This window comes from Alcanivorax sp. 24 (assembly GCF_004360225.1).
In the GTDB taxonomy this organism is placed as follows: Bacteria; Pseudomonadota; Gammaproteobacteria; order Pseudomonadales; family Alcanivoracaceae; genus Alloalcanivorax; species Alloalcanivorax xiamenensis.
This window is the reverse complement of sequence record NZ_SNUA01000001.1, coordinates 460,123-516,851: the sequence shown is the minus strand read 5'-3', so window position 1 is coordinate 516,851 and position 56,729 is coordinate 460,123. Positions and strand designations below refer to the sequence as shown.

The 56,729-nt window shown below is 61.8% G+C and carries 56 protein-coding genes and 1 other RNA gene (2 of these 57 only partly in view); 36 read left to right on the top strand and 21 right to left on the bottom strand.

The features are described 5' to 3' along the window. The 5 genes from dapB to hrcA form a co-directional block, all read right to left on the bottom strand. On the bottom strand, positions 1 to 244 hold the start of the coding sequence (dapB, locus tag E0L37_RS02320; protein ID WP_133490184.1) for a 4-hydroxy-tetrahydrodipicolinate reductase. It extends 584 nt beyond the left edge of the window; 244 of the gene's 828 nt are visible here — the first part of the coding sequence; the start codon lies at positions 242 to 244; its stop codon lies beyond the left edge, outside the window. A gap of 47 nt (positions 245 to 291) precedes the next feature. Further along, positions 292 to 1,428: a molecular chaperone DnaJ gene (gene dnaJ, locus E0L37_RS02315; protein WP_133490183.1), complete on the bottom strand. Its 1,137-nt coding sequence runs from the start codon at positions 1,426 to 1,428 to the stop codon at positions 292 to 294. 144 nt (positions 1,429 to 1,572) lie between these two features. Beyond that, positions 1,573 to 3,495, bottom strand: coding sequence for a molecular chaperone DnaK (gene dnaK / locus E0L37_RS02310; RefSeq protein WP_133490182.1), 1,923 nt, complete (start codon positions 3,493 to 3,495; stop codon positions 1,573 to 1,575). A gap of 113 nt (positions 3,496 to 3,608) precedes the next feature. Then, on the bottom strand, positions 3,609 to 4,202 hold the full coding sequence (gene grpE / locus E0L37_RS02305; protein WP_133490181.1) for a nucleotide exchange factor GrpE: 594 nt from the start codon (positions 4,200 to 4,202) through the stop codon (positions 3,609 to 3,611). Between the two features lie 297 nt (positions 4,203 to 4,499). Then, complete coding sequence (gene hrcA / locus E0L37_RS02300) at positions 4,500 to 5,543, bottom strand: heat-inducible transcriptional repressor HrcA (RefSeq protein WP_133490180.1); 1,044 nt, start codon at positions 5,541 to 5,543, stop codon at positions 4,500 to 4,502. 245 nt (positions 5,544 to 5,788) lie between these two features. Here hrcA and recN point away from each other — a divergent pair, with 245 nt between their 5' ends. Beyond that, complete coding sequence (recN, locus tag E0L37_RS02295; protein WP_133490179.1) at positions 5,789 to 7,459, top strand: DNA repair protein RecN; 1,671 nt, start codon at positions 5,789 to 5,791, stop codon at positions 7,457 to 7,459. Positions 7,460 to 7,580: 121 nt separating this feature from the next. Here the strand turns inward: recN and fur are convergent, their stop codons facing one another. Continuing rightward, positions 7,581 to 7,985 (bottom strand): ferric iron uptake transcriptional regulator, encoded by a 405-nt coding sequence (gene fur, locus E0L37_RS02290; RefSeq protein ID WP_133490178.1) that lies wholly within the window; start codon positions 7,983 to 7,985, stop codon positions 7,581 to 7,583. Positions 7,986 to 8,094: 109 nt separating this feature from the next. Between fur and E0L37_RS02285 the strand changes: the two genes are divergently transcribed. Continuing rightward, a complete protein-coding gene (locus tag E0L37_RS02285) occupies positions 8,095 to 8,502 on the top strand; it encodes an outer membrane protein assembly factor BamE (protein ID WP_133490177.1) in 408 nt (135 codons plus the stop codon). A gap of 7 nt (positions 8,503 to 8,509) precedes the next feature. On the opposite strand, the gene E0L37_RS02280 is transcribed toward E0L37_RS02285, so the two are convergent. Together E0L37_RS02280 and E0L37_RS02275 are read right to left on the bottom strand one after the other, a co-directional pair. Further along, positions 8,510 to 8,806 carry an RnfH family protein gene (locus E0L37_RS02280; protein ID WP_133490176.1) on the bottom strand — a complete coding sequence of 99 codons (297 nt, stop codon included), beginning with the start codon at positions 8,804 to 8,806 and terminating at the stop codon, positions 8,510 to 8,512. Between the two features lie 3 nt (positions 8,807 to 8,809). Then, positions 8,810 to 10,213: a sodium-dependent transporter gene (locus tag E0L37_RS02275; RefSeq protein WP_133490175.1), complete on the bottom strand. Its 1,404-nt coding sequence runs from the start codon at positions 10,211 to 10,213 to the stop codon at positions 8,810 to 8,812. 140 nt (positions 10,214 to 10,353) lie between these two features. On the opposite strand from E0L37_RS02275, the gene smpB reads away from it, so the two are divergent. After that, positions 10,354 to 10,830 (top strand): SsrA-binding protein SmpB, encoded by a 477-nt coding sequence (gene smpB / locus E0L37_RS02270; protein ID WP_022993562.1) that lies wholly within the window; start codon positions 10,354 to 10,356, stop codon positions 10,828 to 10,830. Between the two features lie 38 nt (positions 10,831 to 10,868). On the opposite strand, the gene E0L37_RS02265 is transcribed toward smpB, so the two are convergent. Beyond that, positions 10,869 to 11,153, bottom strand: coding sequence for a hypothetical protein (locus tag E0L37_RS02265; RefSeq protein WP_133490174.1), 285 nt, complete (start codon positions 11,151 to 11,153; stop codon positions 10,869 to 10,871). Positions 11,154 to 11,475: 322 nt separating this feature from the next. Here E0L37_RS02265 and ssrA point away from each other — a divergent pair. After that, positions 11,476 to 11,833: a transfer-messenger RNA gene (gene ssrA / locus E0L37_RS02260) on the top strand. Between the two features lie 224 nt (positions 11,834 to 12,057). Continuing rightward, complete coding sequence (locus E0L37_RS02255) at positions 12,058 to 13,164, top strand: hypothetical protein (RefSeq protein ID WP_133490173.1); 1,107 nt, start codon at positions 12,058 to 12,060, stop codon at positions 13,162 to 13,164. Here the strand turns inward: E0L37_RS02255 and E0L37_RS02250 are convergent. The 3 genes from E0L37_RS02250 to E0L37_RS02240 are packed head-to-tail and all read right to left on the bottom strand — an operon-like array spanning position 13,161 to position 16,230. Beyond that, positions 13,161 to 14,468, bottom strand: a complete 1,308-nt coding sequence (locus E0L37_RS02250; protein ID WP_133490172.1) for an NTP/NDP exchange transporter — start codon at positions 14,466 to 14,468, stop codon at positions 13,161 to 13,163. The genes E0L37_RS02255 and E0L37_RS02250 overlap by 4 nt on opposite strands. Before the next feature lie 2 nt (positions 14,469 to 14,470). Further along, positions 14,471 to 15,385, bottom strand: coding sequence for an aldo/keto reductase (locus tag E0L37_RS02245; RefSeq protein WP_133490171.1), 915 nt, complete (start codon positions 15,383 to 15,385; stop codon positions 14,471 to 14,473). A 50-nt stretch (positions 15,386 to 15,435) separates the two neighbouring features. Then, entirely contained in the window at positions 15,436 to 16,230 is a 795-nt protein-coding gene (locus tag E0L37_RS02240) for an SDR family NAD(P)-dependent oxidoreductase (RefSeq protein WP_133490170.1), read from the bottom strand. A gap of 125 nt (positions 16,231 to 16,355) precedes the next feature. Here E0L37_RS02240 and E0L37_RS02235 point away from each other — a divergent pair, with 125 nt between their 5' ends. Further along, the gene (locus E0L37_RS02235; RefSeq protein WP_133490169.1) at positions 16,356 to 17,261 is read left to right on the top strand and encodes a LysR family transcriptional regulator; all 906 of its coding nucleotides are present in this window, start codon (positions 16,356 to 16,358) and stop codon (positions 17,259 to 17,261) included. Positions 17,262 to 17,386: 125 nt separating this feature from the next. Continuing rightward, a complete protein-coding gene (locus tag E0L37_RS02230; RefSeq protein WP_133490168.1) occupies positions 17,387 to 18,349 on the top strand; it encodes an isopenicillin N synthase family oxygenase in 963 nt (320 codons plus the stop codon). 149 nt (positions 18,350 to 18,498) lie between these two features. Here E0L37_RS02230 and E0L37_RS02225 read toward each other — a convergent pair whose 3' ends face one another. Continuing rightward, on the bottom strand, positions 18,499 to 18,879 hold the full coding sequence (locus E0L37_RS02225; protein WP_133490167.1) for a VOC family protein: 381 nt from the start codon (positions 18,877 to 18,879) through the stop codon (positions 18,499 to 18,501). 390 nt (positions 18,880 to 19,269) lie between these two features. Between E0L37_RS02225 and E0L37_RS02220 the strand changes: the two genes are divergently transcribed. From E0L37_RS02220 to E0L37_RS02210, 3 genes are all read left to right on the top strand, one after another. Next, positions 19,270 to 20,109, top strand: coding sequence for a sulfite exporter TauE/SafE family protein (locus tag E0L37_RS02220; RefSeq protein ID WP_370450507.1), 840 nt, complete (start codon positions 19,270 to 19,272; stop codon positions 20,107 to 20,109). Between the two features lie 24 nt (positions 20,110 to 20,133). Next, positions 20,134 to 21,726: a gamma-glutamyltransferase family protein gene (locus tag E0L37_RS02215; protein WP_133490165.1), complete on the top strand. Its 1,593-nt coding sequence runs from the start codon at positions 20,134 to 20,136 to the stop codon at positions 21,724 to 21,726. Between the two features lie 355 nt (positions 21,727 to 22,081). Next, positions 22,082 to 23,314 carry a methylenetetrahydrofolate reductase C-terminal domain-containing protein gene (locus E0L37_RS02210; RefSeq protein WP_205655567.1) on the top strand — a complete coding sequence of 411 codons (1,233 nt, stop codon included), beginning with the start codon at positions 22,082 to 22,084 and terminating at the stop codon, positions 23,312 to 23,314. 117 nt (positions 23,315 to 23,431) lie between these two features. Here E0L37_RS02210 and E0L37_RS02205 read toward each other — a convergent pair whose 3' ends face one another. The 3 genes from E0L37_RS02205 to E0L37_RS02195 form a co-directional block, all read right to left on the bottom strand. Further along, a complete protein-coding gene (locus E0L37_RS02205; protein WP_205655566.1) occupies positions 23,432 to 23,962 on the bottom strand; it encodes a flavin reductase family protein in 531 nt (176 codons plus the stop codon). A gap of 92 nt (positions 23,963 to 24,054) precedes the next feature. Beyond that, the gene (locus E0L37_RS02200) at positions 24,055 to 25,083 is read right to left on the bottom strand and encodes a methionine synthase (protein WP_133490164.1); all 1,029 of its coding nucleotides are present in this window, start codon (positions 25,081 to 25,083) and stop codon (positions 24,055 to 24,057) included. A 27-nt stretch (positions 25,084 to 25,110) separates the two neighbouring features. Beyond that, on the bottom strand, positions 25,111 to 26,094 hold the full coding sequence (locus E0L37_RS02195; protein ID WP_133490163.1) for a DUF1852 domain-containing protein: 984 nt from the start codon (positions 26,092 to 26,094) through the stop codon (positions 25,111 to 25,113). 627 nt (positions 26,095 to 26,721) lie between these two features. Between E0L37_RS02195 and E0L37_RS02190 the strand changes: the two genes are divergently transcribed. The 3 genes from E0L37_RS02190 to E0L37_RS02180 are packed head-to-tail and all read left to right on the top strand — an operon-like array spanning position 26,722 to position 29,051. Then, positions 26,722 to 27,891, top strand: coding sequence for an amidase (locus tag E0L37_RS02190; protein ID WP_166642979.1), 1,170 nt, complete (start codon positions 26,722 to 26,724; stop codon positions 27,889 to 27,891). Between the two features lie 39 nt (positions 27,892 to 27,930). After that, positions 27,931 to 28,314, top strand: a complete 384-nt coding sequence (gene hpxZ, locus E0L37_RS02185; RefSeq protein WP_205655565.1) for an oxalurate catabolism protein HpxZ — start codon at positions 27,931 to 27,933, stop codon at positions 28,312 to 28,314. Between the two features lie 5 nt (positions 28,315 to 28,319). Beyond that, positions 28,320 to 29,051 (top strand): GntR family transcriptional regulator, encoded by a 732-nt coding sequence (locus E0L37_RS02180; RefSeq protein WP_133490160.1) that lies wholly within the window; start codon positions 28,320 to 28,322, stop codon positions 29,049 to 29,051. Here E0L37_RS02180 and E0L37_RS02175 read toward each other — a convergent pair. Further along, positions 29,036 to 29,173, bottom strand: a complete 138-nt coding sequence (locus E0L37_RS02175; protein WP_205655564.1) for a hypothetical protein — start codon at positions 29,171 to 29,173, stop codon at positions 29,036 to 29,038. The two genes, E0L37_RS02180 and E0L37_RS02175, sit on opposite strands and share 16 nt — an antisense overlap. Positions 29,174 to 29,288: 115 nt before the next feature. On the opposite strand from E0L37_RS02175, the gene E0L37_RS21845 reads away from it, so the two are divergent. The 10 genes from E0L37_RS21845 (at position 29,289) to E0L37_RS02130 (ending at position 38,548) form a co-directional block, all read left to right on the top strand. Continuing rightward, positions 29,289 to 29,423 (top strand): hypothetical protein, encoded by a 135-nt coding sequence (locus tag E0L37_RS21845; protein ID WP_255433111.1) that lies wholly within the window; start codon positions 29,289 to 29,291, stop codon positions 29,421 to 29,423. After that, the gene (locus tag E0L37_RS02170) at positions 29,423 to 29,815 is read left to right on the top strand and encodes an ABC transporter substrate-binding protein (RefSeq protein ID WP_133490159.1); all 393 of its coding nucleotides are present in this window, start codon (positions 29,423 to 29,425) and stop codon (positions 29,813 to 29,815) included. The genes E0L37_RS21845 and E0L37_RS02170 overlap by 1 nt, the downstream gene beginning before the upstream one ends. Next, the gene (locus E0L37_RS02165; protein ID WP_240687410.1) at positions 29,793 to 30,215 is read left to right on the top strand and encodes an ABC transporter permease; all 423 of its coding nucleotides are present in this window, start codon (positions 29,793 to 29,795) and stop codon (positions 30,213 to 30,215) included. Before E0L37_RS02170 ends, E0L37_RS02165 begins: the two co-directional genes overlap by 23 nt. Before the next feature lie 104 nt (positions 30,216 to 30,319). Continuing rightward, a complete protein-coding gene (locus tag E0L37_RS02160) occupies positions 30,320 to 31,948 on the top strand; it encodes an S-layer protein (RefSeq protein ID WP_133490158.1) in 1,629 nt (542 codons plus the stop codon). 208 nt (positions 31,949 to 32,156) lie between these two features. Then, a complete protein-coding gene (locus E0L37_RS02155; protein ID WP_133490157.1) occupies positions 32,157 to 33,851 on the top strand; it encodes a SulP family inorganic anion transporter in 1,695 nt (564 codons plus the stop codon). Positions 33,852 to 33,969: 118 nt separating this feature from the next. Further along, on the top strand, positions 33,970 to 34,302 hold the full coding sequence (locus tag E0L37_RS02150; protein WP_133490156.1) for a hypothetical protein: 333 nt from the start codon (positions 33,970 to 33,972) through the stop codon (positions 34,300 to 34,302). Positions 34,303 to 34,426: 124 nt separating this feature from the next. Then, entirely contained in the window at positions 34,427 to 35,101 is a 675-nt protein-coding gene (mtgA, locus tag E0L37_RS02145; protein ID WP_133490155.1) for a monofunctional biosynthetic peptidoglycan transglycosylase, read from the top strand. A gap of 100 nt (positions 35,102 to 35,201) precedes the next feature. After that, positions 35,202 to 36,572, top strand: a complete 1,371-nt coding sequence (locus tag E0L37_RS02140; RefSeq protein WP_133490154.1) for an META domain-containing protein — start codon at positions 35,202 to 35,204, stop codon at positions 36,570 to 36,572. A 21-nt stretch (positions 36,573 to 36,593) separates the two neighbouring features. After that, positions 36,594 to 37,295, top strand: a complete 702-nt coding sequence (locus tag E0L37_RS02135) for a type 1 glutamine amidotransferase (RefSeq protein ID WP_133490153.1) — start codon at positions 36,594 to 36,596, stop codon at positions 37,293 to 37,295. A gap of 77 nt (positions 37,296 to 37,372) precedes the next feature. Next, on the top strand, positions 37,373 to 38,548 hold the full coding sequence (locus tag E0L37_RS02130; protein ID WP_133490152.1) for a hypothetical protein: 1,176 nt from the start codon (positions 37,373 to 37,375) through the stop codon (positions 38,546 to 38,548). On the opposite strand, the gene E0L37_RS02125 is transcribed toward E0L37_RS02130, so the two are convergent. Continuing rightward, positions 38,545 to 40,218 (bottom strand): 2-isopropylmalate synthase, encoded by a 1,674-nt coding sequence (locus E0L37_RS02125; RefSeq protein WP_133490151.1) that lies wholly within the window; start codon positions 40,216 to 40,218, stop codon positions 38,545 to 38,547. The genes E0L37_RS02130 and E0L37_RS02125 overlap by 4 nt on opposite strands. A 296-nt stretch (positions 40,219 to 40,514) precedes the next feature. Between E0L37_RS02125 and E0L37_RS02120 the strand changes: the two genes are divergently transcribed. Continuing rightward, entirely contained in the window at positions 40,515 to 40,997 is a 483-nt protein-coding gene (locus E0L37_RS02120) for an Lrp/AsnC family transcriptional regulator (protein WP_133490150.1), read from the top strand. A 61-nt stretch (positions 40,998 to 41,058) separates the two neighbouring features. On the opposite strand, the gene E0L37_RS02115 is transcribed toward E0L37_RS02120, so the two are convergent. After that, a complete protein-coding gene (locus tag E0L37_RS02115; RefSeq protein WP_133490149.1) occupies positions 41,059 to 42,615 on the bottom strand; it encodes a long-chain-fatty-acid--CoA ligase in 1,557 nt (518 codons plus the stop codon). Between the two features lie 112 nt (positions 42,616 to 42,727). Next, positions 42,728 to 43,390 carry a TetR/AcrR family transcriptional regulator gene (locus E0L37_RS02110; protein WP_133490148.1) on the bottom strand — a complete coding sequence of 221 codons (663 nt, stop codon included), beginning with the start codon at positions 43,388 to 43,390 and terminating at the stop codon, positions 42,728 to 42,730. A 192-nt stretch (positions 43,391 to 43,582) separates the two neighbouring features. On the opposite strand from E0L37_RS02110, the gene E0L37_RS02105 reads away from it, so the two are divergent. The 6 genes from E0L37_RS02105 (at position 43,583) to E0L37_RS02080 (ending at position 48,465) form a co-directional block, all read left to right on the top strand. Then, positions 43,583 to 44,764 (top strand): lipid-transfer protein, encoded by a 1,182-nt coding sequence (locus E0L37_RS02105; RefSeq protein ID WP_133490147.1) that lies wholly within the window; start codon positions 43,583 to 43,585, stop codon positions 44,762 to 44,764. 2 nt (positions 44,765 to 44,766) lie between these two features. Beyond that, positions 44,767 to 45,258: a MaoC family dehydratase N-terminal domain-containing protein gene (locus tag E0L37_RS02100; protein WP_133490146.1), complete on the top strand. Its 492-nt coding sequence runs from the start codon at positions 44,767 to 44,769 to the stop codon at positions 45,256 to 45,258. Then, entirely contained in the window at positions 45,255 to 45,698 is a 444-nt protein-coding gene (locus E0L37_RS02095) for a MaoC/PaaZ C-terminal domain-containing protein (RefSeq protein WP_133490145.1), read from the top strand. Before E0L37_RS02100 ends, E0L37_RS02095 begins: the two co-directional genes overlap by 4 nt. Further along, a complete protein-coding gene (locus E0L37_RS02090) occupies positions 45,695 to 46,558 on the top strand; it encodes an SDR family NAD(P)-dependent oxidoreductase (protein WP_133490144.1) in 864 nt (287 codons plus the stop codon). The genes E0L37_RS02095 and E0L37_RS02090 overlap by 4 nt, the downstream gene beginning before the upstream one ends. A 38-nt stretch (positions 46,559 to 46,596) precedes the next feature. Continuing rightward, entirely contained in the window at positions 46,597 to 47,373 is a 777-nt protein-coding gene (locus E0L37_RS02085; RefSeq protein ID WP_133490143.1) for an enoyl-CoA hydratase-related protein, read from the top strand. A gap of 81 nt (positions 47,374 to 47,454) precedes the next feature. After that, positions 47,455 to 48,465: an ornithine cyclodeaminase gene (locus tag E0L37_RS02080; RefSeq protein ID WP_133490142.1), complete on the top strand. Its 1,011-nt coding sequence runs from the start codon at positions 47,455 to 47,457 to the stop codon at positions 48,463 to 48,465. Between the two features lie 7 nt (positions 48,466 to 48,472). Here the strand turns inward: E0L37_RS02080 and E0L37_RS02075 are convergent, their stop codons facing one another. Continuing rightward, positions 48,473 to 49,369 carry an arginase family protein gene (locus E0L37_RS02075; protein WP_133490141.1) on the bottom strand — a complete coding sequence of 299 codons (897 nt, stop codon included), beginning with the start codon at positions 49,367 to 49,369 and terminating at the stop codon, positions 48,473 to 48,475. A 127-nt stretch (positions 49,370 to 49,496) separates the two neighbouring features. Here E0L37_RS02075 and putA point away from each other — a divergent pair, with 127 nt between their 5' ends. From putA to E0L37_RS02045, 6 genes are all read left to right on the top strand, one after another. Next, the gene (gene putA / locus E0L37_RS02070) at positions 49,497 to 52,589 is read left to right on the top strand and encodes a bifunctional proline dehydrogenase/L-glutamate gamma-semialdehyde dehydrogenase PutA (protein WP_166642978.1); all 3,093 of its coding nucleotides are present in this window, start codon (positions 49,497 to 49,499) and stop codon (positions 52,587 to 52,589) included. A 10-nt stretch (positions 52,590 to 52,599) separates the two neighbouring features. Beyond that, positions 52,600 to 53,070 carry a flavodoxin family protein gene (locus tag E0L37_RS02065; protein ID WP_133490139.1) on the top strand — a complete coding sequence of 157 codons (471 nt, stop codon included), beginning with the start codon at positions 52,600 to 52,602 and terminating at the stop codon, positions 53,068 to 53,070. Between the two features lie 274 nt (positions 53,071 to 53,344). Then, positions 53,345 to 54,031, top strand: coding sequence for a nitroreductase (locus E0L37_RS02060; protein ID WP_063139820.1), 687 nt, complete (start codon positions 53,345 to 53,347; stop codon positions 54,029 to 54,031). Positions 54,032 to 54,129: 98 nt separating this feature from the next. Beyond that, entirely contained in the window at positions 54,130 to 55,368 is a 1,239-nt protein-coding gene (locus E0L37_RS02055) for an acyl-CoA dehydrogenase family protein (protein WP_063139821.1), read from the top strand. After that, positions 55,365 to 56,141 carry an SDR family NAD(P)-dependent oxidoreductase gene (locus E0L37_RS02050; RefSeq protein WP_063139822.1) on the top strand — a complete coding sequence of 259 codons (777 nt, stop codon included), beginning with the start codon at positions 55,365 to 55,367 and terminating at the stop codon, positions 56,139 to 56,141. The genes E0L37_RS02055 and E0L37_RS02050 overlap by 4 nt, the downstream gene beginning before the upstream one ends. 13 nt (positions 56,142 to 56,154) lie before the next feature. Beyond that, positions 56,155 to 56,729, top strand: the 5' portion of a protein-coding gene (locus tag E0L37_RS02045) for a phosphotransferase family protein (RefSeq protein ID WP_080531622.1). The gene runs 520 nt beyond the window's last position; only the first 575 of its 1,095 coding nucleotides appear in the window; its start codon is at positions 56,155 to 56,157; its stop codon lies off the right edge, out of view.

The following is a 56,729-nucleotide window of genomic DNA, read 5'->3' as shown; positions in this document are numbered from 1 at the left end:
GCGCGGTCGCTTCCGGCACGGTGAAATCGATGAACACATCCGCCTGGTCCGCCACCAGGGCGAGGTCATCGCCCACGGTGACACCCAGCTTGCCGACGCCCACCAGTTCACCGGCGTCCACCCCGATCAGGGAAGAACCCGGCACGTCGACCGCCACCGCCAGCTCGGCTTCCGGATTGGCCAGCGTCGCCTCGATGAGCATGCGCCCCATACGCCCGGCGGCGCCGATGATGCCTACTTTCATGGTTTTTCGCCCTATTGCTTCAGAGGGTTTAGAGCCTGCTCACAGCGTCAAAGCCCGTCGAAAAAGCGCTTCACGCCCTCGAACCAGCTGGTTCGGCGGGGATTATGCCGGTCGCCACCCTTGTCCAGGGAGGACTGGAACTTGCGCAACAGGTCTTTCTGTTCGCTATTCAGCTTGACCGGGGTTTCCACCACCACTCTGCAGATCAGGTCGCCTGGCGGGCCACCCCGCACCGGGGTCACCCCCTTGCCGCGCAACCGGAACAGCTTACCGGTCTGCGTCTCCGGTGGCACCTTGAGTTTGACCTTGCCATTCAAGGTAGGCACATCCTGTTCACCGCCCAGAGCGGCGTCGACGAAGCTCACCGGCACTTCGCAGTGCAGATCACTGCCGTCACGCTTGAAGATCTCGTGCTCACGCACCGCCACCTGCACGTACAAGTCACCGGCCGGCGCCCCGTGCATGCCGGCCTCGCCCTCGCCGGCCAGACGGATACGGTCCCCGGTATCCACTCCGGGCGGAATCTTCACGGACAAGGTCTTGGTGTTCTGCACCCGACCCTGGCCGCCACAGTTGCGACATGGGTTCTTAACGATCCGGCCTTCGCCATGACACGCCGGACAGGTCTGCTGCACGGTGAAGAAGCCCTGCTGCATGCGCACCTGCCCGACACCGTTACAGGTGGGGCAGGTCACCGGCTCCTCGCCGGCTTCCGCGCCGGTGCCGTGGCACACTTCACAGCTGTCCCAGGAGGGAATGCGGATCTTCTCCTCGCAGCCCCGTACCGCCTGCTCCAGGCTGAGTTCCAGGGTATAGCGCAGGTCCGCGCCACGGGCCGGCCCGCGACCACCACGGCCGCCACCACCGAAGATGTCGCCAAAAATATCGCCGAAGATATCGCCGAAGCCACCGCCGCCGCCAAAACCACCGGCACCGGCGCCGCCGAAGCCGCCTTGGCCTTCCACCCCGGCATGGCCGAAGCGATCGTAGGCGGCACGCTTATCCTCATCGGACAGGACTTCGTAGGCCTCTTTGGCCTCCTTGAACTTGGCCACCGCCTCGGCGTCATCCGGATTACGGTCCGGATGGTATTTCATCGCCAGGCGCCGATAGGCCTTTTTCAGTTCCTGCTGATCAGCGTCCTTGGACACCCCCAGCACTTCGTAATAATCGCGTTTGGACATAAAGGTTCCTGCTTATAAACGCAAACACGCTTCACGCTTGCACGCCCACACGCAAAACATAGGCCATGCCCGCGAGAAGCGCGGTTGACGTTCCGGCACGCACCACGTCAGCGTGCAAGCGTGGTGCGTGCCAGCGTGCCGGTTTTATTTCTTCTTGTCGTCATCCACTTCTTCGAACTCGGCATCGACAACATCGTCTCCGGCCTGCTTGCCTTGCTCATCACCAGCGGGGCCGCCCTGGGCCTGTTGCGCCTCCGCATACAGTTTCTGCGCCAGGGAACCGGACGCTTCGGTAAGCGCCTTGGTCTTGGCTTCGATATCGTCCTTGTCGTTGCCCTTGAGCGCGGCTTCCAGATCGGAGATGGCTTTGTTGATCGCCTCTTTCTCTTCCTCGGTGGCCTTGTCGCCCGCTTCCTCCAGGGTCTTGCGAGTCGCGTGAACCAGGTGATCCGCCTGATTACGGGTCTGCACCAGTTCCTCGAACTTGCGATCCTCGTCGGCATGGGCCTCGGCGTCGCGCACCATCTTGTCGACCTCATCATCGGACAGGCCGGAAGACGCCTTGATCTGGATCGTCTGCTCCTTGCCGGTGGCCTTGTCCTTGGCGCCCACGTGCAGAATACCGTTGGCGTCGATATCGAAGGTCACCTCGATCTGCGGCACGCCGCGCGGCGCCGGCGGGATGTCTTCCAGGTTGAACTGCCCCAGAGACTTGTTCTGCGCCGCCTGCTTGCGCTCGCCTTGCAGCACATGCACGGTCACCGCGGTCTGGTTGTCGTCCGCCGTGGAGAACACCTGCGACGCATTGGTCGGGATGGTGGTGTTCTTCTCGATGATCGGCGTCATCACACCGCCCATGGTCTCGATACCCAGGGTCAGCGGGGTCACGTCCAGCAACAACACATCCTTCACGTCACCGCTGAGCACGGCGCCCTGAATCGCGGCGCCAATGGCCACGGCTTCATCCGGATTGACGTCCTTGCGCGCTTCCTTACCAAAGAACTCGGCCACTTTCTTCTGCACCAGCGGCATCCGGGTCTGACCACCCACCAGGATCACGTCGGTGATGTCGGACGCTTTCACGCCGGCATCGTTGAGCGCGATCTTGCAGGGTTCCAGGGAGCGGCTCACCAGCCCTTCCACCAGGGACTCCAGTTTGGCCCGGGTCACTTTCACCACCAGGTGCTTGGGACCGGTGGAATCCGCGGTGATGTAGGGCAGATTCACTTCCGTCTGCTCGGCGGAGGACAGTTCGATCTTGGCTTTCTCAGCGGCTTCCTTGAGGCGCTGCATGGCCAGCGGATCGCCGCCCAGATCGATGCCGGAATCGGCCTTGAACTGATCCGCCAGGAAGTTGATCAGCGCCAGGTCGAAATCCTCACCACCCAGGAAGGTGTCACCATTGGTGGCCAGCACCTCGAACTGGTGCTCACCGTCCACTTCGGCGATTTCGATGATGGACAGGTCGAAAGTACCCCCGCCCAGGTCGTACACCGCGATGGTGCGATCACCGCCTTTCTTGTCCAGGCCATAGGCCAGGGCCGCGGCGGTGGGCTCGTTGATGATCCGCTTCACGTCCAGACCGGCGATACGGCCGGCATCCTTGGTGGCCTGACGCTGAGAATCATTGAAGTACGCGGGCACGGTGATGACGGCTTCGGTCACCGGCTCACCCAGATAGTCCTCCGCGGTCTTCTTCATTTTCTTCAGCACCTGGGCGGAAATCTGCGGGGGCGCCATTTTCTCGCCCTTCACATCGACCCAGGCATCGCCATTGTCGGCCTTGGTGATTTTGTAGGGCACCATCTTGATGTCCTTTTGCACCACCTCGTCTTCAAACCGACGGCCAATCAGGCGCTTCACCGCGTACACGGTGTTCTGCGGGTTGGTCACCGCCTGACGTTTGGCGGCCTGCCCGACCAGCACCTCGTTGTCCTCGGTGTAGGCAATGATGGACGGCGTGGTGCGCGCGCCTTCCGCGTTTTCGATCACCTTGGTCTTGTCACCTTCCATAACAGCCACACAGCTGTTGGTGGTGCCAAGGTCGATACCAATAATCTTACCCATAACGTCTGTTTCTCCTTCACACGATCCGAATGCCAAAGGCCACCCGGACAGTTGAACCTCAATGAACTTGCCAGCTATATGGCGGCGCCCCGATTCTTTTCAAGGGAGCCGGATCAACCTTCCGCCTTGCTGACCACCACCCGTGCCGGGCGGATCAGGCGGCCGTTGAGCAGGTAGCCTTTCTCCAGTACATCGATCACGGTGTTGGGCTCCGCCCCGGGGGCCGGGATCATCGTCATCGCCTCGTGGCGCTCGGGATTGAAGGGCTCGCCGTGGGGGTCCACCTGCTCCAGGTTGTGCCGGCCGAAGGCATCCATCAGCACCTTCAGCGTCAGCTCCAGCCCCTCGCGGGCGGGTTTGAGCGCCTCATCCCCGGCATCCAGGGTCGACAGCCCTCGCTCCAGACTGTCCGCCACGGACAGCAGATCACCGGCGAATTTCTCCAAAGCGAACTTGTGGGCGTTCTCCACCTCACGTTCGGCACGGCGGCGTACATTCTGGATTTCCGCCTGGGCGCGCAGGTCCGCTTCGGCCAGCGCTTTCTCCAGACGCTGCATCTGCTCCTGCGCCTCGGCCAGTTGCCGGGCCGCATCCGGCTCCGCGGCGGCGTCTTCGTCAGTCACCTCGGCGGCAGGTTGGGGGGTCTCCAGTTCGGAATCCTGGGACACCGCCTCATCTTGGGGGTTCTGTTTGTCCTGATCGTTCATATCCACTCCAAAATACCCGAATGCGGGCTCCATCTCGGGAAAGCGGGCAAAGATATGGGAACAGGTTGAGCGGATTCAAGGGCAAAAAAGAGTCAGTTGACAGTTGATAGTGGACAGTTGACAGCGGCGCGAGACACGTTGGCCTATCTTTATAGCCAGGAGGCCGCGCCCGTAGGTTATGTCAGCCCCTTATGCAAATGCAAAAGAACGGTCTGCGGATGCGCAAATGCTCTTTGCAACCCTGCAATATCTTTGTTTTTCGCTGTCAACTGTCCACTATCAACTATCAACTGCCTTCTACAGTTGATTGAGGGCGGCGGAAAGGATGCGGGCGGTGATGTCCACGGTGGGGATGACTTTCTCATAATCCATGCGGGTAGGGCCGACCACGGCGAGCACGCCCACCGGGCCGTTTTCCAGCCGATACGGCGCTGATACCAGCGAATACTCCTCGAACGGCTGATAGCCGGACTCCCGGCCGATGAAGATCTGCACGCCATCGGCTTTCATGCTGCGTTCCAGCAAATGCAGGATATCCCGCTTGTGGTTGAAGGCATTGAACAGGTCGCGCAACTTGTCGATGCTGTCGGCCTGGGCGGTATCCAGCAGATTGGACTCCCCGGACACCACGTAATCGGACTCTTCATCCCCGGACTGCCTCAAGGCCTGACCGGCCACGTCGAGGGTGGTCCGCATCAGAGCGTCCATCTGCGCCCGGTCCGCCGCCATGGTGCTCAACAGACCGTCACAGATGGCGTCCAGATCACAACCGCCGTAGGTGTGATTGATGTAGTTGGCGGCCTGGCGCAATTCCGCTTCGTCGTACTGGCGGGCGGTATGGATGATACGGTTCTGCACTTCGGAGCGGTTCACCACCAGAATCACCAGCACGCGCTGACCGGACAGTGGCAGGAACTCCACCTGCCGCAGCGTGCTGACCTGACGCCTCGGCGCCGCCACCAGACCGGCCATGCGAGTCAGTTCCGCCAGCGTCCTGGACGCTTGGGACACCAACTCCTGCGGCGATTGATCCGGTGCCAGCAACTGGCGCAATTCATCACGCAACTGCTGGTGATCCGGGCTGCGCATGGCGCTGGACGCCAGCAGCGTATCCACATACAGGCGATAGCCCCTCTCGGTGGGCACCCGGCCCGCCGAAGTGTGAGGGCTGATCAGCAACCCCAGATCCTCCAGTTCCGCCATGATATTGCGAATAGTCGCCGGGCTGACCGCCAGGCCGCCTCCCTGGGCCAGAGTTTTCGAGCCCACCGGCTGACCGTCACGGATGTGACGTTCCACCAGGGCCATGAGTAACCGTTGCTTGCGTTCGTTGAGTTCCACAGCTGCCTTTCGTCACCCATTACTGCCAATCGGGATGGGCGGAGCGCCCACCCACTGCCGATTGTTGCCAGCGAAACGGTCGCCGTCCAGTGTTACTCCTATTCACCTCGCTCTTACGCTCGCGGCCGGAATCGCCTAACATCGACAAGGCACTGGCCAGAATAACAGTTGTCCAGGCTGTGTGGCGGGCTCCGCCACACGCCCCAATGCAAATGCCCAAACCAGGAAACACGGGGGTTCCGTACATGCTCACTCACTTGAGCGTTCGCCATTTCGCCACCGTCGATCAACTCGAACTGGAACCGGAATCCGGCCTCACCGTCATCAGCGGCGAGACCGGCGCCGGCAAATCCGTACTGATCGATGCCCTTTCCCTGACCCTGGGCGAACGGGCGGATTCCGCCGTGGTTCGGCCGGGCTGCGAACGGGCGGAAGTGCTGGCCAGTTTCACCGTGGCCAACCACGCCCAGGCCAAGGCCTGGCTGGAAGAGCGGGAGTTGGACAATGGCGATGACTGCCTGCTGCGCCGCACGGTCCGCGCCGACGGCCGCTCCCGGGCCTATATCAACGGCACGCCGGCCCCGCTCGCCGACGTCCGCCAGCTCGGCGAGTTGCTGATCAGCATTCACAGCCAGCATGAACACCAGGCCTTGCTGCATCGGGACACTCACCGCCAACTGCTCGACAACTTCGCCAACGCCGGCGACCTGGCGGCTTCCGTGCGCAACGCCTGGCGGCGGTGGCAGCAGGCCCGCCAGGGGCACGACCAGGCCCTCACCGGCGCCCGCGAACAAAGCGAACGCCAGGAGTTATTGCGCTTTCAACTGGATGAACTGGACGCCCTGGCTCTGGGCGAGGGCGAGCTGATGGAACTGGATCAGGAACAACAACGCCTGGGCCATGCCGATGCGCTGATCCGGCTGTGCCAGCAGTCCGTGGCGGCCCTGTACGATGGCGAGGAAGGCACCTGTAACGATCAACTGGGCCAGATCCGCCATTGGCTGGAAGAAGCCCGCGACCACGACAACGCCTTGTCGGAAGCCCTGGACACGGTGGAATCCGCGCGCCTGCAGGTGGAAGCAGCCGCTGAAGCCCTGCGCCACTACCTGGATCGCCTGGACCTGGACCCGGAGCGGCTGGCACAGGTGGAAGAGCGCCTGGGGCAGGCCTACAGCCTGGCCCGCAAACACCGGGTGCGCCCGGAAGAACTGGCGGAGCACCACCAGCAACTGGCCCGGGAAGTGGACACCCTGGAGCACTTCGACGAGCATCTTGAGGCCCTGGCGAAGGCGGAGGAAGAGGCCCGGGAGCACTACATGGGTCAGGCCCGCAAACTCAGCAAGGCCCGCAAGACCGCCGCCACCACCCTCACTCGCCAGATCGCCACCCAGCTCAAGGCCCTGGGCATGAAAGCCGCCAGACTGGAAACCGTGGTGGAAGACGACAGCCCCGGCGCCGAGGGCCTGGACCTGGTGGAATTCCGCTTTTCCGCCAATCCCGGCCAGCCATTGCGGCCACTGGCCAAAGTCGCCTCCGGCGGCGAATTGTCCCGGGTCAGCCTGGCGATCCAGGTGATCTGTGCCCGCAACCTGACCGTACCCAGCCTGGTGTTCGATGAAGTGGATGTGGGCGTTGGCGGTGGCGTGGCCGAAATCGTCGGCCGCTTGCTGCGGGAACTGGGAGAACACGCCCAGGTGCTGTGCATCACCCACCAGGCGCAGGTGGCCAGCCAGGGGCACCAACATTGGCAAGTGCACAAGATTCAGAGCAAGAACACCACCCGCACCCGCATCCAGCCCCTGGCCCCGGACGCCCGGGTAGAGGAACTGGCGCGCATGCTGGGCGGCGTGGAGATCACCGACTCCACCCTGGCCCACGCCCGGGAAATGCTCGAGAAGGGCCAGGAAGTGGCCTGACAAAACCCCACCGCCCGTGCCCTGAAGCACGGGGATTGGGTCGGGGAGCAGGGCTTGCGGGCGTGGCGCCGCTAGGCGGCGTTGGGCTGGCTGGCGGTGGAACCGGGCCTGGGCTGATCGGTTATTTGCGCTTCGGTTTGACGTACAGCACCAGGGCATGATCGACGATGTCGTAGCCGTGCTTGTCGGCGATCATCTTCTGGCGCTTCTCGATTTCCTCATCGACGAACTCGATCACCTCACCGGTCTCGGTGCAGACCATATGGTCATGGTGGCCTTCATCAGCCAGTTCGAACACCGCGGAGCCGCCCTCGAAATTGTGGCGCAATACGATGCCCGCCTGCTCGAATTGAGTGAGCACCCGGTAGACGGTGGCCAGCCCCACGTCCTCGCCGGCCTCCATCAAGGCCTTGTAGATATCTTCCGCGCTGAGATGCCGGGATTCCGAGGATTCCAGCTGCTGAAGGATTTTCACCCTCGGCAAGGTCACCTTGAGTCCTGCCTTTCTAAGATCCTGATTATCCAATGTACTCGCTCCGTAGCCGCCTTATGGGAATCGCCTGACTTTCAGGGAACCTTGTTCCCCCCGTTCAAGTCTGTATTATCGCCCGAACATTATGCCAAGTCGAAAACCCATGCCAAGGATCATCGCCCTTTTTGCCATATTGACCACCCTGCTGGCCGGTTGCAGCTCCCTGCGCTTTCCCGGGGTGTACCGTATCGACATTCCCCAGGGGAATGTGGTCACCGAGGATATGCTGTCCGGCCTGCAACCAGGCATGACTCCCGAACAGGTTCGCTTCGTGCTCGGCCCGCCCACACTGACCGATCCGTTCACCCCCAACACCTGGTACTACTTGCTGCAGTATCAGCCCGGTAACGGTGAAATGGTGGAACAGCAGATCGTGGTGCACTTCGACCAGGGGCAGTACAGCCACTACGACGGTCAGGCCACCAGCGACCTGCGTGAGCGCACCTCCGGTCACCAGGATCAGGAATTGCTGCGGCGCGCCGAGGACCGGCGTCAGGAAGCCGCCAAGTAATCCAATCTCAGCCTTGGCTGGCACGCCGGGCTCTGGCCCGGCGCGCTGATTTCGGATCCGCTTTGAGCGGCCGGTAGAGTTCCACCCGCTCCCCCTCCGCCAGCGTCCGTCCCGCCGGATTTGGCTCAACCTTGCCGAACACCCCCATACTGAGCCCGGCCGGATCCAGCCCGTTAAAATGCTCGGCGATCCCCGAAGCGGTCACCGCTTCCATCATGGAAGCGCCTTCCGGCACTTCCACGGAAATCAGTTCCTGCTTCTCCGGCAGGGCGTAAACCACCTCGACACGAATCGTCCCGGCCATGCCTCAGCTTCCCCCCAGCACGCCGATCAAGGCATTGAGCAACACCGCCGCCACCGCCAGTGGCGCCACGATGCGCACCACCGCGCGCCATACCATGTACAGCCCGAAGCTCTTCATCGCCAGTTCCTTGCGTGCCTGGGTTTCCTTCATCACCCAACCGGCGAAAATAGCGATCAGCATGCCGCCCAGGGGCAACATCAGACTGGAAGCAAGGAAGTCCACATTCTGGAAGAAGGTGCCCACCAGGAAAGTCACGTCCTTCCAGTAATTGAAGGACAGCACCGTGCCGATACCAATCACCCAGGCCGTGAGGCCCACAGCGACCGCCGCCAGCGGCCGCCCCAGCCCTCGCTCCACCAGCCAGGCCACCATCGGTTCCCCCAGGGAAATCGAGGAACTCAACGCCGAGCACATCACCAGCACGAAGAACACCGTCCCGACGATGACGCCGGCGGGCATCTGTCCGAAAGCCAGCGGCAGGGTCACGAACAGCAGCCCCGGGCCCTGGGAGGGCTCCAGGCCGTTGGAAAACACCACCGGAAAAATCACCAGGCCGGCACCCAGCGCCACCAGCGTATCCAGCAACGCGATGATCCCCACGGTGGAGACGATGGACACCCGCCGGGCCTGGCCGCTACGGCGATCCTTGACCTCACGGGGCATATAGGCGCCGTACACCATGATCGCGCCCATCCCCAGGCTCAGGGTGAAAAACGCCTGCCCCAGAGCGGCCATTACCGCCTTGCCGGAGAGCTTGGAGAAATCAAAGTGGAACATGAAATTCACGCCCTGGGCGAACCCCGGCGTGGTACTGGCGTAGACCACCAGGCCGATCAGCAGCACGAACAGCAGCGGCATCAGCACCTGCACCGCTTTTTCCAGTCCCCTGCTGACGCCACGGGCCACCACCCACATGGTCAGGATCATAAAGGCGGTATGGCAGCCCAGCATCAACCAGGCGTTCGCCTGCATCCCCTCGAAATGGGCCAGAGAGCCGGCGGCGGAGATGCCCTGGAAGCCACCCTGAGCCATGTCCCAGATGTAATAGAGCGTCCAGCCAGCGATTACCGAATAGAATGACAGAATCAGAAACCCGGCCAGAGCGCCCATGTAACCGATCCCGGCCCAGCGGCGGCTCACCTTGCTCTCCGCCGCCAGTTTTTTCATCGTATGCACCGGGCTCATGCCGCCTTTGCGACCGAGCATCACCTCCGCCACCATGATCGGCACACCGACCAGCGCAATACAAAGCAGGTAGACCAGCACGAAGGCGCCACCGCCATATTCCCCGGCAAAATACGGGAATTTCCAGATGTTACCGAGCCCGACGGCGGATCCGGTGGCGGCGAGAATAAACGCCCACCGGCTGGTCCACATGCCATGGACCGGCTTGTCACCTTGCTTCATGCAAACCTTACCCCTTGGTGAAATGCGATCATTGTGTTGATTTTGCGACAGGCGCTCAAGCCGCAAAACCGCCGGACGTCCATGCCGGCATGCCAATGACGCTCGCTAAAGCACCGGGCTGTCTCTATAATCGCGCCCCCATGGGCAAAGCGAAAAAAGCGAAAACACCATCCAGCACCGTGGCGCAGAACCGCAAGGCGCGCTTCGACTACCACCTGGAAGAGCACTTCGAGGCCGGACTGGCGCTGGAAGGATGGGAAGTGAAATCCCTGCGTGAAGGGAAAGCCAACCTGTCGGAGGCCTACATCCTGCTCCGCGACGGGGAGGCCTACCTGTTCGGCGCCCGCATCGAGCCGCTCCCCACCGCCAGCACCCACATCACCCCGGACCCGCTGCGCAACCGCAAGTTGCTGTTGCACCGGCGCGAGCTGGCCCGCATTTTCAGTGGCGTGCAAAAGGACGGCTACACCTGCGTGCCGGTGAGCCTGTACTGGAAGCGGGGGCTGGCCAAGCTGGACATCGCCCTGGCCAAAGGGAAGCAGAAGTTCGACAAGCGCGCCACCGAGCGGGAACGCGACTGGAACCGCCAGAAACAACGCCTCCTGCGCCGCAACTAGCGCGGCGCCGAGGCGCGTTGACAGGCAGTGCGGGACGGTCAGGAGGCCGTGTGGCGATGGTTAGCCATCAGCGCCTTTACCTCGTCACGGACACACCAGTAGAACAGCAACCAGGAGCGCAGCACCGCCGGCAGGAAGTACACCGCGAACAGAATCACCGGCACCCGGGCGTCTCCGGAAACCCGCTCCACCAGCAGTACACCCGCGCCATAGGCACAGAGCACCAGCAGTAACTGCAGGCCGCGGGCCAGCAACGGCCGCGCGGTTATTGGAGCCAGCAAATAGGTGGCACCCTCTTTGGCTGACCGAAAGATCGTCTTCATCGTTTTCTCCTCAATGAACGACGATGCCTTGATCAACGGCCACTTTCTCAGTCTGATTGGGGGCTCGCTGTAAGTCATCGTGTGGATCACATGGGTATCCCCCGCTGCCCTTCGCTTTTGGCGCCAGGCCCGTCGGCACACCCAGCCGCACCCCGTGCGACGAGCCCATAATGCGCCTGGAATCAAGCATTCCCCTGGCAACATGTATGATTGTCGGACAATTTATGTAAACTCCTGTTAACGCAACATCTTTACCACCATCTCCTCTCCCCCCACTTGTTTTCGACTTCTTCGCCCCCATCTCGTAAACTACGCCACCCCAGGGGCCGACAAGGTTTCGACGCCGGTATTGAACTCTGTGGTGCATGCCGAGAAGGTCACGAGTCTCGTAAAACATTTGTGGCATCTTTAAAGTAATCGCAAACGACGATACTTACGCACTGGCGGCCTAAGGCCCGCCTACGGTCAAGCGACCCAGCCTGTGGGGAAGCGCGACCGGCATCGCTACACAGGCTCGCAGCAAAGTCCGCCCCGGGCCGCGCTGTTAAAACTTAAAGGGGCTCGGCTCTTTCGTCCTGCCCGTCGGGCTGAAAGGGCTTAAATCAATAGACACGGCTAAGCATGTAGATCTGCAGGCGGATTGCTGACGGACGCGGGTTCGATTCCCGCCGGCTCCACCAATCAAGACTCACCAGTCAAAAAGGGGCGCTCCATTCGGGGCGCCCCTTTTTCGTTCCCGTCCGCTGATTCAGTGAGCCCCCCCGACAGACCCAACCACCGTAGGGTAGGAGCGGTCCGCGGGCCGCGATATGCTCTTGAGCCATCAGACGCCTACCGCCGGATCCGTGGCCTCCAGCGGACCAGCATCCTCGGAGACACTCGCGAAAGGGACAGGAATAACATCATGGTCAGAATCGGTTTGTCATTGATGCTGCTGACGAGCATGGCATTGAGCTCTGGCTGCGGCGTCTACAACGCCTATAAATCCCACAACACCCCAGAGCTGCTCCCCATTCCTCCCGAACTGGCCGGGGTCGATCCGGAAAAAGAAAAGACACGGATGGACGATCTGGCGCGGCAGTTGGAAACCGCGCTTGCCGACGGCAAGTCCGTGATCATCTCCCCCATTTTCACCAAGGACGCCTACCATCAGGGCTTCCGTGGCGAGGACGGCCTGGACGTGCTTTGGGAAAACCCCAATCAGGCCGGCGGCAGCTACTCCCTTACCTGGCTGCAAGCCCCCCAGATTCGGGTCGACGGCCGGGATTATCTGATCTCCGTGGAAGAGCCGGGCCGCTACAGCCTCAAGGTGGTCAATTATCAGGCCCGGGACGCCAACCTCGACAACATGAAGTTGGCCGACAAACCGGTCGCTTCACGAGGCCTGGGAGTCACCTACCTGAGCAGCGGCGCCTACAAAGACCACGAATGGACCCAGGAATGGCAAGATGAGATTTCCTGGAATGATCGTCCCCGCCTCAAGACCTATTGCACCCCGACGATGGGCGGCCATTGCATCCCCCATAATGTAATGGAATCCCGCAAGCGGGTGATGCGGGAAGCCGGCTATCACACCACCGTGAAGGAGGTGGCCAGGCAGGCCGTCGACGTGGCCACGGTAATGGATCGCGACTTCGCCACCTTTGACTTGAGCGCGGGCGAGATAGTAATGATCGACGGCGTCTTCGCCAAACCGCCCAACAACTGGTTCGTGAACGATGCCTGTGTCGAAAGCTCGGTCGCCGGCGTACTCCAATGCGAACTGCGGGGCTTCACCATGCAACGACTCCGGCCTTCCATGGACGCCTTCCGCCAGGGTCTGTCCGAACCGGCATTGAGCCCCAACCGGCGCGCACGCCAATTGAACCTGACTTCCCGGAACTACAACGTTCCCAGCGAGACACTGGCCAAGTTATTGTCTTCCGCCACGTATCGGCAGGTGCGTTTTTCCGCTAAGCCGGGTGAGGTCGATGAGGCCTGGGGACAAACCTATTATTTGAATCTGGATTAACGCCCACGGTCCGCCCCGGTTTCCTTTCGCTTCTGCGCCCAGCCCAGGCCGACACCCACGCCGGCCCAGGCCAGAGCAATTCCCGCGCCAATCACCATCGGCAGCGCGGGGACGGAGGCAAGCAGATCCAGCCCGCTTTTCACCCAACCGCTGAGCGCGTCACCACCTCGATAAACCACGGTGTCGATGGCGTTCTTGGCTTTGTATTTCTGTTCGGCGGGGACCACCGTGTAAAGCATTTCGCGGCCAGGGCGGACCAGCGCGTACTCACCCGCGCGCCGGGCGATCATAACGACAACGAAGACCGCGAACGTGGGCGCCAGAGCAAGCCAGAGAAACCCCGCGGTGATCACCAAGGGCACCGCCGTGAGCAGAACCCCCACACCAAGACGCTGGGCGATACGGCCGGTCAAAAACACCTGCGTCAGAATCGCCAGCGCCTGCACCACGGTATCAATTAATCCAAACACCTGGGTTTGCCGGGTGCGATCGGGGAACGTCTCGGCCACCAGCCTGGCCTGCTCGAAATAGAGAAAGGTGCTGACGCTGGCCAACAACAACACAAAAATCGCGATGCTCATCAGATAGGGAGAGCCGAGCACCTCGCTGATACCGGCCAGGGGATTGCCCCCCAAAGCGCGTTCACGATGCCCGTCACCGGCCCGCTCTCCGCCCGACTCGCGATGGCGGTCCCGCCAGCGATGCAACCACGCCGCCGCGATCGCGCTGGCGGCAAGCAGCCCGGCCGCCAGGACCAGTAATCCGGCATGGCCGATGGGTGCCACTAATAGGGCGCCCAACGCCGGCCCGGCGAGGCCACCCAGACTGGCACCACCGGCAATCAAGGCGAACAGCCGCCTGGCCTCAACGCTGACGAACACATCCGCCAACACACTCCAGGCCAGGGAAATCGCCAGCAGATTGAACACCGATAACCAGACATAGAACACCCGCCCGGCCCAGACATCTCCGGGCAACCCGATCATGACGGCGGCGAAACCGAGCAGATTGATAACGAAGAAGCCGTAAACCCAGGGCAGAATATGGCGCCGGGACACCCTTGAGGCGATCCAGCCGAACGCCGGCAGCGCCACCAGGGTGGCCACGAAGGTAGCGGTGAACAGCCATTGCAGATTATCGACGCCACCGGCCACGCCCATGGTTTCACGCACCGGACGCAACATGAAATAACCGGTGAACAGGCAGAAAAACATCAGCAGCCCGGCCACCACAGCCGGCGCCTCGACGGCCCGGACATTGAACAACCGGACCGCCAGCCGTGACACCGGGTGAGTGGACGCCATGGTCAGGAGAATATGGCGCGCAGATCGCGACGCTGTTGTTCGGTCAACATCGGCCCGTAGCCGGCTTTCAGATTATCACTCTGCCGGTGGGGCTTTCCGGTGGCGGGAATGACCGCCGTGACCGCCGGGTGACTGATGGAGAACTTCAGGAACGCCTGGGCCCAGGAATCGATACCGGCTTCCGGTGCCCACTCCGGCAATGGCCGATCCGCCACCTGACGGAACAGGCGGCCATCATCAAAGGCCCGGTTGATCAACACCGCCACGCCCAGATCCCGGGCCAGCGGAAACAACCGTTCTTCCGCCTTGGCGGAAATCACCGAATAATTGATCTGTAGGAAATCCGGTTTACTGGCCTCCACCACCTCGGCCAGTTGATCCTGACCGCCATCCAGCCAGTGCGTCACGCCGCTGTAACGGACCTTGCCTTCTTTCTTGAGGTCGTTGATCAGCGCCATCTGGGTTTGCCAGTCCTGCATGTTGTGCACCTGCAGCAGTTCCACCTTGTCGGTTTTCAGGCGGCGCAGAGAGTTTTCAAACTGGGCCTTTCCTGCCTCCCTGCCAGTACTGGAAATTTTCGTGGCCAGAAACGTCTTTTGCCGCAGCCCCAGTTCACTCAACAAGTCACCGATCACCGTTTCCGCCGAACCATAGCTGGGCGCGGTATCGATCAGGCGGCCACCACCGGCGAAAAAACGCCGAAGTACTTCGCGCAGGGGATCCCGTTCCTGATCGGAGGTGCCCACCTCGAAACTGCCGGACGAGCCCATGCCGATAACCGGAATCGCTTCGCCACTGGACGGAATGGTCCGCGCCGCCATGGCGGCGTCCTTTTCACCGGCCGCCCAAAGCGGCGATAACATCAGTCCGGCGGCGGAAGCCGCGCCGGCTTGCAACAGCGTGCGTCGGGACAGCATGAGAACACCTCCTTATCCTGGTATCGGCCTGCTCGTATCGGCAAGCCGGGTCAGCAAATGTCGTCCACCACACCGCCATCCACGCGCAGCGCCGCACCGCTGGTGGCGGAAGCCTGGGTGGAGCAGACATAGACCACCATGTTCGCCACTTCCTCTACGGTGGCGGGACGCTGGATCACCGAGCTCGGACGCTCCGCCATGACAAATTCCTGGCCCAGCGTTTCAACGGATTTGCCAGTGCGTTCCACTTCGCCCTGCATCATGGCGCGGAAGCCGTCCGAAAGCGTGGGCCCGGGCAAAACTGAATTAACGGTAACGCCGCTGCCGGCCACATGTTTGGCAAGGCCGCGCGACAAAGCCAGCTGCGCGGTTTTGGAGACGCCATAATGGATCATGTCGGCGGGAATATTGCGGGCCGACTCCGAGGAGATGAACACCACCCGGCCCCAGCCTTTTTCCACCATGCCCGGCAGATAAGCCCGGGAAAGCCGCACGCCGGACATGACGTTGGTTTCCCAATAATCGTCCCAGGTGTCATCGTCGGTTTCGTAGAAATCCTTCGGGCCATAAATGCCCACATTATTGACCAGAATATCCACCGCCGGGATTTTCGCCAGCAACGCCTTACACCCGGAAAGGTCGGCGAGATCCGCCACGACTCCGCGCGAATTCACGCCCGGCACATCGGCGGCCAGTCCGTCCCTGGCAGCAGCCACCGAGTCATCACTACGGCCATTGAGAATCACCTCCGCGCCGGAAGCCGCCAACCCCACGGCAATGGCATAACCAATACCGCCCGTGGAAGCGGTGACCAGCGCGGTCTTCCCGGATAAATCAATATTCATACTCAACCTTCCGATTTCGGGTTCAAACCTGCAAACCGTCGTGAACAGATAATGTGCGCATTCAAAAGACGTTGCACAATCACCGTAATAGGATAAGGATTGTTTCCAAATCGTTGAGAATAATCATGCTCAAGGACATCAACGACCTGCGCATTTTCGAACGCATCGTGGCACGAGGCAGCCTCTCCGCCGCCGCACGCGAACTGGGCCTGTCCCTGGCGGTGGTGAGCAAGCGTCTGGGCGAACTGGAAAGGCAATTGGATACCCGCCTGCTACACCGGACCACCCGCCGTCTGTCACTCACCGAGGAAGGCGACATCCTTCATCAGCATTGCCTGCGCCTTTTATCCCAGGTGGACGAGGCCGAGGCGGCTCTGCTGCGTCACCACGACCGGGTCACTGGCACCCTGCACCTGACCGCCCCCACCGGTTTCGGACGCCGTCATCTGGTGCCGGCACTATCACGTTTCGCCCGCCAATACCCGGAGCTGCGTGTTCAACTGGCCCTGACCGACACGGTGGAGGACCTGGCCAAAGGCGGATTCGATCTCGCCATCCGCTACGGCGAACCCCTGGATTCCCGTATGGTGGCGCGCCGGCTGGCCCCCAACCGCCGGGTGCTGTGCGCCAGCCCGGATTACCTGCAACGCAAGGGCGCCCCGCGCAAACTGGCGGACCTGGCCGGCCACGATTGCATTCTGATTGGACAGCAACCGCAAGCAGACTGGCATTTCGGACGCGGGCAACGTGAAAGCACCGTGCGCATCACCGGCGCCTTTTGCTGCAACGACGGCGAGGCCGCCCATGCCCTGGCCCTGCAAGGCGCCGGCATCGTACTGAAGTCCATCTGGGATGTGGGCGAGGATCTACAATGCGGCCGTCTGGTCCAGCTACTGCCCCGCCACGCTCCCGCCGCCGCGCCCTTGAACGCTCTCTACCTGCATGGCCGTCATCTGGCTCCACGGGTTACCCTGTTTCTGGATTTCCTCAAACAGTATTTGCAGGCCCGTCTTCCCGAACGCCCGCGCTGAATTGGCGCTCACCCCGAACGAAAATCGGCATCGCCAATTGCCGGTTAAACTGTTGACCCCATGCAAGCCAGGTCACCATGATCGAAATTCGGATTTCGGACCAACGGGTAATCAAGGGCACAACGATGGAATCCTTACCGATCATTTCCATGGCGGGGTTGTTGAGCGAGCAACCGGCGGAGCGTCAGGCCACGGCCAGCGAATTGGGGCGCGCCTGCCGGGATATCGGCTTTTTCTACCTGGTGGATCATGGGATTCCGGACTCCGTGTTCGAGGCGTTGTTCGAGGACGCCTCGGCTTTCTTCTCATTGCCCTCCGACCGCAAGGAAGCGCTCTCCATCAAACGCTCCCCGCATAATCGCGGTTACGTGGCGATCCAGGACGAAAAACTCAACCCGGTTTCCGGCGCCGACAGCAAGGAGGCGTTCAACATCGGCCACGACCTGCCGGCGGACCACCCCGACGTGCTCAATAACAAGCCCTTCCGCGGAGTGAATTACTGGCCGGATCTACCCGGCTGGCGTGAGCGGACCCTGGACTATTACCACCGCTGCCTGAACGTGGCCCGCACCCTGCACCGGGGCTTCGCCCTGGATATGGGCGCCGCGGAGGATTTCTTCGAGTCCCGCCTGATCGAGCCCATCGCCACCCTGCGCATGCTGCGCTACCCGGCCGCCCAGGGCGATCCGTACCGGGAGGACGGCGCCGCCGGCACCCATACCGATTACGGCAATGTCACGCTATTGAAAACCGATGATGTTCCCGGCCTGGAAGTCCGCACCAAGAATGGCCAGTGGATCGACGCCCCCAGTTTTCCCGGCGCCTTTGTCTGCAACATCGGCGACTGCCTGATGCGCTGGAGCAACGACCTTTACCAGTCCACGCCTCATCGGGTACGCACTCCGGAAGCGGAACGCTACTCCGTGGCGTTTTTCATGGAAGCGGACCCGGACGCCATGGTCGACCCTCGCGATCTGTTCCCCGGCCAGGAGCCCCGCTACCCGCCGGTCAGCTGCAGCGACTATCTGGCGCAACGCCTCAACGCCACCTACGACTTCCGCGCCCAACCGCGCCTGGCTGATCGTTAACTAAGCCACAACAAATTGTTGATACACACAAAGGCGAGTGTCCGGGCGCCGAAAGCGTGATTTGCTGCGATGGGTCAGGGCCAGGTTTACCTCCAACCACGGCGTTCCGCTGGACGGCCGCAAGGCAGGGAACGTACTTGAGCAACAGGTTATGAGTTCCCTGATGGTTCAATCTCTTCACCGAACATGATTCGATGCCCCTCGGGCGTCGCCACGCCGAACTCACGTAGTCCCCAGGGCTTGTCGGATATTACCTGGAAAATTTCGGCACCACGTTGCTGGTAGTCTCGGTAAATCTCGTCTATGTCCTCACAGTTTACATAGGCAAAGTACGAGTGCTCATGCGTATCACTGGCTGGAAGCTCGTCCGGGCAGTGCCCCAACATCACGTGAAAACCACCAAGACTCAAGAACGACCAACCGTCCACACGGAAGCGGGCGGAAAACCCCAGTTTGTCGAGAAAGTAGCTTTCAGTCTTCTCAAGATCCTTGACCGCCAAAACATGCTGGGTGGCTTTTACTGCAAACACGGATGCCCCCGTTCAGAAGAGTGGATACTCAATAACCACTATTGGAATGCCGGACCGAGCATCCAATCAACCCACCGGCTTCGGAAGACAAAACAAAACCATAAAAGTCAACAAGTCACAAACCTCGATCTGAAATCTACCCCCGCTTCTCTTGCCACAACAAAACACATCGCAACCACCACGCCGTGCCAAACCCTGAACAGCAATGCACAATATTGGTGCAATAACATGAGGTCGCCCCCAAATAGCCCATGTAATTCCTAAAAACACCTATAAATCAGCACTTTATTCTTGTATACAAAAATGGCATCCTAGCCAAAATTTCCTTTAGGGGAACCTGGAGTCGCGCCCGGGAAATAGCCCGGCCGGCGAAGATCAAATCGTCTGGGGATGATCGTGGAGCTTCTGAGTGGTCACAGTGTCGGATGGCTGGCCGGGCTGGTAGTGGCGCTGCTGGCCACCGGCATCATCGCCGGCCTGCTGGCCGGTCTGTTGGGGGTGGGCGGCGGCATCGTGGTGGTGCCGGTGCTGTATCACCTGTTCACCCTGCTCGGTGTGGACGAGTCAGTGAAAATGCACGTGGCGGTGGGGACCTCCCTGGCTACTATTATTCCCGCCTCGATCATGTCGTCCCGGGCCCACGCCAGGAAGGGCAATCTGGACGTCTCCCTGCTGCGAACCTGGGGGCCCGCCTTGCTGGTGGGCGTACTGATCGGCATCGCCATCAGTGGCTATCTGCGCGGTACCACCCTGACCGCGATCTTCGCCGTGGTCGCTCTGCTGGTGGCCGCCAACATGGCGTTCCGCAGCAAGGGCCTGGCACTGACCGACGATCTGCCGCCGACCCCGTTCAAACAGATCATCGGCACTCTGGTGGGCGGTTTCTCCACGCTCATGGGAATCGGCGGCGGCACGCTGAGCGTCCCCTTGCTAACCGCTTTCGGCTACCCGATCCACCGCGCGGTGGGCACCGCCGCCGCCATCGGCATGGTGATCAGCCTGCCCGGTGCCATTGGCTTTCTGATCAATGGTCTGGGCGTGCCCAATCGCCCGCCGATGAGCCTCGGCTACATCAATCTGGCCGGTCTGGCGCTGATCGTGCCGATGACCATGATGATGGCACCCATCGGCGCGCGCATCGCCCACGCGGTGAACGCCGACCGGTTACGGCAGGTTTTTGCCTTTTTCCTTTTCCTGACTTCACTACGCATGCTGTACGGTTTGCTGTAACCGCCACGGCCCGGAGAACACGACATGTTGACGACCAAACGCGCTCTCGGTGGCGTCATGGTAGCCCCCCATCATCTGGCCGCCCAAGCCGGCCGGGATGTGCTTCGCGAAGGCGGTAACGCCGCCGAGGCCATGGTGGCGGCGGCGGCGGCCATCGCCGTGGTGTACCCGCACATGAACGCCATCGGCGGCGACGGTTTCTGGATCCTGGGTGCTCCCGGCGAGGCGCCGGTGGCGATCGAAGCCTGTGGCACCGCCGCTGCCGCCGCGGATGTCGACTACTACCGGCAACATGGCCACGACAGCATCCCCACCCGTGGCCCGCTGGCGGCGCTCACCGTGGCGGGCACCGTTGGCGGCTGGGGTCAGGCCATGAACGTGGCACGTCAATGGGGAGGCGAACTGCCACTCGCTCGCCTGCTGGAAGACGGCCAGCGGCATGCCCGGGACGGCGTGGCGGTGACCCGCGGCCAGGAACAACTGACCCGGCGGAAGCTGTCAGAGTTGGCTTCCGTGCCCGGCTTCGCCGACACCTTCCTGGACCAGGGCCAGGTGCCGGTGGAAGGTGCCATTCTGCGGCAGCCAGGACTGGCCGCCACCCTGGAACGTATCGGGCAGGCCGGCACCGAGGATTTCTACCGGGGCGAGCTGGCCACCGCCATGGCCGAGGACCTGGCCCGGGCCGGCAGCCCGCTCACCCGCGAGGATCTGGCCGGCTATCAGGCGCGGACGTTACCACCGCTGTCGGTGCGCCTGCGGGGCAGCACGCTGTATAACCAACCCCCTCCCACTCAAGGCATGGCCTCGTTGATGATTCTTGGCCTGTTCGACCGGCTCGGGGTAACGGACGGCGAGGGCTTCGATCACCTCCACGGGCTGGTGGAAGCCACTAAACAGGCGTTCCTGGTACGCGACCAGTATTGCACCGACCCGGCCTATATGAGCGAGGATCCGGCCCGTTTTCTCAGCGAATCGGATCTGGCCGAGCGGGTGCGCCGCATCGACCGCCAGAGCGCGCTGCCCTGGCCTTACCCGGCGCAACCCGGCGACACCATCTGGATGGGCTGCATCGACCGCGAAGGCCGCTGCGCCAGTTTCATCCAGAGCACTTACTGGGAATTTGGTGCCGGCATCGTGCTGCCCGCCACCGGGGTACTGTGGCAAAATCGGGGCGTCAGTTTCTCCCTGGATGACGCCGCCTTGCACACCCTGAAACCGGGGCGCAAACCGTTCCATACCCTGAACCCGGCCATGGCTCGCTTCGATGACGGCCGCACCATGGTGTACGGCACCATGGGCGGCGAGGGCCAACCCCAGACCCAGGCCGCGGTCTTCAGCCGCTACGCCCTGTTCAATCAGCCCTTGCAACAGGCCGTGACCGCACCGCGCTGGCTACTCGGCCGAACCTGGGGGGAACAAAGCACCAGCCTGAAACTGGAAGCGCGTTTTGACCCCGCCCTGGCGCAACAACTACGCGATGCCGGCCATCAGGTGGAAGTGCTGGACGAAGACTTCAGCGACACCATGGGCCACGCCGGCGCCGTGGTACGCCATCCCAATGGCCTACTGGAAGGCGCCGCCGACCCGCGCAGCGACGGTACCGTCGCGACGCTCTGAGCCCCGCACCCACACCCTCGGGGCCGCCACTGCCAGGCGCCCCAGGCCTTCCGCCACCAATATCCCATCCCAAACTCAATTGTCAGGGGGCCATCACAACAAGGGCCTCCAACAGCCAAGGTACCGGACAGTTTTGACCATACTGAAACAGGCGCTGGACGCACACCGCTTCGTCTGCGTAATGGAGGTTCTTCCCCGGCAGTCCGCAGCGCACGTGGCGGCGCTTGGGAAAATCCTGCAGCGCGGTCATTTCGCGGGTGGACTGCTAGTGCCGTCCTTCGCCGACCGTGTCGGCCCGCATTCGGATCCAGGCCCCTTGCAAGGAGCGGAAGCGCTGGGTTGCCCGACCTCGTCCTTGCTGCACTTTTCCGGCAAGGATCGCGAGCGCTCGGACTTGCTGAACCAACTGGGCTTGATGAAGGCGCGGGGTTTGAAACAACTGCTGCTGCTCACCGGCGACCGCCTGCCTGGCCACTGTCCCGGCCAAGCCCCGGTACGTTATCTGGAGTCGGTGCCTGCACTGCAAATTGTCCGGGAATCCTGTCCGGACTGGCTGCTGGACGCCGCGCTGAATCCGTTCAAATACCTGGAAGAAGAAGCCGAAGCACAGTATTTGAAGGCGCGGAAAAAGCAGCGTGCCGGCGCTGACTTTTTCACCCTTCAGCTCGGCTACGATGCCGCCAGGCACCTTGAAGCCCAGCAGTGGATGCACGCGCAGCCACACAGCACGCCGATGTTGGCCTGTGTGATGCGGCTAACCGCACAGCGCGCCGCGGCGTTGCAGTCGGTACCCGGCATCGTTATCACCGACTCCATGCGCCAGATGCTGGATAGCGAAACACGCCTGTCGCAGGACGACGCCGATACACGAAGCCTTAAACGTCTGGCGCTGCAAATACTGGGCCTGCAATGGATGGGATATGCCGGCATCCATCTGTCCGGCGTGCATACGTTGGAGGAACTCCTCTTGTTGGAACAACATCTGACCGCTCTACGTGAGCGCGTGAGCTCACTGGATGCGTGGCACTCAGAGTGGCGCGCAAGCTGGCAACTGCCCGGCGGGCCCGAGGTTTGCTTTACTCCCGATATCGACGTCCGTGCTTTGGGACGGCCCGGCGCCCGAGCCACCGATTCGGAGCACCGACGCTACCGCAGGCTTGCCACGGTCCACCGGTTGTTTTTCCAACGCGGCAGTTTACTCAGCCGGGCGTTCGGCTGGCTGGTGACGCGACGGATCTGGAAGACAACGATAGGCGGTGCGGCACTGCATGCGGCGGAACGGGCCATCAAACGACCGCTGGTGGGCTGCGACACCTGTGGCAGCTGTCGCTTGCAAGACACGGTGTACGTTTGCCCGGAAACCTGCCCGAAAGGTCTCGCCAACGGCCCCTGTGGCGGCACTTATTTGAACCGTTGTGAGTTTGGCGACCGGGAGTGCATACACAGCGTCAAATACCGCCTTGCCAAATCCGCCGATCGGTTACCGATGCTGGCGCAAACGCTGATCCCCTGCATCAGTGCGGACGACCGGCACCGCAGCTCCTGGCCACAGTGGTTTGAGGCGGACGCCTCAAAACCGGAAGACTGAAGCGGACACCGTTGGCCGCTTGGCGGCGCACACTGACGCCGCTGGCCGGACCTTGAACTCATAGACGCCGGCACGGAACAGCAGCGCCTGCTCACCCAGCAGACATGAGGCCCCGCCTCACGCCAGACCCGGCAGGGTTGCGTATTGCCCTTTGAAATACAACAGCGGCTGTTCCTCCCCCGCCTCTTGCAGCTTCAGTGCCTTCACCTCACCGATCACAATGACGTGATCACCAGCGACATGTTCAGCGTGAACCTCGCAATCAAACCAATGCAAACACCCGGCGATCACCGGATTGCCGAGCGGCGATTGGTGACGCTCGATCCCCTCCCATTTGTCGGCGCCGCGCCGAGCAAATTGGTTGGAAATGGCCACCTGCTCACCGGCCAGGATGTTGACGGCAAAGCGGCCCGCGCAACGGATTTTTGGATAACTCAACGAGCTGGACATCACGCTGAAAGACACCAGAGGCGGGTTCATCGACACACTGTAGAACGACTGGCAGGTGAAGCCCACCGGCTCGTCGTCCAGCTGTGACGAAATCACCGTGATGCCGGATGCGTAGTAACCCAGCGCTTCGCGAAAGCGAGCGGGATCAATGGCCGAACTGAAACATGACATGGTCAATCCTGATTCCTGGGTGGTCACTCGGAGCTGCGGACGATCGGCCTCATCCGCCCTCGCCAATGAGGTGCGGCCGGAATCATCGTCCCCTCACCCTGCCGATACCATGGCTGCACTCAACCGGCCAATTCCCGCCGGATGATCTCGGCGCCGGCACTCAGTGCCCGCAGCTTGGCACGTGCCACGCCACGTGGCAGCGGTGCCATGCCACAGTTGGTGCATGGACACAGCTTGTCCGCATCGACAAACTGCAACGCCTTGCGCAGTGTGTCGGCGACTTGCTCCGGTGTTTCAACGGCATGGGTGGCCACGTCAATGGCTCCGACCATCACTTTTTTGCCACGAATGAGCTCGACCAGCTCCATCGGAACGCGGGAGTTCTGGCACTCCAGCGAAATGATATCAAGGTTGGATTGCTGCAGCTTGGGGAAGATCTCCTCATACTGCCGCCACTCGGACCCCAAGGTTTTTTTCCAGTCGGTGTTGGCTTTTATGCCGTAGCCGTAGCAGATATGCACCGCGGTTTCGCACTTGAGTCCTTCAATAGCCCGCTCCAGCGTGGCGATGCCCCAGTCGTTCACCTCATCGAAGAACACGTTGAAGGCTGGTTCGTCGAACTGGATGATGTCAACCCCCGCCGCTTCCAGCTCTTTGGCTTCCTGGTTGAGAATCTTGGCGAATTCCCAAGCCAGCTTTTCGCGGCTTTTGTAGTGGGCGTCGTAGAGGGTATCGATCATCGTCATAGGACCTGGCAAAGCCCATTTGATCGGTTTGCAGGTCTGTTGGCGCAGGAACCTGGCGTCCTCGACAAACACCGGCTTCTGGCGGCTCACCGCGCCTTTGACCGTGGGCACGCTGGCGTCGTAGCGGTCGCGGATCCTGACCGTCTCGCGCTGCTCGAAATCCACGCCGTCCAGATGTTCTATGAAGGTGGTGACGAAATGCTGGCGGCTCTGCTCGCCGTCACTGACGATATCAATGCCTGCCTGTTGTTGTTCCTGCAACGACAAGCTCAAGGCGTCCTGCTTTCCAGACGCCAGTTCTTCGCCTTCCAGTTTCCACGGCGACCAAAGGGTCTCCGGCTGTGCCAGCCAGGAGGGCTTGGGCAGACTGCCCGCTGTCGAAGTGGGCAATAATTTATTCATGACCGATGATCCCATGCTTGTCGTTTATCAATGGGCATAATTGGCCGACCACTGCTCAAGAATGCCGCGGTACGGTTTGATGAAACATTCCTCTACATACTTGCCCTGCTCAATGGCCAACCGGCTACGTTCTTCACGGTCGTAAACAATCCGAGTCAAGGAGTAATCCTGGTGCTTCAGGCTAGGCTGGTAGCAGTGTCCAGCGGCCGAGTTGGCATTATAGATCTCCGGACGGTAGATTTTCTGGAAAGACTCCATGGTGCTGATGGTGGAGATCAGTTCCAAGTTGGTGTAGTCGGACAACAAATCACCAGTGTGGTAAAACGCCAGCGGTGCGACACTGTCGGGCGGCATAAAATAACGCACCTTCATGCCCATTTTTTTAAAGTACTCATCGGTCTGCGAAAGTTCGTTTTGTTGGTACTCGACGCCCAGCACCGGGTGCTGATTGTCGGTGCGGTGGTACACCTTGCTACTTGACACACTGAGGCAAATCACCGGCGCCTTGCTGAAGTTCTCCCGGTAGGTATCCGAGTTGACGAAACTCCGGAATATCTGCCCGTGCAGGACGCCGAAACCGTCCGGCGCACTGAAGCGATCGCGATTCTTGTTGTATTCCAGCAGCAGCACACTGAAATCATAATCACGCACGTAGGACGAGAAGTTGTTGCCGACGATGCCCTCAATGCGCGCGTTGTGCTTGCCATCGACGATGGTGGTTTTCAGTATCTCGATCAGCGGCAGCGCGGCAGCGCGGCCGTCGGCACCGATCTCCATTTGTACGGAAATGATGTCCAGCTCGACTTTGTAGCGATTGCCTTCCGGATTATCCCAGTGGGCCAGGTCGTTGAAGCGGCTGTCGATCATCTTCAGCGTATTACGCAGGTTTTCCTGGCGACTCTCACCCCGGGCCAAATTGGCAAAGTTGGTGGTCAGGCGCGTCGCGCTCGACGGCTGGTAGTGCTCATCGAAACGAATGCTGTCAAGGGAGAATACAAACTCTTTATTCATGGCTGTCGGGCATCCTGATAATCCAAGATGAGATCGGCTCATATTGCCGATTCGTTCCGGAACACCCCGGACTGGATCGACCCGGCGGCCTGCTCAGACTCCAAATGCCTGCACTGGGCGGTCTGCCGGGGAATCAGCCTTGGTGTGTTCCCGGGTAATGAACAACGGGGGGTTTTATACCGGAACCGCACCATGAAAAATAATGATAATATTTCAGAAATTCATGAGTAAACCTCATATCTTTTATTCCACGGTAGTCAGGCTTGGCGCCGACTTCGGTTTGCCGGGACGCTGGCGGGCCCGCAATCCACGCCCCCCTGCTTAGCGGCGGGGGCTGGAAACCTGACTTTGGAGGTCGCTATAAGGCTAGCGGCCTTTGCCAGCAAGCATCACGAGGCCGCTGTGGAAAGCTCACTCGTGAATGTCCGCCTGCCCCATTTCTGTATACACCATCACCTCCCTGCCCCGTAACGGGGCCCGCCCTATCCGGCGCGCCTCTCAACCCCGCATTTTCCGGGCACCGAAGATTGGCACGAACACTGCTCCGTCCGCCTTGGACGTATCAAGGATCTCAAGGAGCACACCAATGCAACGCCTTCCTGGCCGCTGCCCCCGGAGGATCCGGCGGTGATACTGGAAAACGGCTTTCTCGATTTCGACCCAGTGCGCCTCGACGCCACCGGACAGGGCCCGCTGCAAGGCCTGACCTTCGCCGTCAAAGACGTGTTCGACGTGGCCGGAACCATTACCGGCGTCGGCCAGCCGAGTTGGCGCGCCAGCCAGCCGCCAGCGCGGCACACCTCCCCGATGATCGAAGCCCTGCTGGCGGCGGGCGCGGATTTGATCGGCAAGACCCACACCGACGAGTTGACTTACAGCCTGGCGGGCCAGAACGCACACTATGGCACGCCGCCCAATCCGGCGGTGCCGGGCGCGGTACCCGGCGGCTCTTCCAGCGGTTCCGCCTCGGTGGTGGCCGCCGCGCTGGTGGACTTCGCGCTGGGCAGCGACACCGGCGGTTCAGTGCGGGTGCCGGCCAGCTACTGCGGCATCCATGGGCTGCGCCCCACCCATGGCGTGGTGGATTACCGTCATTGCGCCCACCTGGCGGAAAGTTTCGATACCCTCGGCTGGTTCGCCCGGGACGCCGAACTCATGTCCCGGCTTGGCCGGATTCTGCTGCCCACCAGTAACCGGCCCGCGCCGCGTCGTTTACTGCTGGTGGAGGAGGCGTTGGCGCAATCCGATGCCGACGTGGTGTCGCAGCTGGAAGCGCGGGTCGGCGACGGCCTGCCCGGCGTGACCTTTGGCGGCAGCATCAGTGTTGGCGACCTGGACACCTACTTCAACGCGTTCCGGCCCCTGCAGGCTTATGAGGCCTGGGCCCGCTTCGGCTCCTGGATCCAAGTCGAGCAACCGGTCTTCGGTCCCGGTGTGAAGGAACGCTTCGAAGCGGCATCGCGCATCACCGCCGCCGAAGCCGAGGATGCCCGTGAACAATGTCAGGCCTTGCGCACCCGGATCCGCGCTCTGCTCGGCGAAGACACCCTGCTTTGCCTGCCCACCACGCCGACCTCGGCCCTGCCCTTGCAAGCCGACGAAGCCAGGGTGGAAAACATCCGCGGCCGCACCCTGCGAATGACGGCGCTGGCTGGCACCACCGGGCTGCCGCAACTGAGTTTGCCGCTGTTGCATGACCAGCATGGTCCGGTGGGGCTGTCACTGATCGGGCCCGCGGGCAGCGATCAACAGCTGCTGGATCTGGCGGCCCGCCTGCCCGAATTCATCAGCACCTGACGCGCCGGCCCCGAAGAGTAATAATGAGGAGTAGTAATAATGACCCTGGAACTGGACCGACCGAACGTGGTGGCGGAAGTCAAAGCCGCATTCCTGCGCTATGAGAAAGCACTGGTCGAAAATGATGTGACGGTCCTGGACGAATTGTTCTGGAACGACGAACGGGTGGTGCGCTACGGTGCCGGCGAGAATCTCTACGGCTATCGGCGAATTGCCGCCTTCCGCGCGCAACGACCGTCCAAGGGACTGCAACGTGAATTACATAACACCGTGATCACCGCCCATGGCGACGATCTGGCCACCGCCTGGACCGAGTTCCGCCGCCCGGGGAACCCGCGCACCGGTCGCCAGAGTCAGGTCTGGGCCCGCCGCCCGGAGGGATGGCGGGTCGTGGCCGCCCATGTGTCGTTCATGGAGGAGTAAGTGTCATGACACAACAGACCACCGTGCTCAGTGCCGCCGACGAGGACGACCGCCCGCTGGCGGAACAGATCCGGCGTGCCCTGTCCGATGAGATTCTCGGCGGCTTGCTCCCGCCGGGCACACGTCTGGACGAGATTGCCCTGGCCCGGCGCTTCGACGTATCGCGCACTCCGGTACGCGAGGCGTTGCGGGAGATGGCCTCCGCCGGCCTGGTGGAGCACCAGCACCGGCGCGGCGTCTTCGTCATTGAAGTGCCGGAACAGCGGCTCAGCGAAATGTTTGAATACGCGGCGGAAATGGAAGCGGCCTGCGCGCGCATGGCGGCGCTCAATATGACCCGCGCGGAACGGGAAGATCTGCTTGCCAGCCATCTGGACAGCCACGCTCATGTGGCCGACGGTAACGTCGACGCCTACGACGCGGCCAACCTGCTCTTCCATGAAAAGCTGTTTCGCGGTTGCCACAACAGCTATCTGTATGAAACCGCCATGGCCGCCCGCTCACGGGTGCTGGCCTACCGCCGCGCGCAATTCAGAGTGGGGGAGCGCCTGTCCGCTTCCTTCACCGAACACAGCGACATTGTCATGGCCATCGTTCGTGGCGAAAGCGAGCGGGCCGCCCAGTTGATTCGCGACCATGTTCTGCATGCCCACCGCACCTCACGGGACTATCTGGATACCCGTGGCGGTCCGGACTCCATCCCGTCCTCCTCTCCGGACAATCAATCCTCCGGATAAAGCCCTCGCACAAAGCGCAGGTCACTCATGATACCGCACCGGCCGCCCTCGGCATCGCTGGAAAGCAGGATCCTCTCGCTTTGCATCTTATCGATGCTGTAAGCGATCAGCGCGTCTTCCATCCGCGGGGTATCCGCTTTGATCAGGCTGTTCGCCGGCCCGAAGACATTGAACTGGAGATCATGTCTGGATGCGATTTTTTGTCAGCGCTGACTCCAACGTCAAAGTCTGGATGACTTGAAAGGAAAGAATCCCGCCACCGCCACCTTCTCCGCCTCCAATGTCACCTGGCCGTTGGTCCTGGAAGGCACCGGCATGTCGCCGGACGATGTGCGTGTGACCAAGGCGGATCCCGCGGCCATGGGCAGCTGATGAGTACCAACCGGGTGGACGGCATCATCAACTGGGTCACCAGGATGCCGGCCTTCAACGCCTTAGTTAAGCAAGCCAGCAAAGAGACCCGGAGTTTACCCTGGCCCGATTATGGCTTTGATGGCTATGACCTCTCGATGTTTGCATTCGACCGTCTGATCAAGAAAAAGCCGGAGTTGGTCAAAAAGGTACTGTCCATTCAGCGCCAGGCGCGAAAAAAAGCTATTGGTGATCCCCAACAAGTGGGAGTAGCGCTGAAAGCGAAGGGGGCGGAAGTGGACGCGGGCCCGGGCTTTCCCGCCCGTATTTTTTCGCAGCTCAGAATGATGCCGGTCTGGCAACAAATCTCTGCTTTTGGCGCCCATTATCGTGGTGGTTCTGGGGGCCGGTGACGCTCCCCGTATCGTCATTACCTTCCTGATCACCTTCTTTCCCATCGTCGTCTCAACCGTCACTGGATTAATGTCGGCGCCCCCGGAATTGATCGAGCTGTCCCGTTCCCTCGGCGCCAGCCGCTGGCGTGAGATCCGCAACATTCGATTACCCTTCGCGGTGCCCCATATTTTTTCCGCGCTGCGCATTTCCATCACACTGGCCATCATTGGTGCCGTGGTAGCGGAATTCGTCGCCGCCGAAAACGGACTGGGATTCTTCATCGCCTTCTCCACCTCGTTTTTCAATGTGTCTCAGGCGTTCGCAGCCGGCCGGAGCACCGTGCAAGTGATCGGACCACTACTGGAAGAAGAAGCCGCTGCTCTTCACTTGCGCTTTTGGAATCATAAGAAAGACTGATCAGTATGTGTTCCACACGTCATTATATCGTCACCTGACTGGTCCAAAGTGCCCTTCTTTTTCACGGCATCGATCCTGATGCCTTGATCCGGAGAGCACGTTCAATGTCTTTTCTTTTTCCCCGCAACACTCGCGCTTCCTTGTTGTCGGCCATCACCCTCGCCACTTTCCTGAGCGCCTGCGGTGGATCCGGAAGCAGCTCCTCGCCGGCTCCCGAGCCCACCCCCGAGCCGACTCCGGAACCGCAACCCACCGGTTCCTGGAGCGCCGGGGATCTGCATGTGCATACCTACCAATCCGACGACGCCCAGGTTTCCCTGGAGAGCGTTCTGGAGGATGCTTTTACTCGCTACGGTCTGGACTGGCTCACCATTTCCAATCATCTGCGCACGTCCTACCGGGATCATGACGGCGCCGAGCTGGGAGAATCCATACCCTTTTATCAGGCGCTTATCGACCACGAGATGCCTTATCTGAAGCAAGCCCTGGAGCAAGACCGCTATCCCGGCGCCTTGATCTATTCCTCGTTCGAGTGGGATATGCCGACTCACGACCACGTCAATGTGGGTATCGGCATGGACGACCCGATGTCCGAGGCCAATCTACGGGCGATGGCGGAGTTCGAGTATCTGTTCACCACCCGTGATGCCGGCCTTTTTGATCCCGCCCTGGTGGAACGTCTCGGCGATCAGCCGCGCGCCAACACCACCCACGAGGACGCCCTGACCGCATTGCGTTGGCTGCGCGACAATCATCCCGACAGCTATATGCTGCTGAACCACCCTTCCCGCTACACGGGCAAATACACCATCGCCCAGATTCGCGAAATGCATGACCTGGCCCCGGATCAGTTTTTCGCCATCGAAGGCATGGTCGGCAATCAGATGGAGCCCGATCGCGGTGGCTACGCCGAGGCCTATGTCGAGGAGAACCTGAGCTCGCGCACCTACGGCGGTACCGACTATCTGGTGGCACAACTGGGAGGCACCTGGGACGCGCTCCTGGGAGAGGGCCGGCGGATCTGGAACCTGGCCAACTCCGACTACCATTTCACCACCGCCCAGGGCCGTTACAGCAGCGGCTACGCCCCCGGTGAATATGCCAAGACCTATGTCTGGAAGGATGGGGAGGACGCCTCCGCCCTGCTGGAAGGACTGCGCGGCGGCCGTCTGTTTGGTGTTTTCGGCGATCTGATCGACGCTCTGGAGTTCCGGGCCGCCAACGGTGATCGCGGCACGGTCATGGGGGGCACCCTGAACGCGGCCCCCGGCGACCAGGTAACGGTGACCATTCGCTTCCGCAGCCCGGAGACCAATCACTACGAATATCCACTGGAGAGCGGCCAGTCCGCTTATATGAAGCCGACCGTGGATCACGTGGACCTGATTGTCGGCGATGTCCAGGCGCCGGCGCGGCCGGACTCCGTGGCTTATCAGTCCGCCAGCAACCCCAGCACCCGGGTGCTGGCACGTTTCACCGCCAATGATTGGACCGTGGACGAGGACGGCTACAGCGTCATCACCCACACCTTCACCGCGTCCGGCGATCAGTACCTGCGCTTACGCGGCACCAATCTGGCGGTCAACGTACCGGGACAAATGAAAGACGGCGAACCACTGCCGGACGCCAAGGTGGAGGTCGCCAATGACGCCGCTCGCTTTGACGCCATCAACGCCCGCAATTACAACGATCTGTGGTTCTACTCCAATCCGATCTTCATTACGGCGGAGTGACCCTCCCATGGGAAGCGGCCGCGGGCCGCTTCCCGCTTTGTTTGGCACCACCCTTCCATTAATAACCAGCCATCAAAAAATAGCCTAGCGAACCAATTTCAATACCGCCCACTCCTCATTTATAATTGCCTGACATTAGCCCGAATGCCTGCACCCCAGCGGTCCGGTTTTGCCGTGCCCCGCGCCACAGTCCGTTCATGGAGTTTCAATGAAGTCCTGGATCCGCCGCTTGCTGCCGTTCACGCAGTGGCCCCGTCCCAGCGCCCGGTCATTGCGCAAGGACGCCTTCGCCGGCATCACCGTGGGACTGGTACTGATTCCTCAAGCCATCGCCTACGCCACTTTGGCCGGCATGCCTCCGGTCACCGGGCTCTATGCCGCCCTGCTTCCCAGTATCGTGGGAATCCTGTGGGGTTCCTCGGCACTGCTCGCGGTGGGCCCGGTGGCCCTCACCAGTCTGCTGACCTACGCCGCTCTGCACCCCCTGGCGGAACCGGAAAGCGGACAATGGGTAATGCTGGCCATCTGGCTGGCGCTGTACGCTGGCCTGATCCAGTTCCTGCTCGGTGCCTTCCGGCTTGGAGTGATCGCCAACTTCATATCCAACGCCGTGATAACGGGGTTCATTAACGCGGCAGCGTTGATCATTCTGCTGTCTCAACTACCTGCTCTGCTGGGCCTGCAAAGCCAGGATTTCAGCACTGCGGTGGCCAGCCTCCAACACCACCTGGCCAATGCCGACGCCACCTGGCTATGGAGCCTGGCTTTCGGCCTGGGCTCGATTATTTTGCTGTGGCTGCAAAAACGCTTCGCGCCACGGCTGCCCGGCGTTCTGGTGGTGTGTGTCGTGGGCATCGCGGTCAGCGCCCTGTTCGGCTATCAAGCGCTGGGAGGCAATGTGGTGGGGTTGATTCCCGCCGGCTTGCCCGCCCCCCAGTGGCCGCCCTCCCTCACCCTTGAACAGCACCGCGCCCTGTTGCCGGCGGCGGTGATCATCGCCCTGATCAGCTTCACCGAGGCCATGGCCAGTGCCCGCACCCTGCCCAACCCGGATGGCCGCCTGTGGAATCAGAATCAGGAACTGGTGGGACAGGGGCTGGCGAAGATCACCAGTGGCTTGAGCGGGGCCTTCCCGGTAAGCGGCTCCTTCTCCCGCAGCGCCCTGAATCTTTATGTGGGAGCCACCAGCGGCTGGTCAGCACTGTTCGCGGCCCTGTGCACCCTGGTCTGCCTGCTTTTTTTCACCAGCTACCTGCAGCATCTGCCACGCGCCGTGCTGGCGGCAATCATCATCGTACCGGTCCTCAACCTGATCCAGCCGAAGGCGTTTCTGCATCTGTTCCGTACCTCCAGGGATGACGGCGTGGTGGCGGTGGCGACCTTTATCGCCACGCTGATCGCGGTTCCGTACCTCCATTGGGGTGTCCTCACAGGCTTCTTGCTGGCGATGCTGTTCTTCCTTTATCGGCGCGCCCACCCGCGCCTGATCGAACTGGGGCTGGACCCCGCCGGTACCCTTCGAGACCGCTCCCTCAACGGCCTGCCCCCGATTGCGCCCGGGGTATTGTCGCTGCGCCTGGACGCGTCCCTGACCTACATCACCGCACCGCTCATGGACCGCTTCATCCGCGAACGTCTGCAAAAAGAAACCGATCTCCGGGTTATTCTGATTTGCGCGTCCGCGGTCAACGACATGGACGCCACCGGCGCGGACACCCTGTCCCAATTGCATCAGGACCTGCAACGGCGGGGTATCCGGCTGGCCCTGTCCGGGGTGAAAAAGCAGGTCCGCGATCGTCTGGCCCACATCGGCTTGCTGCAACGGCTCGGTGACGACAATCTGTTCGTTAACAATCGCGAGGCGATCGACGCGCTGGCGGCGCCCCCCCGGGAACACGACTGACCGGGCGCTCACCGCGGCCTTCGCTCATCGCCGCGAGAGCATGCACCGCCGGCCGGCGCGGGAACCGCTTCGGACCCGGCGGCGTCCAATCTTCCATGAAGCCACAGGGAGAAGCCCCATGCGCCTGCCCATCGCCCTCCTCACGGCCGGCCTGCTGGCCATCGGCGCGGTTCATGCCGACGGCTACGACTACATCCGCGGCGACGACGTCTACGAAGAAGACTACAACTATGGCCTCAACTACGAGGGCCTGAGCAGCACCCCGCGCACCCGGTTGCAAAACGATGATTCCGGCTCTCGCGGGGAGAACCCCATGGAAAAACACAAGCTGGAAATCGAGGACATGACCGGCGCCGAAGGCCAGGGCCTGCCCCGAAACACCGCCAAGCCGTTTTCCTCACCGAAGCGCCGAGAGCAACCCAAGCTCGATCTGCCGGTGCCTGGGCGCTGACCAGGACCCGGCTCCGGTCACGTTCCCGATGTTTTCAACCTGACAAACCGGCCGCTTTTGGACAACATAGACCGGGATCATGAGAAGGGACGCCTCCGGCATCGCCGGACGGAACGGGTACGCCATGAAACGCTTTTTTCTGTCACTGCTGGGACTGGCCATCATCGCGGTGCTGGGGACACAATTGTGGTTCCTCGGCCAGGTACTGTATTTACGCGCTTACAACCCGCAGAATACCGCCTTCATGGAACGGTCCCGCCAACACGGCACGGTGCAGTATCTGTGGCGGGACTACGATCAAATCGCCACGGACCTGAAACGGGCGGTACTGGTTTCGGAGGATGCCCGCTTCGTTGAGCATATCGGCTTTGACTGGCGCGGGATCCGTCACGCCATCGAGCGCAACCGCAAGGCGGGGCGCCCGGTGGCCGGTGGCTCCACCATCACCCAGCAGCTGGCCAAGAATCTGTTCCTGAACAGCGACCGCAGCTACTGGCGCAAGGGGCAGGAAGCCCTGATCGCGCTGATGCTGGAAGCCACCATGTCCAAGCAGCGGATTCTGGAGCTGTACTTGAACACTGCCCAATGGGGCAACCGGATTTTCGGTGCCGAAGCCGCCGCCAGGCATTACTTCGGCATCAGCGCCGCGTCCCTGGGGCCGGCGCAGGCGGCGCAACTGGCGGCAATGCTGCCGCGCCCCAGCTACTATGACGTGCGTGGTGTCACCGATTACGTGCACCAACGCACCCAGTGGATACAAAATCAGCTCCCCCTGGTGGCCTTGCCAGATCCGGGCTGAACAAAACGGGGCGGATGGTATCTCACCATCACATACCCACGGGTTCGAACCCGGCGTTCGATTCGACTAGATATTCAAGACAGAATTTGGAGAGCTTCCTATGAAAGCAATCGGGCTCGTGCTGCCCCTGGTAGCGCTGTTGGCTGCCTGTGACGACAGCCCCTCTCCCGATGCCGATACCCCCGCCGCGCCACAACCGCGGACCGAGCAAGCCAGCCCGGCCCCCGAGCCGGCCGCCGAGGAACGGGACAGCATCAGCGGCGCCTGGCGCCCCACCGGCGATCAAGCGGCGCGCATTCTGGTACTGGCGGAGGACGGCGAACTGTTTCTGGTAGGCGATACCCGACATCAGGGATTGAGCTGGGAACGCCGCGACAATCAACTGGCCCTGCGCTATCTGAATGGGCAGGACAACGTCAACGAGGCCGTTCTGAGCCCGACGCTGGAGAAAGACACCCTGACCCTCGCGGGCCAGGCCGGGAAACAGGACGAAAACACCCCTTATGCTGGCGTTTACCAACGGGACGACGAAGCGGTGGAACAGGTCAGCGGCGAAATCACTTTCGCTGACGACACCAAGCTGCCCCCCCAGGCGGTACTGGCGGTGACCTTGATGGACAGCAACCGGGCACCGTTACTGCAGCGCCTGATCCATCTGCGGGAAACACCCCAACCCTTTCACCTCTACCTGGCCAGCGGACGCCTCAAGGCCGGCGCCGACTATTCGGTGAACGCCCGGGTCATCGTCGATGGCGGTGTTGTCATGACCACCGGGGACACCCCTTTGCAGCGGGACGATGAAGGGCGGCTCGCCACCGTGAACCTGACCGCCCATGACAGCGGGCCGGCACCGGTCAGCTTCGTCGGTCGTTACCTTTACCACAATGAGCAGGCCATCTTCACGCCCTGCGACAGCGACCGGCGCCTGACCGTGACCGGCGCCATGGCCGATGCCCTGGCCAAGGCTTACCAGCAAGCCGGCCTGGAACCCATGGCCCCCCTGTTCATGGAACTGGACGGGACCCTGGAAAAACGGCGCGGCCGGGAAGCCGGTACGCTGGTGGACGCCCTGGTGGTTCGCGATTATCGCAAGGTGATGGAGCCCGAGCAGTGCGAACAACCCTCCGCGCAACTGACCAACACCTACTGGAAATTGATTGACGTGGACGGCCGGGCCGCCTCGCCCCCCGCCGAAGGCCGGAACCAGGCCCACCTGATCCTCGCCGGCGATAACACGGTCAAGGGCAATACCAGCTGCAATCGCCTTACCGGCGGTTTCACCGTGGACGGCGACAACCTCACCTTCACGGAATTAACCACCACCGAACGGGCTTGCACTGGAGACACTGTCTCCGGCGCGTTCCTCACGGGCCTGGAGCAGACCCGGGGCTTCCGCATCGATGGCGAACGGCTTAGCCTCTACGATCAGGAAAACCATCTGCTGGCGGTGTTCACCGCGGAGTATCTGTAACCGGAATCCGGGAGGCTGGCCGTGCGCATCCATTACCTGACCCACGTGCCCTTCGAGAAACTGGGCGCCATCAAGCCCTGGTTGGACGCCAATGGCGCGCACATCACCGCCACCCGTCTCTATCACGGTGAAGCGTTACCGGACCCGGATGATCTGGACGCGCTGATTGTCATGGGCGGCCCCATGGGCGCCGATGACGATCAGCGCTACCCCTGGCTGGCTGACGAGAAGCGTTTTATTCGCGCCTGTATCGACCGTGGCCACAAAGTGCTTGGCATCTGCCTGGGAGCTCAACTGATTGCTCGCGCGCTCGGTGCACGGGTGCACGAAAACCCGAACAAGGAAATCGGTTTCTTTCCGGTCCAGAGCACCGAGTTGGGCCAGCAGCACCCCCTGGGCAGCCTGTTCAATGATGCCCCGGCGGTGTTTCATTGGCACGGTGATACTTTCGAGATACCCGACGGCGCTCTCCATCTGGCCCGCAGCTGGGGATGCGAACACCAGGCCTTCAGCTACGGCGACAACGTCCTGGCCCTGCAATTTCACCTGGAAATGGGCGAGGACAACGCCCGCACCCTGTGCCAGGAATGCGCCACCGATCTCAGCCCCGGCCCCTGGACCCAGAGCGTCACGGAAATCCTCAGCCTGCCGCAGATATTCACCACCAATCAGCGTTTGCTGTCGGTATTGCTGGGGCGTTTTTTGGGTATCGGCTCTGCCTGACCGATCCTGGACAGCTCGGACTCATCCCGTATTCTTAATGCCCGCCGATGGTTACAGGATCGACAGGGTTCATGGTTATGGAAAACAACGTCGAACGCACGGAAACAGCGCCTTCTTCGCCGACCTGGGACAGCCAACTGACCGAGGGACTGGCCTGGCTCAACGACCGGGCCTGGCCACTCGCCGCCGGCACCCTGTTTACGTCCGCGCTGTATCTGCATAACTACATCATTGAAGAAAAAGTACCGCTCAGCCTGACTTCGCCCACCATCATCACCGCTTTGCCCATCCTGTTCGCGGTTCAGGTCTTCATCATTGCCTTGCTGGTGGCTCTGCTGCTGCTGCCCACGGCGATACTGTTCACACCGACACATCTTGATGGTCCCAAACTGATAGAGGAGCTGGGGCTGGAGAACCTCAAGGATAAAAACCGGCAGCCGGCTCGCCGGAGGTTGCTGGGCCGTTGGCTATTGGCCTTGTCGCTGATGGCCGTTACCTGGCTGACACTCGCGGAGTTGTTCAAGGATTCCGACAGCACCATCGCGGCGCTTTTCACGCTGTTGCTCCCTATCACCCTGTTCGCTGTTGTCGCCATCAAAGGCTTGTGGCGTTTCTGGCGGTTCTCGCCTGATTTCATATTGATGGCCCTGGGCGCCGGCCTCGCGCAAATATTGCTCCTGATGATCCTTGGAACCGCGGTTATGTCCTTCCTGGCTTCAACGGAGCAACAAGACACCTGGGGCTACCCGTTGGGACTGCTGGTCATCCTGGTGTTTGGCCTATTGCAATTCATCAGTTTGGTGCTTATTGCGACGATACAGAACCAGCGCAATCCCATTGCCTGGATCACGCTGCGGGGCTTCGCGCTTGTCGTGCTGATCGGGCTGTTCCCTCCGGCCAGCGCCAAACTGGCTGGCTACACTTTGCAAACATCCGCTTCCGGCGCACGCCATTGTGCCGTGTTGCTGTGGCAAGCCCCCCCTCCGGGACTCAAGGCCATTACTCTGGATGACCGCCGCTCCCGCGACGTAAAAATCCTGTTGGAAACCGAAGGGCGCTATGTGGTCCGCCAGCATACCGGCGACCCCGGCACCAACTACTTCGTACCCAGTGATCTGGTCAACGGTATCGCCGCTTGCGTGCCGGAGCCTGAGTCGCCCGCGCAACTGTCCCCCAGCCACCCCCCAGAAACAAAATCACCGGCCCCCAACGGGGCCGGTGATCATGAGCGGACCGGCTCGGTTCGCGGTTAAGCGCTTTTTTGCGCCTCCGCCTCGGCCATGCGGCCGGCGGCGGAGAGGATCGCCTGCAGGGCGGCGGCGGTGGTGTCCGCGGCCAGCGCCACGGCACTCCGCGTATGACCACCAACCTGCACCCGGACACAGGCCATGGCATTGGCTTCGGTGTTGTCGCCCAACGAGTACTCGTCGAACGCTTCCACTTGCAACTGCCAACCGTGCCGGCGGTTGAGCGATTCCACCAGGGCACCGACAGCGCCTTCGCCGCGGCCGGAGAGCACCGTCACCGGTGAACGCTCATCGCCGATGCTGATCTGCGCCTGCACGCCCTGCTCTCCGCGATGGAGATCATAGGAACGCAGCGTCCAGCCATTCGGCACTTCCAAATAGTCACTATTAAAACGCTGATGCACCCGGCGGCTATCGATCTCGCCACCATCCTGCTCGGCATCGGTCTGCACCAGTTTCGCCATTTCCTGCTGCAACCAGCGTGGCAGACTGATGCCATAGTCCCGCTCCAGTACGTGCGTCACGCCGCCTTTGCCCGATTGGGAGTTGATCCGCACCACTTCCTCGTAGCGCCGCCCCAGATCCGCCGGGTCGATGGGCAGATACGCCACACGCCAGATGTCACCGGATTTATACAGGCCGAGGCACTTGCGGATCGCGTCCTGGTGGCTGCCGGAGAAGGCCGTGAACACCAGATCGCCAGCGTACGGATGACGCGGGTGCGTGGGGATATCGGTGATCTCCTCCACCACCTGCACGATTTCCTTCATCCGTGAGAAATCAATCCCGGGATCGACCCCATGGGTATAGAGGTTCATACCGCAGGTCACCAGATCCATGTTGCCGGTGCGCTCGCCATTGCCCAACAGCGTCCCTTCCACCCGATCGGCCCCGGCCATCATCGACAGCTCGGCGGCCGCCACACCACAACCACGATCGTTATGAGTGTGGACACTGATCAGTACATGCTCCCGATAGCGGATGTTTTCATGCACGATCTCCACCTGATCGGCGAACACGTTCGGCGTGCTCACTTCAACCGTGGCCGGCAGGTTGATGATCACCCGCTGGCCCTGATCCGGGCGCCAAACCTCATTCACGGCATCAATCACCTCGACGGCGAAATCGGTCTCCGTGGCGCTGAAGGTCTCCGGCGAATACTCAAAACTCCAATGGGTCTCCGGCTGCTCCGCCGCCATGTCACGCACCCAGGTGGCGGCCTGCACGGCGATGGCCTTGCACCCTTCCTTGTCCACATTGAACACCTGCTCGCGGAACGTCGGCGAGGTGGCATTGTAAATATGAACAATGGCGTTCTTGGCCCCACGTACCGCTTCAAAGGTGCGCTCGATCAGTTCGTGCCGTGACTGGGTGAGCACCTGGATATGGACATCGTCCGGCACCAGGTCTTCCTCGATCAGGGCACGGCAAAAATCGAAATCGATCTGGCTGCCGGAGGGGAAACCCACCTCAATTTCCTTGAACCCCACTTCCACCAAAAGCTTGAAGAAACGCTTTTTCTGCGCCACCGACATAGGCTTGATCAGCGCCTGGTTACCATCCCGCAGATCCACCGCGGCCCATAGCGGCGCTTTCTCGATGCGGCGGCCCGGCCACTTGCGATCCGGTTTGTCGACGGTAACGAAAGGACTGTATTTGCGATGATCGAAACTCATGGGGTGACTCCAATTGATACCCTGGTAAGGGAAACCCTGTCTTTTTTGGATTCCGGGGCCCGCCAGGCAGGCCCTCGATCGTTCTCCGGGATCACCGGTCAACGCGGGTCCGGGTACGACCGCCGCCGGGTAGGGCGGGGCCGCTTCCGGTGTCGCCCGGACTTGTGACCCGTGACGACAAGAGACAGTTTACGGAGACAACAGGGCAACGTGCTTGCTTTTTTTCTCCCATTTTCCGAATATTTGGCAATATTATCTCGTGCAAACCGAAAAAAACGAAAGGAAACACCGCACCCATGGAAAAACCGGCAAATCTGGATCGCACCGACGTCCGCATCCTGCGCGCTCTCCAGGACGACGGCGGCCTTACCAATCAACAACTGGCGGAGCGGGTCGGCCTGTCTCCCTCACCCTGCTCACGGCGGGTACAAAAGCTGGAAGCGGCGGGCATCATCCTGCGGCGGGAAACGGTGCTGGATCCCCGTAAGCTGGGTCTGGACCTCACCGTCATGATTCAGGTCAGCATGGACCGCCACATCCCCGAGCGGTTCGCCAATTTCGAGGCCACCGTGTCGCGGTACCCGGAAGTGCAACAGTGCTATCTGGTCACCGGCCAGGAAGCGGACTACCTGCTCAAGGTAGTGGTGCCGGACATCGACCACTACCAGAACTTTCTGCTCAACAAGGTGACCCGCATCGAGGGCGTCAGCGGCGTGCACTCCAGCTTCGTGATGCGGCGGGTGATCGACACCAGTGCCCTGCCTCTGGACTATCTGTAGTGAAAAGGGAACCCGGACGCGCGGACCACCGCGCGCCCTCACACGGCCCGGCGACAGCCGTTCAGGAGATACCGTGTTCGCGGGTCTCCCACCAGGGCCGGCGCAATTCGGTCTTGAGAATCTTGCCGGCGCCGGACATCGGCAGCGGCTGGTCGCGCACCTCCACGCTGCGGGGACATTTGTAGCCAGCGATACGGGCCTTGCAAAAAGCGATGAGCTCGTCACCGCCAATGGCTTCTCCAGGCTTTGGCAGAACCACCGCGTGAACCGCCTCCCCCCAATGATCGTCCGGAATACCGATGACCGCGCATTGCGCCACCGCCGGATGCTCGGCGATGGTATTTTCCACCTCGACGGAATAGACGTTCTCCCCACCGGAGATAATCATGTCTTTGACGCGGTCAACCACGAACAGATAGCCGTCGGCGTCCAGATAACCGCCATCACCGGTATGCATCCAACCGTCGACGATCGCTTTGCCGGTTTCCTCGGGACGGTTCCAATACCCCTGCATCAGATTATCACCACGCGCCACGATCTCCCCGACCTGACCGGGCGGCAGCTGGTTATTGTCGTCACCAACAATACGCACCTCGACCCCCAGCGTGGCTCGTCCGGCGGATTTGTGAAGTCCTCGCTCACGCGCCTCTCCCAGATGGTTCTCAGGCGGGTTGAGGGTGGCGATCGGCGACAGCTCCGTCATACCGTAAAGTTGCACGAAACCGGCATCCGGGAGCCGTGCCAAAGCCCGGTCAAGCACCGCCTCGCTGATCGGTGAGGCGCCATACAGAACACGGCGAACCGACGACAAATCCGCGGACACCACGGCCTCACTGTCGACCAGCATCTGGATCATGGTGGGCACCAGCAACATATCCGTGACACCGTGACGTTCCACCGCCGCGGTCAAGGCTTCCGGGCTGAACGCCTGGATAATGACGTTGGTACCGCCACACAACAGCTGCGAATACATCGCCGCGCCGTTGGCGAGATGAAACATCGGCGCCGCGTGAAGATACACACTGCCTCTGGGAAACAGGCCTTCCGCCAGCGCGTTGAAGGCATTGGCGACCAGATTGCCGTGACTGAGCATCACTCCTTTCGAGCGGCCCGTGGTGCCACCGGTATAAAAGATACCGGCGAGATCATTCTGATCGCACATCACGTCCGCCACCGGGGCGGCCTCATTCAGCAGTGTCTCGTAATCAAGCGAACCCGTTGGCGACGCGCCATCATCAGCCCACACCACGGTGGTTGCCATACCGTCGTCGGCCAGTTCCCGTGCCGAGGACTCGAAAGCCGCATCGACAAACAACAGGCGGGCACCACAGTCTTCCAAAGCCAGCGCGTTCTCCCTTGTGCTCCAGCGAATGTTCAGTGGCACGATGACCGCACCGGACCAGGCGCAAGCCAGATACAATTCAAGATAGCGGGCGCTATTGAGCATCAACACCGCAACCCGGTCTCCCGGCTTCACGCCATATTCGCCAAGCGCTCCTGCCAACCGGGCAACGCGGTCACCCACCTCTGCCCAGGTGCGTGTGAGGTCACCTTCAATGATGGCGGTTCCGTTTCGGTTAATCTGCTGCGCGCGGCGCAGGCCCTGAGTTATGTTCATTCCTTTCACTCCTGTTGAACCGTCTGCGGTTAGCTTGAACCGCCTGCGGTAAGCTTTGTTATTCTCGGTGAACTGCTCTCGTGAACGGCCCTGTCCCGCCAATGCCCTGGAATCAGGTTTCCTCCACGGCCAGACTCCCGGTCAACTGCATGGCGTAGGTATCACCGATCTCCCGGGCGGTCATTTCACCATCCGCCCGATACCAATGCCCGACCCAGTTAATCGCCCCGGTAATGGCGAATACCGTCAAGCGCACATCACAAGGTTTGATCGAGCCGTCTTCCATCCCGCTGGTGAGAAAATCACGGAAATAACGGTCAATCAGACGTTTGCCTTCGCGTACCTGATCGCGAGCCAGAGCGGAAAGTACGTGGTCGTCGACCCTTACCAGGCATTGACCAAAATCGAGTGTCATCACTTCGCAATAGTGACGAATCAAGGCACGCAAGCGGACCAGACCGGTATCCGGCTTCGCCAGGATACGTTCGATACCGGCCATCGCCTTTTCCTGCCCCAGCCGATAACACTCAACGAGAATCTCTTCCTTGCTGCGGAAATAGTTATAAAGAGCCGGCTTGGTAATATTGAGACGTTCCGCCACTTCGTTAAGCGACGTGCGATCGTAGCCCTGCTCCAAAAACAAACTCACCGCCACTCGCAATACCGCTCCACGCTTGACGTCTCTCTCACGGCGCCGAGCCTCGAATGGCTTCCAAGGGGAAGCGGCCAGTTTCATTTCCGCCGCGTCGGCCCGCTTATCCGCGTCACCTGACATAGTTGCTCCTGGACATAGTTGCTCCTGGTTCGATTGCTCACACCTGACACGCCCTCACACCGGCTCATCGGTCTCCGAACTCTCTTGACGCCGGTTTTGCGCTGCGCCATTCTTCGATAAGTTACCGACCGGTAATACAAAGACTGACCAATCAGAAAAACATTGTAAAGCCAATTTTCACGGGAGAAGGCCATGGGCGAATCAGTCAGAGTGGCGGGGGTCGGCATGATCCCCTTCGTCAAACCCGGCACCAGCGATAGCTACGACAAGATGGGCGAAACGGCGATTCGCCTCGCACTCGCTGATGCCGGCCTCGAGTACCGGGACATCCAACAGGCCTACGTCGGCTATGTGTACGGGGATTCCACCAGCGGACAGGCCTCGCTTTATCGAGCCGGTATGACCGGCATTCCGGTGCTTAACGTCAACAACAACTGCTCAACGGGATCCAGCGCGCTGTTTCTGGCCCGTCAGGCAGTGGCTTCCGGCATGGTCGACTGTGCCATTGCGCTGGGCTTCGAACAGATGGAGCCCGGTGCTTTGGGGGATGTATGGTCCGACCGCCCCAGCCCGCTCAGCCGTTTCGTCGAGGCCGCCGATGAAAACGGAGACACATCCGGCATTCCCATGGCCATCAAGCTGTTCGGCGGTGCCGGACGTGAATACCAGCAACGCCACGGCGCCAGCGATGAAGCTTTTGCCTTGATCTCTGTTAAAGCGCGGCGCCACGCGGAACATAACGACAAAGCCATTTTCCGCGAACCCATCACCACCGAGGAAGTACTGGCGTCCGCCCCAATGTACGGGCCTCTCACACGCCTGCAATGTTGCCCGCCCACCTGCGGTGCCGCCGCCGCTATCCTGGTTTCGGAAGGTTTCGCCCGACGCTTGGGGATTCAGGCCGACGTTGCTATCCGCGCCCAGGCGATGACGACGGACTTCCCATCCACCTTTTCGGAACAAAACCTAATGAAAGTGGTTGGCGCCGACCTTACCGCGGCCGCCGCGCAAAGCGTCTACGAAGAAGCGGGGCTCGGCCCCGAGGCGGTGGACGTGGTGGAACTGCACGACTGCTTCACCGCCAACGAAATCATCACCTATGAAGGGCTCGGGCTGACCCCGGAAGGGACCGCCGAACGTTTCATCATGGATGGCGATAACACCTATGGCGGTAAAGTCGTCACCAACCCCTCCGGCGGGCTGCTTTCCAAGGGCCACCCCCTTGGCGCCACCGGGCTCGCACAGTGCGCCGAAATCGTCTGGCAGCTCAGGGGCCAATGCGGCCCGCGCCAGGTGGATAGCGCCCGCATCGGATTGCAGCACAACCTGGGTCTTGGTGGTGCTTGCGTCGTGACACTTTACGAGAGGGCCTGATCATGACATCAGAGACATTCTCGATCGATCCGCAATCCGCTGTCGGCCATGTCTTCCCTTCTCAACGCGCCTTCGTCGAGCCACGGCGCCTTAAATTCTTTCTCGAGACCATCGGCGAAACGAATCCGGTGTATCACGATACCCGGGCGGCTCGCGAAGCAGGCTATCGCGATATTCCGATTCCGCCGACCTATCTGTTCTGCCTGCAATCCCTCGACAACCCGGGCCCGCCAGCGGTGCTGGAACTGCTGGGAGTGGATATCGGCCGTATTCTTCACGGCGAACAGAAGTTTGCCTTCCATCACCCCGCCTGTGTTGGCGACGAGCTTGTTTTCACCACCCGCATCAGAGACATCTCCAATAAAAAGGGCGGGGCGCTCACCATGATCGCCCAGGCCATTCGCGTCGATAACGGCCATGACCAGCACGTCGCGGATATCGTCAGCACTATCGTGGTTCGAAACCCGCCCCATACCGCCGGAGCAACGCAATGAATCACTGTCCCGCCGGTCCGACGTCCTTGACGGTCGGAGAGATTCCGGTAAACCGCCATTTCGATCCCATCACGCGTCATGAGCTGGCGCTTTATTGTGGTGCTTCCGGCGATCACAACCCGATCCATGTCGATATCGATTTCGCCCGATCTTCTGGCTTTCCCGATGTTTTCGCTCACGGCATGTTCATCATGGCGCGTTTGGGCGTGGCGCTGAACGAGGTGTTTCCGCCCTCATCGGTGCGGGAGTTCGGCGTACGCTTTACCGCCATCACACAGGTCGGAGCCGGGATCACCTGCCAGGGCCGTGTCACGGCTATAGAAATCGTAGACGGTGAGCAGCGCGCCCGCCTGGAAATGACCGCCCGCGACCAGGATGGCGACATAAAACTCAAGGGCGAAGCGGTCGTCGCATTCGACCCGCAAGGAGAACAAGAATGACGGACAATAACGAAACTCTGGTGATCCACCCCCACGGCAAACTGAAAAAAAAGGTCGCCTTGATTACCGGTTCCGGACGCGGCATTGGCCGTGCCATCGCCCTCAAACTGGCTTCCGAAGGGGCCCGGGTGGTGGTCAATGATCTTGATCCCGACACCGGAGACGCGGTCGCCGCGGAGATTGCCGAAGCCGGCGGTGACGCCATTGCCATCAATGGCAGTGTGACCGAGGAAGCGTTCCCGGAGCGGTTCGTACAAGGTGCCCTGGAGGCGTTCGGCGGCATCGATATTATCGTCAACAACGCCGGTTATACCTGGGACGCCACCATCGGCAAGATGACCGACGACATGTTCCAGGCGATGCTGGATGTGCACTTGGTTGCCCCTTTTCGCATCCTGCGTGCCGCTTCGGAACCGATCCGAATCATGGCGAAAAAGGAAGCCTCGGAAGGTCACGAGGTCTTTCGCAAGGTCGTGAACATCTCATCCATTGCCGGGCTATACGGCAACGCCGGCCAAGCCAGTTACTCCTCGGGCAAAGCCTCTTTATTGGGTCTGACTCGTACCCTGTGCAAGGAATGGGGCCGTTATAAGGTCAACGTCAACGCGGTCGCCTTCGGGTTGATTGAAACACGTCTCACCCAAGCTATCGAGGAAGAGCAAAAAACCATCGAAGTGGAAGGCAGAGCCATCAAAGTGGGCGTTCAGCCATCGTTACTGGACACCATGGCCAGGACCATTCCTCTCGGACGAGCTGGCCACCCGCAGGAAGCCGCCGATGCCGTCTATCTGTTCTGCGCACCGGAGTCCAATTACATCAGCGGCCAGATGCTGGTATGCGGCGGCGGTCTGCTCATGTGAATGGAGACGACCATTCCTTCTACACCGGAGAGAAAACCATGCCAACCGTGCTGCGTGAAGACCGCGATGGCGTCGCCATCATCACATTGAACCGGCCCGCCGAATACAATGCACTTGACGACACGCTGATGCGGGAGCTGGACACCGTTACCGCCGCGGTGAGCGCGGACGCGGACATCCGCGCCATCCTGATAACCGCAGCGGGCAAGGGTTTCTGCTCCGGCGCGCAGTTGGGGGGAGGCCTGTTCAAATCAGGCGCCGATATCGGTGCCCGTATGCGCCGACATCTGCACCCTACTCTGGAAAGGCTGCGCGCTGGCCGCATTCCTGTGGTAACGGCGGTCAATGGCGCGGCGGCAGGCGCCGGTGTTGGCCTTGCACTGGCCGGCGATATTGTCCTCGCCGCGCGCTCCGCCCGCTTTATTCTCAGTTTCGCCCGCCTCGGCGCGGCTCTGGACGCGGGAACCTCGTTGTTCGTGCAACGCGCCATCGGCGTGCCGCGTGCGCGAGCTTTGGCGTTACTGGCGGAACCACTCAACGCGCAGCAGGCCGCGGATTGGGGACTGATCTGGCGCTGTGTCGACGACGACCAGCTTGGCGACGAGGCGCTGCACGTGGCCCGTCAAATAGCCGTGGGGCCCTCTCTCGGCCTGGGAATGATAAAAGCCCAAATCAACCATTCCTGGAGCGCTTCGCTTACCGAGACCCTGGATCATGAAGCCGACATGCAGTCCCTGGCCTTCACCACCGAGGATCTCAAGGAAGGAGCCCAGGCATTCGTTGAAAAACGGCAAGCAGTGTTTCGGGGCCGTTGAGGGCGGGTCTCGGGTTATCCATGAAGCGTGCTCACACCCTCCCCAGGGAGTAGCATGGAAGCACGCCACGCGGGAGGGCCCATGAAGCTGATCACCGTGACCGATATGCAAGCGCTGATCCGGCGCGTCGGCCCGGAACCTTTCCTGGCGCTGGCGGTGGACGCCATTGAAGACTACCTGCGCCGCTGGCCGGAATTGCGGCTCTCCCCCCGCCACGCCTTCCATTACCCTTTCGGCGTTACCGAACTGATGCCTTGCGCCGATGACCGGCTCTATGGCGTCAAATACGTGAACGGCCACCCGGGCAACCCGGCGCGGGGCAAGCTCAGTGTCACCGCCATCGGCCTGCTGGCCGACGTACCCAGCGGCTACCCACTGATGGTCAGTGAGATGACCTTGCTGACGGCGGTGCGCACCGCCGCCGTGGCGGCCCTGGCCGCCGGCCTGCTGGCACGGCTGGAAAGCCAGCGGGTGGCGCTGATCGGTTGTGGCGCCCAGGCGGAATTTCAGGTGCTGGCTCTGGCCAGCCGCCTGCCGGTGACCGAGGTGAGCTACTTCGACATCGACGCCACTGCCATGGACAAATTCGCCGGTCATCTCGGCCACCGTTTTCACCTGCGGCGAGGACAAGACATCGCCGATACGCTCCGTGAGGCCGATGTCTGGATTACGCTCACCGCCGCCAAACAACACCAGTCCCTGATCGACGAAGCGCTGCTGCGTCCCGGCGTCCACATCAACGCCATGGGCGGCGACTGCCCGGGTAAAACGGAACTGTCGCCAGAGGTGATACGCCGTTGCAAAACCGTGGTGGAGTACCGGCCGCAAAGCGAACAGGAAGGCGAGATCCAGCAAACCGGGGCCGCCAGCGTCCACTCCGAACTATGGGAAATCCTCACCAATCAGCGCTCCGGCCGTGACAACGACGATGACATCACCCTGTTCGATGCCGTGGGCATCGCCGTGGAGGACCTGGCGGTGCTGGACCTGGTGGCACGGTTGGCGGAGCGATACGACATCGGTAGCGAGGTGACCCTGGTACCGGATCTGGCCGATCCGAAGGACTTGTTTTCATTGGTGGCGGGCAATTGACGAGGCCTCAGGCCCACCCCCGCCGACGGCTGCCGCGGGACCACCACCAGGCGCCAACCAGATCCGCCAATAGCCGCTGGGTGCGACCGGCGCGATCCAGCGACGGGTAGAACTCGGCGATTTCCAGGATCCGGCAGCGATCCGGATCCACCCTCCGGCACAACGCCTGACACAAGGCGGGACCATTGAGCCCCCCGACCACCGGCGTGGCCACCGCCGGTGCCTGACGTGGGTGAATGGCGTCCAGATCAATGCTGATTCCGTAGTGCTCGCAATGCTGGTCCAGGTAATCCAGCGCTCCGTCCAGAGCCGCATCCACACCGTCGCGGCGCACCCGGGCCGCCTGAATCACACGGACCTTCAGGCATTCCATGGCGTCCTGTTCGGCACGCTCATAACTGCGCACCCCGAACAGACACAGTGCTTCCGGCCGCAACCGGCGGCGGCCGGGCATCAGCGCCGCCAGTGAAGGATCCGCCAGCCCCAGCAACGCCGCCAGCGGCATGCCGTGCACATTGCCCGAGGGGGTGGTCATGAAGGTATGGCAGTCCAGATGGGCGTCGATCCACAGCAGGCCGAAACGGCGCTCGCCCACCGTCGCCAGGGCAGCGTCCCACACCGCCATGGCATTGGCGTGATCGCCGCCGAGCACGAACAACGGCCGGCCGCTACTCAGTTCGTTGTACACGCGGTCTCGCAGTCGGCTCAGGTAATCGGCCAGGACCGACGGCCCGGACGCGTTGTCCGGCGGCAGCAGGCAGTCGCGCCAGTCCAGCGTCAGGCCATGACGCTGACGCAGCCTCCGCCACAACGGTTCCAGGCGGATGTCTCCAGGCCGCCAGGGCCTTTCCGGTCGCCGTCCGCCCAGATAGGACGGCGCCGCCAGCGCGGGTAACGACAACATGGCCAATCCTCGCCGAAACCGCCCGTCGCGGTTATCCTCAAAGCAGACGTGACGCCATTCCGCACGCCCGGTTCGCCACCAGCATACCCCCGTTGATGGCATCATGGAGAGCCTGGAGATCGACACCATGATCCCACCGCTTGCCGACCTGCCCGACCCCGGCCCCGACCTGGCCCCGCTGCGGGCGTACCATCTGGCGGATCAGGACACCCTGATCGCCGAACTGTTGCGCTCTCTGCGGCCCGGCCCGGACCGGCAGGCCATTGCCACCGAGTGCCGGTCTCTGGTGGAAGCGGCCCGCGCCGCCCGTCCCGCCCTGTTCGAGCAGTTCCTGCACAGTTGGCGTCTGAATTCCCGCGAGGGCCGCCTGCTGCTGACGCTGGCGGAAGCACTGCTGCGCATTCCCGATGCCGACAACGCCAACGATCTGATCCACGATCTGCTGACTCGCGGTGACTGGAGCTTGCCGGACGACAACACCCCGGCGCTGATTCAGATGGCCGCCCGCGGCCTGTCCCTGTCCGCCCGCTGGCTGGAGCCGGACCAGGCACTGCCGGACGCCTGGCACGGGTTGCGCCGGCGCCTTGGTGATCCACTGTTCCGCCGGGCCCTGGTACAAGGCGTGCAATTGATCGCGCGCCAGTTCGTGGTCGGCGAGACCCTGCCCCAGGCGCTGCGACGGCGAGATCCGGCGCTACGTTATTCCTTCGACATGCTCGGCGAGGCGGCGCAGAGCGACGACGAAGCGGAGCACTACCACCGCCAGTATCGCCAGGCCATCGAGGCCCTCGCCGGCCAGGCCCCGGACCTGCCAGTACTGGCCCGGGATGGCATTTCCATCAAGTTATCCGCGCTCCATCCCCGCTTCGAATTCGCCCAGTGGGCCACGGTACGGGAGCAACTGTGGCCCCGCTTGCGGGATCTGCTGTCCCGCGCCGCCGCCACCGGCATTCCGGTGACCCTGGACGCTGAGGAGGCGGACCGCCTGGAGATCACCCTGCGTCTGTTCGGGCAAGCCCTCGCCCTGCCGGAAGTGGCGGATTGGCAGGGCCTGGGCGTGGCGGTGCAGGCTTACCAGAAAAGGGCGCCGATGGTGATCCACTGGCTCGCCGATCAGGCGCGCGAACATAACCTGAAACTGCCGGTACGCCTGGTCAAGGGCGCTTACTGGGATACCGAGATCAAGCTGGCACAACAGCAGAGCCTGCGTGATTACCCGGTTTATACCCGCAAAACGCACACTGATATCAGTTACCTCGCCTGCGCCAAGCGCCTGTTGTCCGAGCCCGCCTTCTTTTATCCGCAATTCGCCACGCACAATTGCCACACCCTGGCCTGGCTGCACCATCATCTGGACAGCTTCACCGGCGATGCCGAGTTCCAGCGGCTGGCCGGCATGGGCGAGGCCCAGCATCGGGTCTTTGCCGAGCGGCACGGCCATCCCCTGCGCCTGTACGAGCCGGTGGGCCCGTTCAATACGCTGCTGCCCTACCTGGTCCGGCGTCTGATGGAAAACGGCAGCAGCCAGTCCTTCGTCAACTTATTGCTGGACGAACACATCGCGGCGGAACAGTTGGCGCGGGATCCCACCCTGAACTGGCGTCCCGCCCGGGAACAACCGCGGGAATTGCTGCCGCCACCGGAACGGTTCGCGCCCCGCCGGGTGCCGACACTACCGTCACTGACCGATCCGGTCGCGTTGCATGCGTTACGGGCATCCCTGAGCCAATGGCAAGGCCACCTTTGGCGTGCCGGGGAAGCGGACGGCCAACCCCGGATTCGCCGCAGCCCCGCCGATGGCCGTGAACTCGGAGACGTGTACCTGGCCGACACCGACGCCGTCCATCGGGCCTATACCCGGGCGTGGGAGGCCTTCGAGGATTGGAGCCGCCGGCCGGTGTCGGAACGCGCGGATACCGTGCGGCGATTCGCCGGCTTGCTGGAACAACATCAGGCGGAGCTGCTTTATCTGCTCATGCTGGAGGGCGGCAAGACCTTCACCGACGCCTTCGCCGACTGGCGCGAAGCCCATGACTTCTGCGGTTACTACGCGCAACAGGCGGAGGCACTGCAAGGGGCTCCGAGGGTTCTGGACCATGTCAGCGGTGAAGCCAACCAACTGACCTGGCATGCCCGGGGTGTCTTCCTCTGTATCAGCCCCTGGAATTTCCCCCTGGCGATTTTTTGCGGGCAGGTTCTGGCGGCATTGGTCAGTGGCAACACCGTACTGGCCAAGCCGGCTTCCGACACACCCTTCATCGCCTGGCGGGCGGTACAACTGCTACACGAGGCGGGCGTGCCAGAGGCGGCGCTGCATTTTATCGGCGGCGAGGCCAGCCGGATCAGCGACGCACTGCTTAACGCCCCCGCTCTCGCCGGCGTGGCGGTGACCGGCAGCACCGCCACCGCCAAACACATCGAGCGTGCCCTGGCTGCCCGCGAGGGGCCCCTGCTACCGCTGATCGCCGAAACCGGCGGACTCAATGTTCTGATCGCCGACAGTTCCGCGCTGCCGGAACAACTGGTGCGGGATGTGCTGACCAGCACCTGCACCAGCGCCGGCCAGCGCTGCTCCGCCCTGCGGGTACTGCTGGTGGAGGATACCTTGCTTGACCGCCTGTTGCCCAAACTCCAGGGCGCCATGGCATCCTTGAAAGTGGGCCATCCGGCCTTGCTGGCCAGCGACGTGGGGCCGGTCATCAACGCCGGCGCCCGCGATCAACTGGAACAGGCCCGCGCCGGATTGCGCCGCCACGCTCGCTGGAGCGCGGTGACGCCGCAGGTCGACCCGGCTCTGGGCGAACAGGGGTTCTATGTGGCACCGGAAGCGGCACTGGTGGACTGGGAACACTTGCCTGAAGAGGAAATTTTCGGGCCATTACTGTACATCGCCGCTTGGCGCCACGATGAGCGGGACAAAGTGATCGACTACATCGAGCGCACCGGCTACGGCCTCACCCTGGGTATTCACAGCCGCATCCAGGCACACATCGACGGCTGGGTGAAACGGGCCCGCGTCGGCAATCTGTACATCAACCGCAACCAGATCGGCGCCGTACCCGGCTGCCAGCCATTCGGTGGCGAACGCCTCTCCGGCACCGGTTTCAAGGCCGGAGGCCCGCACTATCTGATGCGCTTCTGCACCGAACGGGTGGTCACCGACAACCTCTCGGCCCTGGGGATCGATCCGGATCTGGTGAATCTGGGAGGCGCCCCCTAGACTGGATCACATGAGCGATACCAAAACCCTGCTGATCGTGGCCCACGCGCCCTCGCCCAATACCCGCAAACTGGTGGACGCCGCCCTGCGCGGCGCCGGGCATGACGACATCGAGACTGTCCGCGCGATCTGGAAACCGCCGCTGGAAGCCGATCCCGAGGACGTAATGGCCTGCGACGCCATCCTGCTCGGCACCACCGAGAATCTGGGCTACATGAGCGGCGCACTGAAGGACTTCTTCGACCGTACCTACTACGCCGTGCTGGAGCACAAACAGGGATTGCCCTGCGCGCTTTATATCCGTGCCGGCCACGACGGCACCGGCACCCGCCGCGCCATCGAGTCCATCGTCACCGGCCTGCGCTGGAACTGGGTGCAACCGCCGCTGGTTTGCCGGGGCGACTGGCGGGATGCCTTTGTCGACCAGGTGGAGGAATTGGGGTTGTATCTGGCCGCCGGTCTGGACAACGGGATTTTCTGATTCGCCTCCAAACGAAGCCCCCGCTGGGGGAAGCCAGTCTGATGGCGAATCGCCCCTGCCTGCCCTCTACCCGGGCACCAGGTATATTTCCATGAGAAATAATTCGTCATTCTGAAAATTGATTTGAGAAACATCACACTCAAATTTACCGTTTCAACACCGCTTTTCAGACTTGGAACACCGCATTCCAGCGCCGCCTTCGCTGGTCGGTACCGACCGCATGTCTGACTGTTTTTAATGTCAGAGCAAACCGCCTTTGAAGGAGTAATCGCCAATGACCAATACGGCTACAACCGTCAGTGAGTCGCTCGATTCCCGGCGTTCGGTCCGCGCCTTCCAGGACCGGCCGGTGGACGGTGCGCTGCTGCGCACCGTGCTTGAGAAAGCCAGCCGGGCACCATCTGGCGGCAATCTCCAGCCCTGGCATCTTTATGTGATCGGCGGTGAGCGCATGGCGGCGCTCAAAGCAGTAATGCGCCAACGCCTGGAGCAGGCCCCCGGCGGAGAAGACCGTGAATACGACGTTTATCCTCCCAATCTGATTGCCCCCTACCGGGACCGGCGTTTTCAGGTCGGCGAGGACATGTATGGCCTGCTTGGCATTCCCCGCAAGGACAAGGCGGCACGGTTACGCTGGTTCGCCAACAACTTCCAGTTCTTCGGAGCGCCGGTGGCGCTGTTCTGCTACGTGCACCGCAGCATGGGTCCGCCGCAATGGTCGGACCTGGGCATGTACCTGCAATCTGTGATGCTGCTGCTGCGCGAAGCGGGTCTCGACAGTTGCCCGCAGGAGTGCTGGTCGCGCTATCCGCAAACGCTGGGGACGTTTTTCCAGGCCCCGGACGAATGGATGCTGTTCACCGGCATGGCCATCGGTTACCGGGATGAGAGCGCCGACGTGAACCGGCTTCGCACCCAGCGGGCACGATTGGATGACATCGCGGAATTCCACGGCCTCTGACTATCCCGGCGTAACCGGCGGGCCAGGGTCCGGGCCTGGCCCCGGAGCCGACCAATCACTGATATAACAAACTGATACCGTGATCATAAGGACACCGAATGTATTCCTTCAGCGACACCTCTCTACAACTCCAGGATCGGCTCGTTCGCTTCATGGACGATTATATCTATCCCAACGAACGGGCCCACGCCGAACAACTGGATCACGCCGACAACCGGTTTGCCCCGCTCCCCCTGATAGATCAATTAAAGGACAAGGCCAAGCAGGCCGGGCTATGGAATTTGTTCGTTACCCCGGAATTGAGCCACTTCGCCGATCACCCCGGACTGAGTCATTTTGATTACGCGCCTTTGGCTGAAATCATGGGCCGTGTGCTGTGGTCACCGGAGGTATTCAATTGCAATGCCCCGGATACCGGGAACATGGAAGTGTTGATGAAGTACGGCAACGCCGACCAGCAGGCAACATGGCTGACACCGCTGCTGAACGGCGACATTCGTTCCTGCTACTGCATGACCGAACCCGACACGGCGTGCTCGGATGCCACCAACGTACAGCTGCAAATTCGGCGTGACGGCGACGAATGGGTGCTCAATGGCCGCAAGTGGTTCATCACCAACGCCTTCCATGAACGCAGCAAGATTCTTATCGTCATGGGCAAATCCGATCCCGACAACCCGAACCGGCACCAACAGCAAAGCCAGGTGCTGGTGCCCAAAGAAACGCCCGGCGTGGAGCTGGTCCGTCCGCTCAGCACCCTGGGCTACGACGACGCGCCTCTCGGCCACGCCGAGGTTCATTTCAATAATGTTCGCGTACCGCTGGGCAATATGTTGCTCGGTGAAGGACGCGGTTTCGAAATTGCCCAGGGGCGTCTGGGACCGGGCCGCATCCACCATTGCATGCGCCTGATCGGTGTCGCTCAGCGTTCTTTGGAACTGGCTTGTCAGCGTGCGGAGTCCCGTGCCACCTTCGGCCGTCCGCTCAGCCAGCATCAGTCCGTGCGCGAGGATATCGCCCGTTGTTTTTCGGAAATCGAGATGGCGCGTTTGCTCCTCCTGAAAACCTGTCGGCAGATGGATCAGCATGGTACTCAGGGAGCGCTGGATCTGATCGCCGCCAGCAAGACCACCGTGCCCCGGCTGGTGCAGAACATCATCGACCGCTGTATGCAAATCCACGGTGCCGGTGGCCTTACCGCCGATTACTGCATGGCGGAAGGCTTCAACTACGCGCGCTGGTGCCGGCTCGCCGACGGTCCCGACCAGGTTCACGAAATGACCCTGGGCAAAACCATCATCCGCCGTTACGCCGATCAGAACGGAGCGGCCTCATGAGCCCCGTTGCCGATCGCTTGTCACTGAAAGGCAAGACCGCGTTGGTCACCGGCGCCTCCAGCGGTCTTGGCGCGCACTTTGCCCGGGTGCTGGCTCTGGCCGGCGCCCGCGTGGCCGTGGCCGCCCGGCGTACCAGCGCCCTGGAGCGACTGGTCAGAGAAATTGGCGATAATAACGGCGAAGCTTATGCCGTCGCCATGGACGTTACCGATCCGGCCAGCGTCACCGACGCCATTGATGGTATCGAAGCGCATTGGGGAGCGGTGGATATTCTGATCAACAATGCCGGTGTGGCCGATCCCGGGCGCTTCCTCAAGATCGACCAGCCCCGTTGGGATTTTGTCATCGAAACCAATTTGAACGGCGTCTGGCGCGTGGCCCATGAAATAAGCCGGCGGCTGGTATCCCGATCCCTGCCCGGCGCCATCGTCAATGTGGCATCCATTCTCGGCCTCCGGGTCGGTATCGGACAAAGCAGCTACAGCGCGTCCAAAGCCGCGGTGATCCAACTGACCCGGGCCATGGCACTGGAACTGGCGGAACAGGGCATCCGCGTCAACGCCCTGTGTCCCGGTTATTTCGAAACCGAGATGAACCAGGATTATTTCGCCACCGAGCAAGGCAAGCGGTATATCGGGCACACCCCCGCCGGCCGGCTCGGCCAGGTATCGGAACTGGACGCGCCATTGTTGCTGCTGTGCAGCGACGCCGGCAGTTTTGTCAACGGCGTGGCATTAGCGGTCGACGGCGGCCATCTGCTCAAATCGCTGTGATCCGGGAGGCGGCATGTCCAATACGATTCACACTGTTACAGAAGCGCACTTTCACGATGCGCGCAATCAGTACCCTCAGGACTGGCGGCGATTGGCAAATTATCTCCACGGCCAGGGACTGGACTTCGATAGCGATATCCCGCCCCGCCAATTCGCCACCGGTTTCGGCAACCTCAATTATCTGATTCGCCTTGATCAGCAATGGGCGGTGCTTCGCCGCCCGCCCCCGGGACCAATACCGCCTGGCGCCAATGACATGGCCCGTGAAAGTCTGATCCTGTCCCGGCTTCCAAAGGCTTACCCGCTGGCACCACGGGCCTTACATTATTGTGAGGACAGCGAGGTGCTGGGCGCCCGGTTCTTCATCATGGAATACCGGCCCGGCCTCAGCATCGGCGGGCAGATCCCGGAAACGATCCGGCAAAACTGGCGCGGCGAGGTCCCGCTGGGATCGCATCTGGGCACCCTGTTGATTCGCCTTTTGGCGGACCTGCATGCCGTTCCTCCCGAGCGTGTTGGTCTGGACCAGTTGGGCAAACCGGACGGTTTCATTCAGCGCACCCTGACCGGCTGGGTTGAGCGGGCCCG

Bases quoted from the DNA above. Each gene is read 5' to 3' on its own strand.
- dnaJ (WP_133490183.1), bottom strand. From the start codon at position 1,428: ATGTCCAAACGCGATTATTACGAAGTGCTGGGGGTGTCCAAGGACGCT.
- dnaK (WP_133490182.1), bottom strand. From the start codon at position 3,495: ATGGGTAAGATTATTGGTATCGACCTTGGCACCACCAACAGCTGTGTG.
- grpE (WP_133490181.1), bottom strand. From the start codon at position 4,202: ATGAACGATCAGGACAAACAGAACCCCCAAGATGAGGCGGTGTCCCAG.
- recN (WP_133490179.1), top strand. From the start codon at position 5,789: ATGCTCACTCACTTGAGCGTTCGCCATTTCGCCACCGTCGATCAACTC.
- E0L37_RS02285 (WP_133490177.1), top strand. From the start codon at position 8,095: ATGCCAAGGATCATCGCCCTTTTTGCCATATTGACCACCCTGCTGGCC.
- E0L37_RS02280 (WP_133490176.1), bottom strand. From the start codon at position 8,806: ATGGCCGGGACGATTCGTGTCGAGGTGGTTTACGCCCTGCCGGAGAAG.
- E0L37_RS02275 (WP_133490175.1), bottom strand. From the start codon at position 10,213: ATGAAGCAAGGTGACAAGCCGGTCCATGGCATGTGGACCAGCCGGTGG.
- smpB (WP_022993562.1), top strand. From the start codon at position 10,354: ATGGGCAAAGCGAAAAAAGCGAAAACACCATCCAGCACCGTGGCGCAG.
- E0L37_RS02265 (WP_133490174.1), bottom strand. From the start codon at position 11,153: ATGAAGACGATCTTTCGGTCAGCCAAAGAGGGTGCCACCTATTTGCTG.
- E0L37_RS02255 (WP_133490173.1), top strand. From the start codon at position 12,058: ATGGTCAGAATCGGTTTGTCATTGATGCTGCTGACGAGCATGGCATTG.
- E0L37_RS02250 (WP_133490172.1), bottom strand. From the start codon at position 14,468: ATGGCGTCCACTCACCCGGTGTCACGGCTGGCGGTCCGGTTGTTCAAT.
- E0L37_RS02245 (WP_133490171.1), bottom strand. From the start codon at position 15,385: ATGCTGTCCCGACGCACGCTGTTGCAAGCCGGCGCGGCTTCCGCCGCC.
- E0L37_RS02240 (WP_133490170.1), bottom strand. From the start codon at position 16,230: ATGAATATTGATTTATCCGGGAAGACCGCGCTGGTCACCGCTTCCACG.
- E0L37_RS02235 (WP_133490169.1), top strand. From the start codon at position 16,356: ATGCTCAAGGACATCAACGACCTGCGCATTTTCGAACGCATCGTGGCA.
- E0L37_RS02230 (WP_133490168.1), top strand. From the start codon at position 17,387: ATGGAATCCTTACCGATCATTTCCATGGCGGGGTTGTTGAGCGAGCAA.
- E0L37_RS02220 (WP_370450507.1), top strand. From the start codon at position 19,270: ATGATCGTGGAGCTTCTGAGTGGTCACAGTGTCGGATGGCTGGCCGGG.
- E0L37_RS02215 (WP_133490165.1), top strand. From the start codon at position 20,134: ATGTTGACGACCAAACGCGCTCTCGGTGGCGTCATGGTAGCCCCCCAT.
- E0L37_RS02200 (WP_133490164.1), bottom strand. From the start codon at position 25,083: ATGAATAAATTATTGCCCACTTCGACAGCGGGCAGTCTGCCCAAGCCC.
- E0L37_RS02195 (WP_133490163.1), bottom strand. From the start codon at position 26,094: ATGAATAAAGAGTTTGTATTCTCCCTTGACAGCATTCGTTTCGATGAG.
- hpxZ (WP_205655565.1), top strand. From the start codon at position 27,931: ATGACCCTGGAACTGGACCGACCGAACGTGGTGGCGGAAGTCAAAGCC.
- E0L37_RS02180 (WP_133490160.1), top strand. From the start codon at position 28,320: ATGACACAACAGACCACCGTGCTCAGTGCCGCCGACGAGGACGACCGC.
- E0L37_RS02175 (WP_205655564.1), bottom strand. From the start codon at position 29,173: ATGGAAGACGCGCTGATCGCTTACAGCATCGATAAGATGCAAAGCGAG.
- E0L37_RS02170 (WP_133490159.1), top strand. From the start codon at position 29,423: ATGAGTACCAACCGGGTGGACGGCATCATCAACTGGGTCACCAGGATG.
- E0L37_RS02160 (WP_133490158.1), top strand. From the start codon at position 30,320: ATGTCTTTTCTTTTTCCCCGCAACACTCGCGCTTCCTTGTTGTCGGCC.
- E0L37_RS02155 (WP_133490157.1), top strand. From the start codon at position 32,157: ATGAAGTCCTGGATCCGCCGCTTGCTGCCGTTCACGCAGTGGCCCCGT.
- E0L37_RS02150 (WP_133490156.1), top strand. From the start codon at position 33,970: ATGCGCCTGCCCATCGCCCTCCTCACGGCCGGCCTGCTGGCCATCGGC.
- mtgA (WP_133490155.1), top strand. From the start codon at position 34,427: ATGAAACGCTTTTTTCTGTCACTGCTGGGACTGGCCATCATCGCGGTG.
- E0L37_RS02140 (WP_133490154.1), top strand. From the start codon at position 35,202: ATGAAAGCAATCGGGCTCGTGCTGCCCCTGGTAGCGCTGTTGGCTGCC.
- E0L37_RS02130 (WP_133490152.1), top strand. From the start codon at position 37,373: ATGGAAAACAACGTCGAACGCACGGAAACAGCGCCTTCTTCGCCGACC.
- E0L37_RS02125 (WP_133490151.1), bottom strand. From the start codon at position 40,218: ATGAGTTTCGATCATCGCAAATACAGTCCTTTCGTTACCGTCGACAAA.
- E0L37_RS02120 (WP_133490150.1), top strand. From the start codon at position 40,515: ATGGAAAAACCGGCAAATCTGGATCGCACCGACGTCCGCATCCTGCGC.
- E0L37_RS02115 (WP_133490149.1), bottom strand. From the start codon at position 42,615: ATGAACATAACTCAGGGCCTGCGCCGCGCGCAGCAGATTAACCGAAAC.
- E0L37_RS02110 (WP_133490148.1), bottom strand. From the start codon at position 43,390: ATGTCAGGTGACGCGGATAAGCGGGCCGACGCGGCGGAAATGAAACTG.
- E0L37_RS02105 (WP_133490147.1), top strand. From the start codon at position 43,583: ATGGGCGAATCAGTCAGAGTGGCGGGGGTCGGCATGATCCCCTTCGTC.
- E0L37_RS02100 (WP_133490146.1), top strand. From the start codon at position 44,767: ATGACATCAGAGACATTCTCGATCGATCCGCAATCCGCTGTCGGCCAT.
- E0L37_RS02095 (WP_133490145.1), top strand. From the start codon at position 45,255: ATGAATCACTGTCCCGCCGGTCCGACGTCCTTGACGGTCGGAGAGATT.
- E0L37_RS02090 (WP_133490144.1), top strand. From the start codon at position 45,695: ATGACGGACAATAACGAAACTCTGGTGATCCACCCCCACGGCAAACTG.
- E0L37_RS02085 (WP_133490143.1), top strand. From the start codon at position 46,597: ATGCCAACCGTGCTGCGTGAAGACCGCGATGGCGTCGCCATCATCACA.
- E0L37_RS02080 (WP_133490142.1), top strand. From the start codon at position 47,455: ATGAAGCTGATCACCGTGACCGATATGCAAGCGCTGATCCGGCGCGTC.
- E0L37_RS02075 (WP_133490141.1), bottom strand. From the start codon at position 49,369: ATGTTGTCGTTACCCGCGCTGGCGGCGCCGTCCTATCTGGGCGGACGG.
- putA (WP_166642978.1), top strand. From the start codon at position 49,497: ATGATCCCACCGCTTGCCGACCTGCCCGACCCCGGCCCCGACCTGGCC.
- E0L37_RS02065 (WP_133490139.1), top strand. From the start codon at position 52,600: ATGAGCGATACCAAAACCCTGCTGATCGTGGCCCACGCGCCCTCGCCC.
- E0L37_RS02060 (WP_063139820.1), top strand. From the start codon at position 53,345: ATGACCAATACGGCTACAACCGTCAGTGAGTCGCTCGATTCCCGGCGT.
- E0L37_RS02055 (WP_063139821.1), top strand. From the start codon at position 54,130: ATGTATTCCTTCAGCGACACCTCTCTACAACTCCAGGATCGGCTCGTT.
- E0L37_RS02050 (WP_063139822.1), top strand. From the start codon at position 55,365: ATGAGCCCCGTTGCCGATCGCTTGTCACTGAAAGGCAAGACCGCGTTG.